Source organism: Pseudoxanthomonas putridarboris, from assembly GCF_038321125.1.
Taxonomy (GTDB): Bacteria; Pseudomonadota; Gammaproteobacteria; order Xanthomonadales; family Xanthomonadaceae; genus Pseudoxanthomonas_A; species Pseudoxanthomonas_A putridarboris.
The window spans coordinates 1-54,501 of the sequence record NZ_JBBWWT010000005.1 but is presented as its reverse complement, the minus strand read 5'-3'; the positions used below and the strand labels follow the sequence as shown (position 1 = coordinate 54,501).

At 66.9% G+C, this 54,501-nt stretch carries 58 protein-coding genes (1 of these 58 only partly in view); 13 read left to right on the top strand and 45 right to left on the bottom strand.

Features of this window, described 5'->3' with window-relative positions:
* Together AAD027_RS11920 and AAD027_RS11915 are read right to left on the bottom strand one after the other, a co-directional pair.
* Positions 1–758: the 5' portion of a sulfate ABC transporter substrate-binding protein gene (locus AAD027_RS11920; protein ID WP_341726240.1), read on the bottom strand. 259 nt of this gene lie to the left of the window's left edge; only the first 758 of its 1,017 coding nucleotides appear in the window; it begins with the start codon at positions 756–758; the stop codon falls past the left edge of the window.
* 19 nt (positions 759–777) lie between these two features.
* Positions 778–2,247 (bottom strand): OprO/OprP family phosphate-selective porin, encoded by a 1,470-nt coding sequence (locus tag AAD027_RS11915; protein WP_341726239.1) that lies wholly within the window; start codon positions 2,245–2,247, stop codon positions 778–780.
* A gap of 184 nt (positions 2,248–2,431) precedes the next feature.
* Here AAD027_RS11915 and kbl point away from each other — a divergent pair, with 184 nt between their 5' ends.
* A complete protein-coding gene (gene kbl / locus AAD027_RS11910; RefSeq protein ID WP_341726238.1) occupies positions 2,432–3,631 on the top strand; it encodes a glycine C-acetyltransferase in 1,200 nt (399 codons plus the stop codon).
* 336 nt (positions 3,632–3,967) lie between these two features.
* Here kbl and AAD027_RS11905 read toward each other — a convergent pair whose 3' ends face one another.
* From AAD027_RS11905 to AAD027_RS11895, 3 genes are all read right to left on the bottom strand, one after another.
* Positions 3,968–4,759, bottom strand: coding sequence for a pseudouridine synthase (locus AAD027_RS11905; RefSeq protein ID WP_425605459.1), 792 nt, complete (start codon positions 4,757–4,759; stop codon positions 3,968–3,970).
* A gap of 47 nt (positions 4,760–4,806) precedes the next feature.
* Positions 4,807–5,316 (bottom strand): hypothetical protein, encoded by a 510-nt coding sequence (locus AAD027_RS11900; RefSeq protein ID WP_341726236.1) that lies wholly within the window; start codon positions 5,314–5,316, stop codon positions 4,807–4,809.
* A 192-nt stretch (positions 5,317–5,508) separates the two neighbouring features.
* Positions 5,509–6,585: an OmpA family protein gene (locus AAD027_RS11895; RefSeq protein ID WP_341726235.1), complete on the bottom strand. Its 1,077-nt coding sequence runs from the start codon at positions 6,583–6,585 to the stop codon at positions 5,509–5,511.
* A gap of 441 nt (positions 6,586–7,026) precedes the next feature.
* Here AAD027_RS11895 and AAD027_RS11890 point away from each other — a divergent pair, with 441 nt between their 5' ends.
* Positions 7,027–7,869 carry a dioxygenase family protein gene (locus tag AAD027_RS11890; RefSeq protein WP_341726234.1) on the top strand — a complete coding sequence of 281 codons (843 nt, stop codon included), beginning with the start codon at positions 7,027–7,029 and terminating at the stop codon, positions 7,867–7,869.
* Here AAD027_RS11890 and AAD027_RS11885 read toward each other — a convergent pair.
* Positions 7,824–8,744 carry a LysR family transcriptional regulator gene (locus tag AAD027_RS11885; protein ID WP_341726233.1) on the bottom strand — a complete coding sequence of 307 codons (921 nt, stop codon included), beginning with the start codon at positions 8,742–8,744 and terminating at the stop codon, positions 7,824–7,826. The genes AAD027_RS11890 and AAD027_RS11885 overlap by 46 nt on opposite strands.
* 98 nt (positions 8,745–8,842) lie before the next feature.
* On the opposite strand from AAD027_RS11885, the gene AAD027_RS11880 reads away from it, so the two are divergent.
* The 5 genes from AAD027_RS11880 to AAD027_RS11860 all read left to right on the top strand — a co-directional run bounded on the left by AAD027_RS11880 (position 8,843) and on the right by AAD027_RS11860 (position 15,507).
* Positions 8,843–10,057 carry an MFS transporter gene (locus AAD027_RS11880; protein ID WP_341726232.1) on the top strand — a complete coding sequence of 405 codons (1,215 nt, stop codon included), beginning with the start codon at positions 8,843–8,845 and terminating at the stop codon, positions 10,055–10,057.
* A gap of 38 nt (positions 10,058–10,095) precedes the next feature.
* On the top strand, positions 10,096–11,127 hold the full coding sequence (locus tag AAD027_RS11875; RefSeq protein ID WP_341726231.1) for an aldo/keto reductase: 1,032 nt from the start codon (positions 10,096–10,098) through the stop codon (positions 11,125–11,127).
* Between the two features lie 25 nt (positions 11,128–11,152).
* A complete protein-coding gene (locus AAD027_RS11870; RefSeq protein WP_341726230.1) occupies positions 11,153–12,169 on the top strand; it encodes a zinc-binding alcohol dehydrogenase family protein in 1,017 nt (338 codons plus the stop codon).
* Positions 12,170–12,561: 392 nt separating this feature from the next.
* Positions 12,562–14,631, top strand: a complete 2,070-nt coding sequence (locus AAD027_RS11865) for an FAD-dependent oxidoreductase (RefSeq protein ID WP_341726229.1) — start codon at positions 12,562–12,564, stop codon at positions 14,629–14,631.
* Positions 14,632–15,051: 420 nt separating this feature from the next.
* Positions 15,052–15,507, top strand: coding sequence for a cell wall hydrolase (locus AAD027_RS11860; protein ID WP_341726228.1), 456 nt, complete (start codon positions 15,052–15,054; stop codon positions 15,505–15,507).
* A 284-nt stretch (positions 15,508–15,791) separates the two neighbouring features.
* Here AAD027_RS11860 and AAD027_RS11855 read toward each other — a convergent pair whose 3' ends face one another.
* The 3 genes from AAD027_RS11855 to prpB form a co-directional block, all read right to left on the bottom strand.
* Positions 15,792–16,292: a hypothetical protein gene (locus AAD027_RS11855; protein ID WP_341726227.1), complete on the bottom strand. Its 501-nt coding sequence runs from the start codon at positions 16,290–16,292 to the stop codon at positions 15,792–15,794.
* A 206-nt stretch (positions 16,293–16,498) separates the two neighbouring features.
* The gene (gene prpC / locus AAD027_RS11850; protein WP_341726226.1) at positions 16,499–17,650 is read right to left on the bottom strand and encodes a bifunctional 2-methylcitrate synthase/citrate synthase; all 1,152 of its coding nucleotides are present in this window, start codon (positions 17,648–17,650) and stop codon (positions 16,499–16,501) included.
* 190 nt (positions 17,651–17,840) lie between these two features.
* Positions 17,841–18,725: a methylisocitrate lyase gene (gene prpB, locus AAD027_RS11845; RefSeq protein WP_341726225.1), complete on the bottom strand. Its 885-nt coding sequence runs from the start codon at positions 18,723–18,725 to the stop codon at positions 17,841–17,843.
* A 151-nt stretch (positions 18,726–18,876) separates the two neighbouring features.
* Here prpB and AAD027_RS11840 point away from each other — a divergent pair, with 151 nt between their 5' ends.
* Both AAD027_RS11840 and AAD027_RS11835 read left to right on the top strand, forming a co-directional pair.
* Positions 18,877–20,103 carry a citrate synthase family protein gene (locus AAD027_RS11840; RefSeq protein ID WP_341726224.1) on the top strand — a complete coding sequence of 409 codons (1,227 nt, stop codon included), beginning with the start codon at positions 18,877–18,879 and terminating at the stop codon, positions 20,101–20,103.
* Between the two features lie 94 nt (positions 20,104–20,197).
* Positions 20,198–21,559 carry a M14 family zinc carboxypeptidase gene (locus AAD027_RS11835; RefSeq protein WP_341726475.1) on the top strand — a complete coding sequence of 454 codons (1,362 nt, stop codon included), beginning with the start codon at positions 20,198–20,200 and terminating at the stop codon, positions 21,557–21,559.
* A gap of 9 nt (positions 21,560–21,568) precedes the next feature.
* On the opposite strand, the gene prpE is transcribed toward AAD027_RS11835, so the two are convergent.
* The 6 genes from prpE to AAD027_RS11805 all read right to left on the bottom strand — a co-directional run bounded on the left by prpE (position 21,569) and on the right by AAD027_RS11805 (position 29,358).
* Positions 21,569–23,470, bottom strand: coding sequence for a propionate--CoA ligase (gene prpE / locus AAD027_RS11830; RefSeq protein WP_341726223.1), 1,902 nt, complete (start codon positions 23,468–23,470; stop codon positions 21,569–21,571).
* Positions 23,471–23,604: 134 nt separating this feature from the next.
* On the bottom strand, positions 23,605–25,320 hold the full coding sequence (locus tag AAD027_RS11825) for an ArnT family glycosyltransferase (RefSeq protein ID WP_341726222.1): 1,716 nt from the start codon (positions 25,318–25,320) through the stop codon (positions 23,605–23,607).
* A 47-nt stretch (positions 25,321–25,367) separates the two neighbouring features.
* Positions 25,368–26,393 carry a glycosyltransferase family 2 protein gene (locus AAD027_RS11820; protein ID WP_341726221.1) on the bottom strand — a complete coding sequence of 342 codons (1,026 nt, stop codon included), beginning with the start codon at positions 26,391–26,393 and terminating at the stop codon, positions 25,368–25,370.
* The gene (locus tag AAD027_RS11815; RefSeq protein ID WP_341726220.1) at positions 26,393–27,379 is read right to left on the bottom strand and encodes a malate dehydrogenase; all 987 of its coding nucleotides are present in this window, start codon (positions 27,377–27,379) and stop codon (positions 26,393–26,395) included. The genes AAD027_RS11820 and AAD027_RS11815 overlap by 1 nt, the downstream gene beginning before the upstream one ends.
* Before the next feature lie 129 nt (positions 27,380–27,508).
* The gene (locus AAD027_RS11810; protein WP_341726219.1) at positions 27,509–28,663 is read right to left on the bottom strand and encodes a pyridoxal phosphate-dependent aminotransferase; all 1,155 of its coding nucleotides are present in this window, start codon (positions 28,661–28,663) and stop codon (positions 27,509–27,511) included.
* 200 nt (positions 28,664–28,863) lie between these two features.
* Entirely contained in the window at positions 28,864–29,358 is a 495-nt protein-coding gene (locus AAD027_RS11805; protein ID WP_341726218.1) for a peptidylprolyl isomerase, read from the bottom strand.
* 371 nt (positions 29,359–29,729) lie between these two features.
* Between AAD027_RS11805 and typA the strand changes: the two genes are divergently transcribed.
* From typA to AAD027_RS11785, 4 genes are all read left to right on the top strand, one after another.
* A complete protein-coding gene (gene typA, locus AAD027_RS11800; RefSeq protein WP_341726217.1) occupies positions 29,730–31,559 on the top strand; it encodes a translational GTPase TypA in 1,830 nt (609 codons plus the stop codon).
* Between the two features lie 22 nt (positions 31,560–31,581).
* Positions 31,582–32,052: a DUF2127 domain-containing protein gene (locus tag AAD027_RS11795; protein ID WP_341726216.1), complete on the top strand. Its 471-nt coding sequence runs from the start codon at positions 31,582–31,584 to the stop codon at positions 32,050–32,052.
* A 67-nt stretch (positions 32,053–32,119) separates the two neighbouring features.
* Positions 32,120–33,712, top strand: coding sequence for an amidase (locus AAD027_RS11790; protein ID WP_425605458.1), 1,593 nt, complete (start codon positions 32,120–32,122; stop codon positions 33,710–33,712).
* 181 nt (positions 33,713–33,893) lie between these two features.
* Positions 33,894–37,358: a bifunctional diguanylate cyclase/phosphodiesterase gene (locus AAD027_RS11785; RefSeq protein WP_341726214.1), complete on the top strand. Its 3,465-nt coding sequence runs from the start codon at positions 33,894–33,896 to the stop codon at positions 37,356–37,358.
* A gap of 33 nt (positions 37,359–37,391) precedes the next feature.
* On the opposite strand, the gene AAD027_RS11780 is transcribed toward AAD027_RS11785, so the two are convergent.
* The 30 genes from AAD027_RS11780 to AAD027_RS11635 form a co-directional block, all read right to left on the bottom strand.
* Positions 37,392–38,786, bottom strand: a complete 1,395-nt coding sequence (locus AAD027_RS11780) for a class II 3-deoxy-7-phosphoheptulonate synthase (protein WP_341726213.1) — start codon at positions 38,784–38,786, stop codon at positions 37,392–37,394.
* A gap of 51 nt (positions 38,787–38,837) precedes the next feature.
* The gene (locus AAD027_RS11775) at positions 38,838–39,356 is read right to left on the bottom strand and encodes a disulfide bond formation protein B (RefSeq protein ID WP_341726212.1); all 519 of its coding nucleotides are present in this window, start codon (positions 39,354–39,356) and stop codon (positions 38,838–38,840) included.
* A gap of 224 nt (positions 39,357–39,580) precedes the next feature.
* Positions 39,581–39,955 carry a 50S ribosomal protein L17 gene (gene rplQ, locus AAD027_RS11770; protein WP_341726211.1) on the bottom strand — a complete coding sequence of 125 codons (375 nt, stop codon included), beginning with the start codon at positions 39,953–39,955 and terminating at the stop codon, positions 39,581–39,583.
* Between the two features lie 183 nt (positions 39,956–40,138).
* Positions 40,139–41,137, bottom strand: a complete 999-nt coding sequence (locus AAD027_RS11765; RefSeq protein ID WP_267793381.1) for a DNA-directed RNA polymerase subunit alpha — start codon at positions 41,135–41,137, stop codon at positions 40,139–40,141.
* 51 nt (positions 41,138–41,188) lie between these two features.
* Positions 41,189–41,815: a 30S ribosomal protein S4 gene (gene rpsD, locus AAD027_RS11760; protein WP_341726210.1), complete on the bottom strand. Its 627-nt coding sequence runs from the start codon at positions 41,813–41,815 to the stop codon at positions 41,189–41,191.
* 14 nt (positions 41,816–41,829) lie between these two features.
* Positions 41,830–42,222: a 30S ribosomal protein S11 gene (gene rpsK, locus AAD027_RS11755; protein WP_055941307.1), complete on the bottom strand. Its 393-nt coding sequence runs from the start codon at positions 42,220–42,222 to the stop codon at positions 41,830–41,832.
* Between the two features lie 12 nt (positions 42,223–42,234).
* On the bottom strand, positions 42,235–42,591 hold the full coding sequence (rpsM, locus tag AAD027_RS11750; RefSeq protein ID WP_341726209.1) for a 30S ribosomal protein S13: 357 nt from the start codon (positions 42,589–42,591) through the stop codon (positions 42,235–42,237).
* A 350-nt stretch (positions 42,592–42,941) separates the two neighbouring features.
* Entirely contained in the window at positions 42,942–44,300 is a 1,359-nt protein-coding gene (gene secY / locus AAD027_RS11745; RefSeq protein WP_341726208.1) for a preprotein translocase subunit SecY, read from the bottom strand.
* 7 nt (positions 44,301–44,307) lie between these two features.
* On the bottom strand, positions 44,308–44,751 hold the full coding sequence (gene rplO / locus AAD027_RS11740; protein ID WP_341726474.1) for a 50S ribosomal protein L15: 444 nt from the start codon (positions 44,749–44,751) through the stop codon (positions 44,308–44,310).
* Positions 44,751–44,942 (bottom strand): 50S ribosomal protein L30, encoded by a 192-nt coding sequence (gene rpmD, locus AAD027_RS11735; RefSeq protein WP_267793385.1) that lies wholly within the window; start codon positions 44,940–44,942, stop codon positions 44,751–44,753. Before rpmD ends, rplO begins: the two co-directional genes overlap by 1 nt.
* Positions 44,935–45,477: a 30S ribosomal protein S5 gene (rpsE, locus tag AAD027_RS11730; protein ID WP_267793386.1), complete on the bottom strand. Its 543-nt coding sequence runs from the start codon at positions 45,475–45,477 to the stop codon at positions 44,935–44,937. The genes rpmD and rpsE overlap by 8 nt, the downstream gene beginning before the upstream one ends.
* A gap of 155 nt (positions 45,478–45,632) precedes the next feature.
* On the bottom strand, positions 45,633–45,989 hold the full coding sequence (gene rplR, locus AAD027_RS11725) for a 50S ribosomal protein L18 (protein WP_341726207.1): 357 nt from the start codon (positions 45,987–45,989) through the stop codon (positions 45,633–45,635).
* Between the two features lie 29 nt (positions 45,990–46,018).
* Complete coding sequence (rplF, locus tag AAD027_RS11720) at positions 46,019–46,546, bottom strand: 50S ribosomal protein L6 (RefSeq protein WP_341726206.1); 528 nt, start codon at positions 46,544–46,546, stop codon at positions 46,019–46,021.
* 12 nt (positions 46,547–46,558) lie between these two features.
* Positions 46,559–46,957 carry a 30S ribosomal protein S8 gene (gene rpsH / locus AAD027_RS11715; RefSeq protein WP_267793389.1) on the bottom strand — a complete coding sequence of 133 codons (399 nt, stop codon included), beginning with the start codon at positions 46,955–46,957 and terminating at the stop codon, positions 46,559–46,561.
* 201 nt (positions 46,958–47,158) lie between these two features.
* Entirely contained in the window at positions 47,159–47,464 is a 306-nt protein-coding gene (rpsN, locus tag AAD027_RS11710) for a 30S ribosomal protein S14 (protein WP_267793390.1), read from the bottom strand.
* Between the two features lie 92 nt (positions 47,465–47,556).
* Positions 47,557–48,099, bottom strand: coding sequence for a 50S ribosomal protein L5 (rplE, locus tag AAD027_RS11705; RefSeq protein WP_341726205.1), 543 nt, complete (start codon positions 48,097–48,099; stop codon positions 47,557–47,559).
* Between the two features lie 11 nt (positions 48,100–48,110).
* Positions 48,111–48,428: a 50S ribosomal protein L24 gene (gene rplX / locus AAD027_RS11700; RefSeq protein ID WP_142124593.1), complete on the bottom strand. Its 318-nt coding sequence runs from the start codon at positions 48,426–48,428 to the stop codon at positions 48,111–48,113.
* 15 nt (positions 48,429–48,443) lie between these two features.
* Positions 48,444–48,812, bottom strand: coding sequence for a 50S ribosomal protein L14 (gene rplN / locus AAD027_RS11695; RefSeq protein WP_013535986.1), 369 nt, complete (start codon positions 48,810–48,812; stop codon positions 48,444–48,446).
* A gap of 15 nt (positions 48,813–48,827) precedes the next feature.
* On the bottom strand, positions 48,828–49,094 hold the full coding sequence (gene rpsQ / locus AAD027_RS11690) for a 30S ribosomal protein S17 (RefSeq protein ID WP_341726204.1): 267 nt from the start codon (positions 49,092–49,094) through the stop codon (positions 48,828–48,830).
* A 12-nt stretch (positions 49,095–49,106) separates the two neighbouring features.
* A complete protein-coding gene (gene rpmC, locus AAD027_RS11685; protein ID WP_142124595.1) occupies positions 49,107–49,292 on the bottom strand; it encodes a 50S ribosomal protein L29 in 186 nt (61 codons plus the stop codon).
* Entirely contained in the window at positions 49,292–49,705 is a 414-nt protein-coding gene (rplP, locus tag AAD027_RS11680) for a 50S ribosomal protein L16 (protein WP_055941282.1), read from the bottom strand. The genes rpmC and rplP overlap by 1 nt, the downstream gene beginning before the upstream one ends.
* Positions 49,706–49,711: 6 nt before the next feature.
* A complete protein-coding gene (gene rpsC, locus AAD027_RS11675) occupies positions 49,712–50,431 on the bottom strand; it encodes a 30S ribosomal protein S3 (RefSeq protein WP_341726203.1) in 720 nt (239 codons plus the stop codon).
* A gap of 4 nt (positions 50,432–50,435) precedes the next feature.
* Positions 50,436–50,783, bottom strand: a complete 348-nt coding sequence (gene rplV, locus AAD027_RS11670) for a 50S ribosomal protein L22 (RefSeq protein ID WP_341726202.1) — start codon at positions 50,781–50,783, stop codon at positions 50,436–50,438.
* Positions 50,784–50,795: 12 nt separating this feature from the next.
* The gene (gene rpsS, locus AAD027_RS11665) at positions 50,796–51,071 is read right to left on the bottom strand and encodes a 30S ribosomal protein S19 (protein ID WP_056878820.1); all 276 of its coding nucleotides are present in this window, start codon (positions 51,069–51,071) and stop codon (positions 50,796–50,798) included.
* Positions 51,072–51,077: 6 nt separating this feature from the next.
* Positions 51,078–51,905, bottom strand: a complete 828-nt coding sequence (gene rplB / locus AAD027_RS11660; protein WP_267793394.1) for a 50S ribosomal protein L2 — start codon at positions 51,903–51,905, stop codon at positions 51,078–51,080.
* An 11-nt stretch (positions 51,906–51,916) separates the two neighbouring features.
* Positions 51,917–52,216, bottom strand: coding sequence for a 50S ribosomal protein L23 (gene rplW, locus AAD027_RS11655; RefSeq protein WP_267793395.1), 300 nt, complete (start codon positions 52,214–52,216; stop codon positions 51,917–51,919).
* Entirely contained in the window at positions 52,213–52,818 is a 606-nt protein-coding gene (rplD, locus tag AAD027_RS11650) for a 50S ribosomal protein L4 (RefSeq protein ID WP_341726201.1), read from the bottom strand. Before rplD ends, rplW begins: the two co-directional genes overlap by 4 nt.
* 11 nt (positions 52,819–52,829) lie before the next feature.
* Positions 52,830–53,483, bottom strand: coding sequence for a 50S ribosomal protein L3 (rplC, locus tag AAD027_RS11645; RefSeq protein WP_341726200.1), 654 nt, complete (start codon positions 53,481–53,483; stop codon positions 52,830–52,832).
* Between the two features lie 10 nt (positions 53,484–53,493).
* The gene (rpsJ, locus tag AAD027_RS11640; RefSeq protein ID WP_027070119.1) at positions 53,494–53,805 is read right to left on the bottom strand and encodes a 30S ribosomal protein S10; all 312 of its coding nucleotides are present in this window, start codon (positions 53,803–53,805) and stop codon (positions 53,494–53,496) included.
* 576 nt (positions 53,806–54,381) lie between these two features.
* The coding region (locus tag AAD027_RS11635; protein WP_486660060.1) for an EF-Tu C-terminal domain-related protein at positions 54,382–54,501 on the bottom strand (120 nt) is incomplete at its 5' end.

The following is a 54,501-nucleotide window of genomic DNA, read 5'->3' as shown; positions in this document are numbered from 1 at the left end:
ACCAGCGCCACCGGCGGCTCGGCCAGGATCGACAACGACGGCACGATGATGTCGAACTTGTCCGGCCCCAGTTCCTCGATGGACAGGAAGGCCTCGTTCTCCCACGCCAGCAGCACATCGCCGATGCCGCGCTGCACGAAGGTGGTGGTGGAACCGCGCGCGCCCGTGTCCAGCACCGGCACGTTGCGGAACAGCGCGCGCACGAAGTTGCGCGTCTTGGCCTCGTCGCCCTTGAAGATCTTCAGCCCGTACGCCCACGCGGCCAGGTAGTTCCAGCGCGCGCCGCCGGAGGTCTTGGGATTGGGCGTGATGACCGAGACGCCCGGCTTCACCAGGTCCACCCAGTCCTTGATGCCCTTGGGATTGCCCTTGCGCACCAGGAACACGATGGTGGAGGTGTACGGCGCGCTGTTCTCCGGCAGGCGTTTCTGCCAGTCGGCGGGGAACAGCTTGGCGCGCTGCGAAATCGAATCGATGTCGTAGGCCAGCGCCAGCGTCACCACGTCGGCCTCCAGGCCGTCGATCACCGAGCGCGCCTGTTTGCCGGAACCGCCGTGGGAGGTCTCGATGGTGACTTTCTGGCCTTTGTTCTTCTGCCAATCGGCCGCGAAGGCGGCGTTGAACTCGCGGTAGAACTCGCGCGTGGGATCGTAGGACACGTTGAGCAGCTTGATGTCCTTGGCACCCGCGGCGGCCGCCAGGGTCAGGCCGAAGGCGAGCAGCAGGTTGCGGGCGTGTCGGCGGAAATGCGTCTTCATGGGGCTTTCTCCAAAGGAATCAGAATGCGACCTGCAGTCGCGAGAACACGGCTTTTTCGTCCTCGCGGTCGGCACCGGCCACCGCGCCACCTTCGAACTGCGTATCCAGGTAGTTGACCACCAGCTTCAGATTGCTGGTCAGGTACCAGTTCAGGCCCAGCGTCCACGCGGTGGCCTTGCGCGCCGACACGGCGGGATCGGCGAACAACGGGAACGCGGCATCGTCGATCTCCAGCACGCCATAGCGGCCGACCAGTTCGAACGCGCCCCAGCCGCCGCCGGTACCGAACGGGCGCGACGGCTTCGCCACGCCGCGGTAGCTGGCGTCTTCCCCGGTCAGCACGAAGCTGGCGGTCGCCTGCCAGGCGGTGTTCTCCAGGTCGGCGCGGGTGCCGGCCGCGGCGCCGCTGGTGACCAGCAGCGCCTGTTCCGAACTGATGTACTCGGCCAGCAGGCCGAAGCGGCCGCGGTAGAGGTAACCCTGCGGCGAGAAGCGACGATGCTCGCCGTCGGCCGCCACCGCGGAAAGATAGTTGAAGAACTGCTGTTGCCCCTGCGTGCGGTAGCGCGGCAAGAAGTTGTTGCCGGCGCCGCGCTTGTCGCCGATGCTGCCGGCGATGCCGAAGCCCAGGCCGGACCAACTGCTGCTGGTGTTCTTGAACGGCTCGAAGAACAGGCGGCCGGCATACTCGAATTCATCGTCCGGGTTGGTGGTTGCGCCATCGCGCCCGTCCGGCGCACCGTTGTAGACGCCGGCCACGTAACTGACGCGGCCCTGGGCGAATTCGCCCTGCGCCTGTACGCCCAGTTCGCGGTTCGGCGCCAGTTCGGTGGGGAAGCTGCGTTCGATCAACCCGATCGCGCTGCCGGACTGCAACCGCTCCAGCCCGATCGGCCCCTTCACCTTGCCGGCGCGCAGGGTGAAGGCCGGATCGAGCTTCACGTCCACGTAGGCATCGACGATGGTCGTGCTGTCGCCGGCGAATTCCGGCGTCAACCGGAACGACACCAGCTTGCCCAGCGAACCTTCGAGGGTGGGACGGATGCGCCGGAACAGGAAGGTATCGTTCTGCGGCGACGCATCGTCGTCGAAGAAGAAGCGCGCATCGCCCTGCACCAGCCCGCGCAGCCTGAATTCATAATCGCCGTTGGCCGACTTCAGCGACACGCCCTTGTCGTTGACCGCGACCACCGGCGCCTCCTTCGCCTTGGCGACCTGCTCTTCCTGCTGCAGTTCCAGGCGGCGCTCGAGGATGCGCAGGCGCTGGTCGACATCGCCCAGCGTCGCGGGCGCGCCTTCGCCCGCTTCGGACGCGACCGCGGCGGGCGCGTCGCCGACGCGACGCTCCAGGGCTTCCAGACGTTGCAGCAGTTGTTCCACGGTGGGCTGGCTCTGCGCGAAGGCGGGAACGGCCAGGGAACAGGCCAGGGCGCCGATCCATGCCGCGCCCCTGCCCTGTCGCCTGCCTGTCCCCGATTCTGTCCGCATCGCCTCGTCCCCGCGTAAGAAAGCCGTTATCGGCCGGAAACGGGATGCTGCGTGCGCATAATCGCGGCGGGAAATGACGAAACCGCCAGTGCTTATTCCACCACTTCATGTAGGTGGCGCACCGAAAAGGGGATTCCAGGCCCGCCGGTTAGAATGGCGCCTTGTTCATTCTCGTGATCGCGCCATGCCCAACCCGCTGACCGCCCACTACGCCGCCGAACTCGACGCCATCCGCGCCCAGGGCCTGTTCAAGTCCGAACGCATCATCACCAGCCCGCAGTCGGCGGAAATCCAGCTGGCCGACGGACGCGCCGTGCTGAACTTCTGCGCCAACAACTACCTGGGACTGGCGGACCATCCGGACATCATCCAGGCCGCCAAGGACGCGCTGGACACCCACGGCTTCGGCATGGCCAGCGTGCGCTTCATCTGCGGCACGCAGGACCTGCACAAGCGGCTGGAGAAGACCATCGCCGATTTCTTCGGTACCGAGGACACCATCCTCTACGCCGCCTGCTTCGACGCCAACGGCGGCCTGTTCGAGCCGCTGCTGGGCGAAAACGACGCGATCATCTCCGATGCGCTGAACCACGCCTCGATCATCGACGGCGTGCGCCTGTGCAAGGCCAAGCGCTTCCGCTACGCCAACTGCGACATGGCCGACCTGGAAGCGCAGCTGCAGGCCGCCGATGCCGCCGGCTGCAGGACCAAGCTGATCACCACCGACGGCGTGTTCTCGATGGACGGCTTCATCGCCCCGCTGGACGAGATCGCCGCACTGGCGAAGAAGTACGGCGCGCTGGTGCACATCGACGAATGCCACGCCACCGGCTTCCTCGGCGACAGCGGGCGAGGCTCGGCCGAGGTGAAGGGCGTGCTGGAGAAGATCGACATCTTCACCGGCACGCTGGGCAAGGCGATGGGCGGCGCGCTGGGCGGTTTCACCACCGCGCGCCGGGAAGTGATCGAACTGCTGCGCCAGCGCTCGCGTCCGTACCTGTTCTCCAACTCGCTGCCGCCGCACGTGGTGGCCGCCGGCATCAAGGCGTTCGGCATGCTGTCGTCGGCAGGCGACCTGCGCCGGCAGTTGCAGGACAACACCCGCTATTTCCGCGAAAAGATGACCGCGGCGGGTTTCGACATCAAGCCGGGAGTTCACCCGATCTGCCCGGTGATGCTGTACGACGCGCCGCTGGCGCAGAGGTTCGCCGAACGCCTGCTGGAAGAAGGCATCTACGCCATCGGCTTCTTCTTCCCGGTGGTGGCCAAGGGCCAGGCGCGCATCCGCACGCAGATGAGCGCCGCGCACACCCGCGAGCACCTGGACCGCGCCATCGACGCCTTCACCCGCATCGGTCGCGAACTGGGCGTCATCAAACACTGATCAGGACGGGCCTGCGCCGGTCGAGGCCCGCCCACTACGCGCACCTGCTGCAAGCTCCTTGCAGCAGGTGCGCTGCGCGACACTTCCCCCATCTTCCCCATTGATCGGCTGCAGGCGCGCGATGCCTACACCGAAACGCCCCGCAACGCACACCAGCCAAACCGCGAAAAGACAGCGGCGCGCGACGACTCCTCCCCAAGAATGGAGCGAGTGTAGGCATTCGCCGGTTTGATTGGCAGGCGTCGAAGAGTGCACTGCCGCACGTTCCACGACAGGGACCGAAGCCGGATGCGGAAACTGTGCACCCGCGCGCGCGGCAGGTGCCAACGGCGTCGCTCAGCGCACGGGAGACGAGAGAACGGCGACCTCATCCTCGCCGAGCGGGCGCCAATGGCCCTTCGCCAGATCGCCGAGCACGAGCGGCCCGACCGCGACACGCACCAGTCTCAGCACGCCGATGCCGAATGCCTCCAGCAGGCGGCGGATCTGCCGGTTGCGCCCTTCTTCCAGCACGATCTCGAGCCAGGCATTGCGCGCTCCGCTGCGCAACAACCGCGCACTGCGCGCGGACAGCGGTTCGCCCTCGACCACCACACCGGCTTCCAATGCACGCAGCAGGACGTCATCGGGCACGCGGTCCACCCGCACGTGATAAGTCTTGTCCGGCCCGCGCTCCGGGTCGGTGACCCGCGCCGCCCATTCCGGATCGTTGCAGAACAGCAACAGGCCTTCGCTGGCCTTGTCCAGCCGGCCCACCGGTGCGATCCATGGCAAGCCCGCGCCATCGAAGCAGCGGTAGACAGTGTCGCGGCCGCGTTCGTCGTTCGCCGTGGTGACCAGGCCGCGCGGCTTGTTGAGCATCAGATACAACCGCTTGCCGGCGGCCAGCGGCTGGCCATCCACCCCGACGACCGCACGCCCCTGAAGCACCGGGAATTCGGGATCGCGCACGACGCGCCCGTCCACCGACACGCGCCCATCCACGATCCAGCGCGCAGCCTCGGTGCGCGAACACAGCCCCTGCTTGGACAGGACACGCGCCAACCCATGCCGGGGAACCTCGCCGGCCCGCGGCGCACGTACGGCACGCATTGCCCGGGGCGCGCGCGGCGGACGTGGGGAAGGCATCGGCAGGCCCGTACGAAAACGGCCGGGGGAAAGCCGGCCGTCGGGAATCAGTCCTTTTCCACCGGCGCGGCGGGCGCGGGCTCCGCCGTCGGCGCGGCGGCAGGCGCGGCGCCCTTGGCCACGCGCACTCCGCGCGACTTCATCCACGCATCGAACTCTTCGGCGGTCATGCGCTTGCCGTTCTGGTTCATGTCGAACCGCCACGGCGTGTTGTCGAACTCGGTCTTGGGCTTGTACGCCGCCGAACTGCTCGCCGCAGTCTCCGGCACGGCCACGGGCGCGGGCAGTGCCCTGGCCACGTCGCGGCAGCCCTCGATGCGCAGGCGCAACAGCACGCGATCCACCGACTGGGCCTCGTCGAACGCATGCGAGGCCAGCACGCCGGAAGGCGCGCCCAGTTGCGTGGCGGTCGGGGTGAACTCCGGCGCGACCGGCGCGATCACTGTCGGACGCACTGGAAGCGGCGGCGGCACCAGGCTGCCGGCGCAATCGGGTGCGGCCTGGGCGACGGGAATCGCAGCGATGCAGAACAGGCTGGCAAGGACTTGGCGACGCATCGGAACGACTCCTGCATTAGAACGTGCCGCGAGTGTAGGCAGCGCGGCCGACCATATCAAGGAAATGGGCAGGCGCGCCGAGGCGCGAGCGGAAAGGCGGAAGCGTCGTCACGGAACATCGCGTGCGCCGAGGCGCAAAAAACGAAGCCCGGCACAGGGCCGGGCTTCGGGTGCTGCGGGAAGAGCGTCCGATCAGTTCTGGACGTTCAGTTCCGTACGACGGTTGCGAGCACGGCCTTCGGCCGTTTCGTTGGTGTCGATCGGACGGCTCTCGCCGTAACCGTTCGGACCCACCAGACGCGAAGCGTCCACGCCGTTGCTGGTCAGGTAGTCGTACACCGCCTTGGCGCGGCGCTCGGACAGGCCCTGGTTGTAGGCGTCGGTACCGACGGAATCGGTGTGGCCGGCGACTTCAACGCGCAGGTCGGGATAGCGCTTCAGGATCTCGGTGGCTTCGCTCAGGATCGCCACGGCATCCGGACGCAGGGTCGACTTGTCGAAGTCGAAGTTCACGCCCTTCAGGTCGATCGAGACCGGCACCGGGCAGCCGTCCGGACCGATGGTCTGGCCAGCCTGCGAATCGGGGCACCTGTCGTCGCAGTTGTTGACGCCGTCGCCATCGTCGTCCAGGTCGGCGCAGGTCGGACCTACCGGCGGCGGCGGCGGCGGGGCGACGACGGCCTTCGGACCCAGCGGGATCACGACGCCGACCGAAGCCAGCACATCGCCGAACCAGCTTTCGTCCGGAGCGGCGTGGCTCTGATCGTCGAAGTCGGCGCGGTAAGCCACTTCGGCGCGAACGCCGATGCGCTTGTCGAACGTGGTCTGCAGACCGACGCCGATCTTGGCGGCAAAGTTGCCGTCCTCACGCTCGCCCGGGGAGTTCGGGCTCGGGAACGCGTCGTACTCTTCCTCGGAGCGCTGGTAGCCCAGGCCCGCCAGGATGTAGGGGTTCCAGCCACGGCCTTCGGAGATGAAGTGGCGGCGCAGATCCAGGGAGATGCCGTACTGGCTCCAGTTCAGATCCTGGTTGTCATCGAAGTTCGGGTTCTGGTAGTTCAGTTCACCGTCGAGCGACCAGTTCGGGCTGATGAACTTGCCCAAGCCCAGGCCCACGAACGGGGCGTTGCGGGTGGTGCGGTCGTCGTCCTGCAGGTTGAAGCCGGCCGAACCGGTCAGGTACCAGCGGTCGTCGAACTCCTGGGCCATCGCGTGGTTCGCGAGGCTCAGACCGCCCAACAGCGCGGCGCAGAGAAGTTTCTTGTTCATTGATGCAGCTCCTTGTAAAAGTTCAGTTGTAGAGAAACCGAAGTACTTCGCTTGCGTGGATTCCAGCTTTTCTTATGGTTATCCGAGGGCGGCCACCTGCGACGCCATCCTGAACAAGATTATGCGGCACCAAGTGAAGACTGTGTTAACGGTACCATAACAAGTCGGACAAAGTTAACACTCTTACAACTATACGCCCAGAGCGATGTCCGGAAGCAGACAAGGCTTCGGGACCGCTCCAGATGGCCCGAAAGGGATTGACCCGCCGCCCCGTCCGGCACCCGGACCCTGCACCATTCGTCGGAGCGACCCGTAACGGCACCCCCAGGATGTCCGATGCCCCCGGCAATGGCCGGCTCACGCCGCTCCGTTGCAGCCAGGCAACACATCGATGCGATGGAGCGCCTTGGAACCCCTCGGCATTGGCCCGATGCTGGGGACATGGATACCCGCACACCTCCCGCCCTGTTCGTCTCGCATGGCTCGCCGATGCTGGCCATCGAGGATTCGGCCACGGGCCGCTTCCTGGACCGGTTGGGCGGCCTGCTGCCCCGCCCGCGCGCCGTCGTGGTCGCGTCGGCGCATTTCATCCATGAACGCCCCACCGTCACCGCGACGCCCGCGCCGGACACGATCCACGACTTCGGCGGCTTCCCGCCATCGCTGTACCAGATCCAGTACCCCGCGGCAGGCGCCCCCGGGCTGGCGGCGGACGTGGCGCAGCGCCTGGCCGCTGCAGGTTTCGATGCGCGCACCGATGGCCACCACGGGCTGGACCATGGCGTCTGGGTGCCGCTGCGCCGCATGTATCCGCAGGCCGACCTGCCGGTGGTGGCGCTGTCGGTGAATCCGGCGCAGACGGCCAAATGGCATTATCGGCTGGGTCGGGCGCTCGCACCGCTGCGCGAGGAGGGCGTGTTGGTGGTCGGCTCCGGCGGCTTTTCGCACAACCTGCGCGCCCTGGACTGGCAGCATGCCGATGCGCCCGCGTTTCCCTGGGTGGAAGCCTTCACGCATGCGTTGCGCGAGCGCCTGCTGACCGGCGACATGGAAGGTGCGCTGGACTGGCGCGCGCTGCCCGAAGCGCAACGCAACCACCCCACCCCGGAGCATCTCTATCCGCTGTACGTCGCACTGGGCGCCGGCGGCGAAGGCGCACGCGGACGCCTGCTGCACCGGGACGTGGAACTGGGCGGGTTGGCGCTGGACGCCTTCGCCTTCGATTCGGACAGCGTGAATCAGACCGACAACCCCCGCTCCCAGGGCGGGTCTTCGCCAAACTGATCCACCAGGAAATCGGTGAAGGCGCGCACCCGCGGCGGCACCAGCCGGCGCTGCGGCATCACCGCGCTGATCGCGGTGGTGGCCAGCGGGTACTCCGGCAGCACGACCCGCAACCGGCCGGCCCGCAGGTCGTCGGCGACATGCCACAACGAGTGGACGACGATGCCTTCCCCGGCCAGCGAGGCGTCGCGCAGCACTTCGCCGAAATTGCTCTCGAAACGCCCCTGCACCCTCACCGCGACTTCGCCGCCTTCCGGTGTACCCAGCCGCCACACGTCCTGGCGGCCGCTGCTGCCGAACAGCAGCAGGCAGTCGTGTTCGGCCAGCTCCTGCGGCGTGCGCGGCTCGCCGCGGCGACGCAGGTAGTCGGGCGAGGCGCACAACAGGCGCCGGTTGGCCGCGATGCGGCGCGCGACCAGGCCCGAATCCTCCAGTGCGCCGATGCGGATGGCGAGATCGAAGCCTTCGCTCACCAGGTCCACCACGTTGTCGCTGAGATGCACGCTGAGCCGCAGCTTGGGATGCCGGGCCAGGAACGCCGGCAGCAGCGGCGAGACGTACTGCCGGCCGAACGATGCCGACATCGTGACCCGCAGCGTGCCGGCGATCTCGCTGGCGGCCTCGCGCAAGCCGGCGCCCAGCGCTTCCAGTTCCTCCACCAGCACGCGCCCCTGCTGGGCCAGCGCGGCGCCTTCCGGGGTGGGGTGCAGACGGCGGGTGGTCCGGTGCAGCAACCGCACGCCCAGGTCCTTTTCCAGCCGCTTCAACCGCTGGCTGGCCACGGCCACCGACAGGTCCAGGCTGTGGGCGGCCGCCGTGATCGAGCCCAGGTCGAGCACGCGCAGGAAGAGCGTCAGATCGCCTACCCGGTCCATTATCAATAATCCATTGATAGTGATTCACCATATTCGCCGTTTCTCGAAGTCGATGGAAGGGCCAAGCTGGCCGCCTTTCCGCACGCCCCTCCCCTCACATGTCCGCCCCGCCCTCCTCCCGCGCCCGGATGCCCGTGGCGCTCTATGCCTTGACCGCCGGCGCCTTCGGCATCGGCACCACCGAGTTCGTCATCATGGGCCTGCTGATGCAGGTCGCCGCCGATCTGCACGTCTCCATCGCGGCCGCCGGCATGCTGATCTCGGGCTATGCGCTGGGCGTGTTCGTCGGCGCGCCGCTGCTGACGGCCGCGACCAGCCGGATGCCGCGCAAGGCGGTGCTGGTGGCGCTGATGGTGGTGTTCACGCTGGGCAACCTCGCCTGCGCGCTGGCGCCCAACTACACCCTGCTGATGATCGCGCGCGTGGTCACGTCGCTGGCGCACGGCACGTTCTTCGGCGTGGGCGCGGTGGTGGCGACGGGGCTGGTCAGCGAAGACCGCAAGGCCTCGGCCATCTCGATCATGTTCACCGGCCTGACCGTGGCCACGCTGCTGGGCGTGCCCGCAGGCGCCTGGCTGGGCCTGCAGTTCGGCTGGCGCGCGACCTTCTGGGCGGTGACCGCCATCGGCATCGTCGCCACCGTGGTGATCGCCACGCTGGTGCCCGCCGACCGCAGCGCGCATGCCCCGCTCGCGTTCCGCGACGAGATGAAGGCCATCGCGCGCCCGCAGGTGCTGCTGGGCCTGCTGATGACGGTGCTGGGATTCGGCGGCATGTTCACCGTCTACACCTACATCCAGCCGCTGCTGACGCAGGTGACCGGTTTCGCCGATGCCGCGGTGTCGCCGATCCTGCTGGTGTTCGGCGTCGGCATGATCGTCGGCAACCTGTTGGGCGGACGCTTCGCCGACAAGCGCCTGTCGGCGGCCCTGCTGGGCACGCTGGCGACGCTTGCGTTGGTGATGGGCGCGATGACGTTCGTGCTCCACAGTCGGTGGGCGATGGTGCTGTTCACCGGCCTGCTGGGCGCGGCGGCGTTCGCAACGGTGTCGCCGCTGCAACTGTGGGTACTGCAGAAGGCCGCGGGCGCGCAGAGCCTGGCGTCCAGCCTCAACATCGGCGCCTTCAACCTGGGCAATGCGCTGGGCGCGTGGCTGGGCGGCGTGGTGATCTCGCAGGGCCTGGGCCTGACCGCGCTGCCGTGGGTGGCCGCGCTGGTGCCGTTGTCGGCGTTCGCGGTGGCGCTGTGGAGCCTCGCGCTGGAGCGCCGGCAGGCACGCCCGGCCCTCGTCGAACGGACTGAATGCGCCTGACGGCTCCCCTCTCCCTACACACTCCAAGGAATGCTTTCATGGAAACCCGTTTTCTCGGCCGTTCCGGCCTGAAAGTCTCGGCGCTGGGCTTCGGCGCCGGCACGTTCGGCGGCAAGGGCCCGTTGTTCGGCGCCTGGGGCAACACCGATACGGCGCAGGCCCGTCGCATGATCGACATCAGCCTGGACGCCGGGCTCAACTTCTTCGACACCGCCGACGTCTACTCCGATGGTGCGTCCGAATCGATCCTCGGCGCGGCGCTGCAGGGTCGTCGCGACCAGGCCATCCTGTCCAGCAAGACCGGACTGCGCCTGGGCGATGGCCCGAACGACGCCGGCGCGTCGCGCTTCCGATTGTTGAAGTCCGTCGATGCGTCGCTGAAGCGGCTGGGCACCGACTACCTCGACCTGCTGCAACTGCACGCCTTCGATGCACTGACGCCGGTCGAGGAAACCCTGTCGACGCTCGATGGCCTGGTCCGCGCCGGCAAGGTGCGCTACCTGGGCGTGTCCAACTACGCCGGCTGGCAACTGATGAAGTCGCTGGGCGTCGCCGACCGGTATGGCTACACGCGCTATGTCGCCAACCAGACCTACTACTCGCTGGTCGGCCGCGACTACGAGTGGGAACTGATGCCGCTGGCCATCGATCAGGGCGTCGGCGCGGTGGTGTGGAGTCCGCTGGGTTGGGGCCGGTTGACCGGCAAGCTCAGGCGCGGGCAGCCGCTGCCGGCCACCAGCCGGCTACACGATACCGCCGACATCGGGCCGCCGGTCGAGCAGGAGCGCCTGTTCCGCATCATCGAAGCGATGGACGTCATCGCGGAGGAAACCGGCAAGTCGATTCCGCAGATCGCCATCAACTGGCTGCTGCAACGGCCCACCGTGTCCACCGTGCTGATCGGCGCGCGCAACGAGGAGCAGTTGAAACAGAACCTCGGCGCGATCGGCTGGAGCCTCAACGCCGAGCAGATGCGACGGCTGGACGCGGCCAGCGCGGTCGAAGCGCCATATCCCTACTATCCTTACTGGCGCGGCCAATTCTCGGAACGCAGCCCGCTTCCCGTCTGAACCCGCTGTCTGCCTGGAGTCCCCCATGAAAGCCGTCGGCCTTACCCGCTACCTTCCCATCGACGATCCGCAATCCCTGCAGGATGTCGAGCTGCCGAAACCCACACCCACCGGCCACGATCTGCTGGTGCGCGTGGAGGCGGTGTCGGTGAATCCCGTCGACACCAAGGTGCGTTCGCCGAAACCGCAGGTCGAGGCCCACCCCAGGGTGCTCGGCTACGACGCCGCCGGCGTGGTGGAAGCCGTCGGCGAGGCCGTCACCCGCTTCAAGCCCGGCGACCCGGTGTATTACGCGGGCGACGTGACGCGGCCGGGCACCAATGCGCAGTTCCACTTGGTGGATGAGCGCATCGTCGGCCGCAAGCCGGCGTCGCTGGACTTCGCCCAGGCCGCCGCGCTGCCGCTGACCGCCATCACCGCGTGGGAATTGCTGTTCGACCGCATGCCGTACGCCATCGACGGAAGTGGCGACGGCAAGTCGTTGCTGGTCATCGGTGGCGCCGGTGGCGTCGGTTCCATCGCCATCCAGTTGGGCAAGCTGGCCGGCTTCACCGTCATCGCCACGGCCTCGCGCGCCGAGACCATCGACTGGTGCCGTTCGCTGGGCGCCGACCACGTCGTCAGCCATCGCGAAGCGCTCACGCCGCAGTTGAAGGCATCGGGCTTCGATGCCGTCGATGCGGCGCTGAACCTGGCCGACACCGATCGTTACTGGACCGAACTGGGCGAACTGCTGGCGCCGCTGGGCCACCTGGGCCTGATCGTGGAGCCGCGCGGCGAACTGAAGATCGGCGACCCGTACAAGGCCAAGAGCATCGGCATCCACTGGGAGATGATGTTCGCCCGGCCGCGTTTCCGCACCGCCGACATGGCCGAGCAGGGCCGCATCCTGACGCGCGTGGCCGAACTGGTGGACGCCGGCAGGCTGCGCGGCACGCTGACCGATACCCTGTCGCCGATCAACGCCGCCAACCTGCGCGAAGCGCATCGCCGGCTGGAATCCGGCACCGGCATCGGCAAGTTGGTGCTGGCCGGGTGGTAGCACTCCTGGGGGAGCGACGCGAGTCGCGACGGAAGCCAGTCCCACCCTAACGGAGCTCGAGTTCGGGAGGCATGGGAAGAGCCCTGTTTTGAGTGGCTTCTTGCGTTACGTGGTTCCACTCTGCTGCGGGTTCCCGGTCGCGACTGACGTCGCTCCCACAAATAAGACAGGTCGGCGGCATCCATGACGTTCCGGGAACGTGGCCGCCGATGGGCAGTGGGTCGCCGGGCCGAAACGACCCTTGAAACGCCAGGGTTCCTGTTCCCTGCTAGGCTCCGCCTTGGTGCCTGCGCCATGCTGGTCGCGATCCGGCCCGGGCTTGCCCACCCGATTGCGCCTTGCCCGGTTTCACGGCATTGTGCCCCTTCCATACGCAAGCGTATCCAGCCAGCATGCCGTCGACAGCGCCCGCCTCCGGCCAGCCCCTGCCGTCTTCCGACGCCTCCCTTTCGCATTATCCGCATCTGTTCGCCCCACTGGACCTGGGCTTCACGACGGTCCGCAACCGCGTGCTGATGGGGTCCATGCATACGGGACTGGAGGATCGCGCCCGCGACTTCCCCCGGCTGGCGGCGTACTTCGCCGAACGCGCGGCCGGCGGCGTGGGGCTGATCGTCACCGGCGGCTTCTCGCCCAACCTGGTGGGCTGGCTGAAGCCGTTCGGCGGCAAGCTGTCCTGGCCGTGGGAAGCGCGGCCGCACAAGTTCGTCACCGCCGCCGTGCACGAGCATGGCGCCAAGATCTGTGCGCAGTTGCTGCATGCCGGCCGCTACGGCTACCACCCGCTGACGGTGGCGCCGTCGAAGCTGAAGGCGCCGATCAACCCGTTCACTCCGCGTGCGCTGTCGGCCCGCGGCGTCGAACGGCAGATCGCCGCCTACGCCAACGCCGCCAGGCTGGCGCGCGACGCCGGCTACGACGGCGTCGAGATCATGGGTTCGGAAGGCTATTTCATCAACGAATTCACCGCCCCACGCACCAACAAGCGCAACGACGCCTGGGGCGGCACGCCGGAGAAGCGCATGCGCTTCGCGGTGGAGATCGTCCGCCGCGTGCGCGAGGCGGTCGGCCCGGACTTCATCCTCATCTACCGGCTGTCGCTGCTGGACCTGGTGGACGAAGGCAACCAGTGGGAAGAGATCGTCATGCAGGCCAAGGCCGTGGAAGCCGCCGGCGCGACCATCATCAACTCCGGCATCGGCTGGCACGAAGCGCGCATCCCCACCATCGTCACCTCGGTGCCGCGCGCGGCCTTCGTCGACGTCACCGCCAAGCTCAAGCCACATGTGCGCGTGCCGTTGGTGGCCACCAACCGCATCAACATGCCGCACGTGGCCGAGGGCATCCTGGCCGCCGGCAAGGCCGACATGGTGTCGCTGGCGCGGCCGCTGCTGGCCGATCCGCAGTGGGCCGCCAAATCGCGCGCCGGCGCGCCGCAGGCCATCAACACCTGCATCGCCTGCAACCAGGCCTGCCTGGACCACGTGTTCGAGAACAAGACCGCCAGTTGCCTCGTCAACCCGCGCGCCTGCGCCGAAACCGAGCTGAACTACGCCAGGACCTTCGCGCCGAAATCCATCGCCGTGGTCGGCGCCGGCCCTGCCGGGTTGGCCTGCGCCACGGTGGCGGCCGAGCGCGGCCACCGGGTGACGCTGTTCGACGCGGCCGACGAGATCGGCGGGCAGTTCAACTACGCCAAGAAGATCCCCGGCAAGGAAGAGTTCCACGAGACCCTGCGCTACTTCCGCCACAGGCTGGAGGAAACCGGCGTGACCGTGAAGCTGTCCACGCCGGTGTCGCCCGCCGACCTGGCCGGCTTCGACGAGGTGGTGCTGGCCACCGGCATCACCCCGCGCAAGGTGGCCTTCCCCGGCACCGACCATGCCAAGGTGGTCGGCTACGTGGACGTGCTGGCCGGCCGGGTGGAAGTGGGCCCGCGCGCGGCGCTGATCGGCGCGGGCGGTATCGGCTTCGACGTGGCCGAGTACCTGGTGCACGAAGGCGACTCCCCCACCCTCGACAAGACCCGCTGGATGGCCGAATGGGGCGTGGACCCGGATTTCGAATCGCGAGGCAGCCTGGCCCGGCCGCAGCCGGAACCCCCGGCCCGCGAGGTGTGGCTGTTGCAGCGCAGCCCCGGCAGGCCCGGCGCCCGGCTGGGCAAGACCAGTGGCTGGGTGCACCGGGCCACCCTGAAGGCCAAGCAGGTGAAGATGCTGGGCGGGGTGGAATACCTGGGCGTGGACGATGCCGGGCTGCGCATCCGCGTGGAAGGCGCCGAACAGCTGTTGCCGGTGGATCACGTGGTGGTCTGCGCCGGCCAGGAGCCTCGCCGCGACCTGCAGGCCGGGCTGCTCGCACTGGGCAAGACTGCGCATCTGATCGGCGGTGCGGACGTGGCCGCCGAACTGGATGCCAAGCGCGCCATCGCCCAGGGCAGCCGGCTGGCCGCTTCTCTGTAGGGATGCCAGGAGCGGTCTGGGGCGCGATGCTCTTGAGCGCGTTCCCGGCTCATGAAGAAGACGGCACGCGCCCCAGGGCGCTCCTGGAGTCGCTGGCATTTCATTCTCAAATCGAATGCACGGCCGCTCAAATGCACGGCCCGCATTTCATTTCCAATCAAATACTTAGTAGAGCTGTCAACCCGGCCCGTTCAGGTTGGGTTCCACTTTTCGCCCTTACCTTGCGCGCACTTTCCGGCCCGCCGCCCAGTTCAGGCAGGCTGACTCCGGCGCTCGGACCCTTCTGGTCCGGCCTTGCCGGTCCCCCGGGCAGCCCGTGTGATGGCTGCCTCCCCATAACGCCCTGCCGCGTCCCATTCTGGTCTGTCCCTGCGTATCGGGAGAGGCGGGGGCGCGGGAAAGACGGAGCAAGGAGTTCCCATGAAACTGGCCTGGATCCTATGGCTGTCGCAGATGTTGCCGCAGCCGGCCGCCGATTCGTTGTGCCTCAGCACCACCGTGTACCTGGAAGCCCGCGACCAGACCCTGCGCGGCCAGCAGGCCGTCGCCGAGGTCGCCTTGCGCCGCCGCGACAGCGGCCTGTGGGGGGATTCGGTCTGCGAGGTGGTCACCGCCCGCAAACAGTTCGCTCCGACCATCGTGGGCCCGAACACCCGCCTGAAGAACCCGGACGCCTGGGCCAAGTCGGTCAGCGTGGCCCTGGACGCCGAACGCAACTGGGCCCTGCCGCCCGGCCAGCGCAAGGAGATCGTGCCCGGCGCCAGCCACTTCATGGCCCACCAGATCGCCAGCCCCAGTTGGCGCAACGCGTACCACGTGGCCACCATCGGCGACCACACCTTCCTGCGCGTGCAGAAGCTCAAGCCGCGCTCCTGACGAGCGCACGGCGGGCCCGACGGCCCGTTGCATCGAACTCCAGGCAAGAAACGACCGACGGGTCCGCGACCATCGCGGACCCGTTTCGTTTCGCCTTGCCCGCACCCGGCCTTCGCCGTCGTCCCGGCCTACGGCCTTGACGAGACCGCCGAACCCCGGCTGGAAAGACACCCCTGGCCGACGGATCTCCGTGGCATCACCGCGAGCAGCGCATGGAAGCCGATACTGGCGCGCAGGCGACGCTGAAGCGGGAGCCCTTGCCCTTGGACGATCGGGCGCGTGCGTCAGGCCAGGGCCGTGCGCACGCTGTCCAGCCAACGCGTGGCGAAAGCGTGGTCGCGCGCCTTCGCCAGCGCGGTGGCCATCTCGGGCAGCAGCGCGGAAAGCTCGTCGGCATCGTTGCAACGCTCGACCTTCAACTGCATGAAATACCCCTTCAGCCCCAGGTGCGCACGGATGCTGTCGGTCAGCACGGTGTAGAGCGCGTTGTAGCGTTCCGCGGTACCCACGCCCTCCCACACCGGCGGTGGGTCGGCCTTCCTGCCGGCGTCGCTCGCCGCCGCACCCGGATCGGCGAGGCGCTGTTCGATCAGTCCGGCCGCGGACAATTGCGCCAGCGCATCGGCGGGCGCGTGCAAGCCCTGCACCAGCGACTGCAGTTCCTGTTCGCCGCGCTGGCCGTCCACCATCAACAGGATCGAGCGCAGGCCCGCGGTCAGCTTGCGGGTGCGCTGCTGGATCTCCAGTCGGCCTTCCTCGGTCTTGAACCACGTCGTCGCGTGCATGGCATCCCCCGCGCCGCGCGACCGGGCCCCTCCCCGTCGTCATCGGCGCCTGCCTGTAACCCGCGTAGATGTACCTGCCGCCCGCGCGCGCGTCAGTAACGTCGATCACAGTAACGGAACACGGACCTGCGACGATCGTCGCAGGTCCGCGGAATGCCCTCGCGGCGTGCCGGGCATGGGCCGGACACGCCCCGCCCGCGACCGCCTCAGCGCTGGTCGATCGGCACGAAGGCCAGGTCTTCCGGGCCCGTGTAGTTGGCGCTGGGACGGATGATCTTGCCGTCGATGCGCTGCTCGATGACGTGCGCGCTCCAGCCGCTGGTGCGGGCGATCACGAACAGCGGCGTGAACATCGCGGTGGGCACGCCCATCATGTGGTAGCTGACCGCGCTGAACCAGTCCAGGTTGGGGAACATCTTCTTGATGTCCCACATCACCGCCTCCAGCCGCTCGGCGATGGCGTACATCTTGGTGTTCTGCTGTTCCTCGGACAGTTCCCTGGAGACCTGCTTGATCACCTGGTTGCGCGGATCGCCCACGGTATAGACCGGGTGGCCGAAACCGATCACCACTTCCTTGCGCTCCACCCGCGCCTTGATGTCGGCCTCGGCCTCGTCCGGCGTCTCGTAGCGCTTCTGCACTTCGAACGCCACTTCGTTGGCGCCGCCGTGCTTGGGGCCGCGCAGCGCGCCGATGGCGCCGGCGATGCACGAGTGCATGTCGCTGCCGGTACCGGCGATGACGCGCGCGGTGAACGTGGACGCGTTGAACTCGTGCTCGGCGTACAGGATCAGCGAGGTATGCATGGCGCGCACCCAAGAATCGCGCGGCTTCTCGCCGTGCAGCAGGTGCAGGAAGTGGCCGCCGATGGAGTCGTCGTCGGTCTCCACCTCGATGCGCTTGCCGTTGTGGCTGAAGTGGTACCAGTACAGCAGCATCGAGCCCAGCGACGCCATCAGCCTGTCGGCGATGTCGCGCGCGCCCGGGTGGTTGTGGTCGTCCTTCTCCGGCGACACGCAGCCCAGCGCGGACACGCCGGTGCGCATCACGTCCATCGGGTGCGCCGACGCTGGCAGTTGTTCCAGCGCGGCCTTCACCGCGGCCGGTACGCCGCGCAGCGATTTCAGCTTGGCCTTGTAGCCGGCCAGTTCGGCGCGGTTGGGCAGCTTGCCGTGCACCAGCAGGTAGGCGATCTCCTCGAACTCGCTGGTGGTGGCCAGGTCCAGGATGTCGTAGCCGCGGTAGTGCAGGTCGTTGCCGGTGCGGCCCACGGTGCACAGCGCGGTGTTGCCGGCCGCGGTGCCGGACAGGGCGACGGATTTCTTCGGCTTGAAGGCCGTGGTGGTGGTTTCACTCATCAGGTTTCCTCCCGTTTCATCGATGTTCCGGTCCCCTCTCAAGTTGGGAAGAGGAGTTGGGGTGAGGATTCTGCGAAGCCGCGAGCGTATGGACGCCGCCGACTCCGCCGTACCCTCATCCGTCGCTTGGCGCCACCCTCGCCTTCGCGGAGGGCAGGCTCTTCTCCCGACGGGAGAAGGAAAAAGACAACTACTTGCTCGCGGCGAACAGTGCGTCCAGCTTCTGCTCGAACGCGTGGTAACCGATGCGCTCGTACAACTCCTCGCGCGTCTGCATCAGGTCGATCACGTTCTGCTGGTGGCCATCGCGGCGGATCGCGGTGTAGACGGCCTCGGCGGCCTTGTTCATCGCGCGGAACGCGGACAGCGGATACAGCTGGATGGCCACGCCGACGGAGGCCAGCTCCTCACGGGTGAACAGCGGCGTCTTGCCGAACTCGGTGATGTTGGCCAGCACCGGCGCCTTCACCGCATCGACGAACCGCTTGTAGGTGGGCAGGTCGTAGGCCGCCTCGGCGAAGATGCCGTCGGCGCCGGCCTCCACGCAGGCGGTGGCGCGCTCGATGGCGGCGTCCACGCCTTCGACCTGGATGGCGTCGGTGCGTGCGATCAGGAAGAAATCCGTATCGGTCCTGGCATCCGCCGCCGCCTTCACCCGGTCCACCATTTCGCCGGCGGACACGATCTCCTTGCCCGGACGGTGGCCGCAGCGCTTGGCGCCCACCTGGTCCTCGATATGGCAGGCCGCCGCGCCGGCCTTGATCAGCGACTTCACCGTACGCTCGATGTTGAATGCGCTGGGGCCGAAGCCGGTGTCGATGTCCACCAGCAGCGGCAGGTCGCAGACGTCGGTGATGCGGCGCACGTCGATCAGCACGTCTTCCAGCGTGTTGATGCCCAGGTCCGGCAGGCCCAGCGACCCCGCGGCCACGCCGCCGCCCGACAGGTAGATGGCGCGGTAGCCGGCACGCCGGGCCAGCAGCGCGTGGTTGGCGTTGATGGCGCCGATCACCTGCAGCGGCGATTCGGCGGCGAGCGCGGCGCGGAAACGGGCGCCAGCGGATGCGGTACTCATGCGGCGGAACTCCTCTTCGTCAGCGTGTGGCCGGCCATGGCGCAAGGACCGTGGCGGCAAAGGTGCGCGAATGGTACGCCCCTCATCGGGCGCCAATCTGGCACTATCCTTCTGGTTGATCAATCTTGATCCAGTCAATCAATCATTCCGCATGGCCAACGACCTGCTCTCCGCCCGCGAGACCTGCCGGATCCTCGGCATCAGCCAGGCCACCCTGTACGCCTACGTCAGCCGGGGCCTGCTGGAATCGCGCCCCGGCACGGACCACCGCAGCCGCCTGTACCTGCGACAGGACGTGGAGCGGCTGGCGCAGCGCAAGCGCGTGGGACGCGGGGCGGCGCGCGGGGCGGCGCAGAGCCTGGACCGCGGCCTGCCGGTGCTGGAGACGCGGATCTCGCTGATCCGCCCGGATGGTCCCTACTACCGGGGGCGATCGGCCATCGCGATGGCGCGCGATGGCGCCACCCTGGAGGACGTCGCGCGCCAGTTGTGGGACTGCGGCGGACTCGATCCGTTCGCCACCGCATTCGAGCCGCAGTGGCCCGCCAACGTGGCCGCCACCGCCACCGATGCCGCCCTGCCGCCCCTGGAGCGCGCAATGGCGGCCATCCCGCTGCTCGCGCTGGACGTGCGCCATTCGTTCAACTCGGCGCCACGCGTGCGCCACGAGATCGCCGCCACGCTGCTGCGCCACAACGCCGCATTGCTGGTGGCGCAGCCGCCCTTCGCCGGCCCCGTGCACCGGCTGCTGGCGCAGTGCTGGAAACCGGATGATGAAGGATTCGCCGAACTGGTGCGCGCGGCGCTGGTGGTGTGCGCCGATCACGAACTCAACGTATCGGCGTTCGCGGCGCGCGTGGTCGCGTCCACCGGCGCGCACCTGCATGCGACCGTGTGCAGCGGGCTGGCCGCATTGTCCGGTCCACGCCATGGCGGCGCCACCGCGCGCGCGTATGCGCTGATCGCCGACGCGCGCGATGCGGACTCCGCGCGCGACTTCATCGCGATGCGCTGGCAGCGTGGCGACGACCTGCCCGGCTTCGGCCATGCGCTGTATCCGCACGGGGACCCGCGTGCGGCGGAGCTCCTGATCCGCGTACGATCGTTGCACGCCGGCACGCCGGGGCTCGCATCGCTGGAAACCATCATCACCGCCACTGAAGAGGTCAGCGGCCAGCGACCGAACATCGATTTCATGCTCGCCGCGATCTGCCACCTCAACGCGCTGCCCGCGACGCCGGCGCTGGTGATGTTCGCCGCCGGTCGCCTGGCCGGGTGGCTGGCGCATGTGCTGGAACAGCAGGCGCAGGGACGCTTGATCCGCCCCCGCGCCAGCTACGCCGGAGTCGCGCCGGAAACCTCCACGCGAGCGGATTGAGACGATGCCTGTCCATGCGGGATCGGCGCGCCATTTGACATTGCCGGCGCGGCTGCGGACCCTGCAGCGCACCCTTCCCACTGCCACGGCCGTGATGCGCCTCGCCCATTCCCTGCTTCTCGTCTTCATGATGCTGATCCCGACCGTGGGCATCGCCCGGGACGACGACACGCCGTCCTCGCCACCCTCCACGCCAGTGCCGCCCCCACCCGCGTGGCTTGCCGGACTGGACGCGCTTTACGACGACCGGTTGCGCGTGGCCGGACTGGACGAACGCAGGTTCACGGCGGAACACTGGTGGGACATCGCCACGCCGCTGCTGGCATCGAAGCGCGGCTTCCGCGTGGAGGAGATCGGGCTCAGCGTCGAGGAACGCCCGCTGCGCCACGTCGCGTGGGGCAAGGGGCGCACGCGCGTGCTGCTGTGGTCGCAGATGCATGGCGACGAAAGCACCGCCTCGATGGCGCTGGCGGACGTGTTCCGCTTCCTCGGCGAGCATCCGGACCATCCGGTGGTGAAGCGGCTGCGCGCGCGCACCTCGCTGCACATACTGCCCATCCTGAACCCCGACGGCGCGGCCCGTTTCCAGCGGCGCAACGTGCAGGGCATCGACCTGAACCAGGATGCGCGCGCGCTGGCCACGCCCGAGGCGCGCACGCTCAAGGCCCTCTACGACCGCGTGCGGCCCGAGTACGGCTTCAACCTGCACGACCAGCGCATGGGTTACCGCGTGGGCGATTCCGGGCGCGGCGTGGCCATCGCCCTGCTCTCGCCGCCGTACAACGCGGCCGGCGAGGTCAACCCGGTGCGTGCGCGCGCCATCGAAGTCGCCGGCGCCATCCGCATCGCGCTGGAACCCTACCTCGCCGGCCACATGGCGCGCTGGGACGAGACCTTCAATCCGCGCGCATTCGGCGACCTGACCACGCAATGGGGAACCAGCACGGTGCTCATCGAGGCGGGCGGCATCGAGGGCGATCCGCAGAAACAGCGCCTGCGCAAACTCTATTTCCTAGGGCTGGTGGCGGCGCTGGACAGCATCGCCACGGGCAGCCACGCCGGCGTGCCGGCCGATCTCTACCGCGACCTGCCCGAGAACGGCGACGTATGGCCCGACCTGCTCGTTCGCGGCGGCACGCTGTCCGTCCCGGGCCAACCGCCGACGCGCGCGGACCTGACGGTGAACTTCAAGGATCCACTGACCGAGCGTGGCGGCTCCATCGCCTACGTCGGCGACCTCGCCGACGCGCGCGCGCGGCACACCATCCATGCGCGCGGGCTGTACATCGTGCCGATGCCGGGACCCACGGGACCGGCGGGCGGGAGCGCTTCATCCAGGCCCATCGTTCCGGGTGCGCCGGCGTACTTCCACCTCAGCCGCGATCCGCACGGCCACGACATCGTGTGGACGTTGGCCGGCGACGTCGATGCGGCGCACCCGCGCCCCGCACCCTGACGATGCCACTCAGCTGCCGACTTCGGGACCGCGCCGCAGGGCTTTCTTCACCTCTTCCAGCGCATTCGGGTCGTCCAGCGTGGAAAGATCGCCCGGGTCGGCGCCCTGCGCCAATGCCTGCAACGAACGCCGCAGCAACTTGCCCGAGCGCGTCTTCGGCAGCGCATTGACGATGTAGACGCGCGCCGGCCGCGCCACCGCGCCCAGGTTCTGTTCGACCGTGCGGCGCATGCCGTCGGCCGCCTTGACCCGTTCGTGCGGCTCGTCGGTGGCCTGCCGCAGCGTGGCGAATACGACGGGCACCTGCCCTTTGAGTTCGTCCGCCACGCCGATCACCGCCGCCTCGGCCACGGCCGGGAAACCCGATACCGACTCTTCGATCTCGCGCGTGCCCAGGCGATGGCCGGCCACGTTGATGACGTCGTCGGTGCGGCCCAGGATGAACGTGTAACCGTCCTCGTCGCGGATCGCCCAGTCCAGCGAGCTGTAAAGCAGCTCCTTGAAATGGCTGAAGTAGCTGGCGAGGAAACGCTCGTCGTCGTTCCAGATCGTCGTCATGCATCCCGGCGGCAGCGGCGGCTGCATGACCAGCACGCCCTTCTGGCCGGGACCGACTTCTTCGCCGGTCGTTTCGTCGATGATCTTCATCCGATAGCCCAGGTTCGGGAAGCCCGGCGAGCCGAACTTCACCGGCTTCATGTCCAGCCCCGGCAACAACGTCAATGCCGGCCAGCCGGTCTCGGTCTGCCAGTAGTTGTCGATGACCGGCTTGCCCAGCGCGTCGGTGATCCAGTGCGCGGTAGGTTCGTCCAGCGGCTCGCCCGCCAGGAACAGGTAGCGCAACTCGGAAAGATCGTGGCGGCGGATGAAGTCCACGTCGTGCTTCTTCAGCACGCGGGCCGCGGTGGGCGAAGAGAACATCGTGCGCACGCCGTACTGCTCGCACAGCGCCCACCAGATGCCGGCATCGGGGTGGATCGGCAGGCCTTCGTACAGCACCGAGGTGGCGCCGACGATCAGCGGCCCGTAGACGTTGTACGAATGCCCGACCGCCCAGCCCACGTCGGACGTGGAGAACATCACCTGGCCCGGCCCGACATCGAACACCGTACGCATCGACAGCGCCATCGCCACCGCGTAGCCGCCCACGTCGCGCTGCACGCCCTTGGGCTTGCCGGTGGTACCCGACGTATAGAGCAGGTAGCTGGGCTCGTTCGATTCCAGCCATTCCACGGGCACCTCGGCGTCGCCGACTTCCGCGCGCAACGCCGCGTAGTCCTCGTCACGGCCAGGCACCTTCGGTTCGGCCGCATCGAGTCCGCGCGAAACGATCAGTACTTTCGGCGGCGGGGTGTTTGCTTTCGCACAGGCTTCGTCCACCAATGGCTTGTACGGGATGACCCTGCCGCCGCGCATGCCGGCATCGGCAGCGACCAGCAGTTTGGGCTGCGCGTCGTCGATGCGCAGCGCCAGGTTGTGCGCGGCGAAGCCGCCGAAGACCACGGAATGGATCGCGCCGATGCGCGCGCATGCCAGCATCGCGAACACGGCTTCGGCCATGTTGGGCATGTAGATCACCACGCGGTCGCCCTTGCCCACCCCCAGCCGTTGCAGGATCGCGGCGAACGCATTCACTTCGCGATACAGCTCGCGATAGGTGATCTCGCGGGTGACCTCGGTTTCGGTGGACACCGCGACAAGGGCAAGCTGGTCGCCCCGCGCTTCCAGATGCCGGTCCACCGCGTTGTAGCAAAGGTTGGTTTCCCCACCGACGAACCACCGGCGGAACGGCGGATTGGAATAGTCGAGGATCTGCTGCGGTGGCTTGTGCCAGTGGATGGCCTTCGCCTCCTCGCCCCAGAACGCCTCGGGTTGCTCGGTAGAACGGCGGTAGACGTCTTCATAAGCCATGGCATGCCTCCGTTCGACAAGCATATTACCGACCCCGAGGGGCCGCGCCCCGACTTTGGTCTATGACACGTAAACACCAGACCTCGCCCCATGGGCAGAGGGTTTGCAGACATGGTGCGTCGCACGCACCGCCCCTACTGCTCGGCAGTCCCCTCCCCAACCAGGTAGAGATCGACAATGGGCAGCAACGCGTACTCCTCTTCTTCCGGCGCATCTGCGGGGCGCTGCAGCGATTCTCTCGCGGACACAGTGCGCAGGGACAGGGCCACAGCCTGTTCGCGAGGCAACCACCACAACCCCTTTAATGCGCGGCGCGGGCGGACATCGTAGCGGCCGATCCGTTCGACCGTCAGATTCTCGCGCTCGATCCTGCGCTGAAGCCCTCGGATCCAGGGCGAGAGTGGCTGCGCTGTGAAATAATCGCCATGACCTACCACGATGATGGGAAGCTTGAGCCTGGCGGTGTTCGGATACCCGAAGTGCCCCGAAAGGTCTTCCCCGCTCCTGATCGAATCCAGCAAGCGCGCCTGTGAACCGCCTCCAGCCGAAGCGAGCAGCACCCGGCAGCGGTTCAGGTCGGTAGTCCAACCCGTGTCGCTGTCGACGACTGGAATTCCCGGGAACCTGCGTTGGGCATCCTGCAGCGCGACCTCGAAAGCCTCCTTTGCCGTCGCCGAATAGACGAGTCCGCGCTGGTGGCGCAGCAGGTAGGGGGCGCACACCAGCCCCGCCAGCGCCGCCAGCGCCACCGGCCTGGAAAGACCGCGCAGCCATCCCGGCAATTCCAGGCTGGCCAACAACCTCCCCGCAAGCAACGCCGCCGGAACGATGCAGGGCGCGTAGTAGCGCTGCTGCATGACCGGAAATCTGTACTCGCTGAGGGAAGCGCTGCCGAACGTGAAATAAAGCAGCGGCCAGAACCAGAACGCGACCACCCCCGCCCACGCCCAAGCGCTTTCCGTGGAGATGGCGCCGCGGTAGCGTTGCCATGCCAATTGCAAAGTGGCGAGCGCCGCAGCCAGGAACAGAAACGAGGTATGCCACCCCAGCAATCCTCCGAGTGTATGCAGCCTCGCCAAAGGCGTCCTTCCCTGCTCTTCCACGTACAAACTGAAATCGTGGGGATTAAGCAGACTGGCGATGCTGGAATACCACTGACCGGCGGTGACCCTGAACACCATTGATTCCAGCAGCAGCATCGCCAGCAGACCCACCATCAGCGCGATACCGGCTTCCAACGATTGCCGGAACCGGCCCATAAGTGCCCATACCGCCAGGAACGCCAATGGAACCACCAGCAGAACGATGCTGCTCTCCTTCAGCATGAAACCGAGCGCCAGACAGACACCGGTCACGGCAGCATGTAGCAGGACCTGCCTGTGCGTTCCGGACAGGCGCGCCTCGCTCCAGCGCCAGAAACTGCCCAGCGCCAGCGCCAGGAAGAGCGCGGCTGGCACGTCGGGTAACAGGGAGCCGGCGAACAAGAAGAAAACCGGCTGCGCAAGGGCAAGCGCCGCACAGGCAACTGAAGCCCATACGGCCATCTGGCGCCGGGCCAGCAGATAGGTCGCGCAGCCTATCGCCACCAACCAGATACCGTAGAGGGCGACGGAGAACCCAAGGCTCCCCGTTATCGCGAACCCGGCGGCAGCCGGCAACAACAGAAGCACCCTGCGCTCGGCTAGCGAAGCCGTGGATATCGGCTCACCTATCGCGATCTTGATCGCGCCGATCAGGTAACGGGTATCATCGCTGCAATATAGGCCGATGTAATAGAAGTACACCAGCGACAACGAGAGCACGGCCACTGCCGCCATGCCAGCCATATGCCGGCGCTGGGTCGGGTTCATCATCTTCTTTGCGTGGCCTTGTGATGGAACATCGAGATGGATGCACCTCAGTCCAGCCGGCGATGCATCGCCAACCGGGGAATCCTGGCATAGTCGAACGCGAGGAATCCCTGCAGCAAGACGAAACCGACGATCATCGCGATGCTCACGATGCCCACAGTACCTGCCGGTGACTCCACGCCACGTGCCCAATTGTGGTACCAGGTCGCTCCACCATACAGGACAGCGAAGGCCAACAGCGAAACACCGCCTGATAGCTGCAGCGAGGCAAGGTTGAAGTCCCGCAGGAAATACTCATAGAAGACACGCTTCAGAAGATTCCTCACGTGGAATGTCCCAAATCGGAAAATCTCGCGCAATGGATTGAGGCTGGACTTTTCCCCTTCGTATATTGCCCGCATCGGGACATCGACCACTACTGCCTCAATGAGATGGAGTCGGAACAACAGGTCGCTCTCAAAAAAATAACGCTTATCCAGCTTGTCCAGTTCGACATATCGAAGACAGGAGGCATGGATCGCGGTGTACCCGTTGGTCGGATCGAAGATATTCCAGTAGCCGCTCGACAACTTGCTCAAGAAGGAGAGCGCCGCATTGCCCAAAAGCCTCAAAGCAGGCATGCCTTGTACATCGCGCACGTGAAAAAAACGATTGCCCTTGGCGTAATCTGCCTCGCCGGACAGGATGGGTGCGACAAACCGGGGAAGGAGCTCCGGGTCCATCTGGCCGTCGGCATCGATCTTCACGCAGATCGTCGCGCCCAGTTCCAATGCACGGCGATAGCCTGCGATCACAGACCCTCCAACACCCAGGTTCTGTGGATTGAACAGCACCTCCACCCGAGAGTCGGCAATTTCCTCCCGCACTTTCTGCCCCGAGGATTGGGGACAAGCGTCGTCGACGACGATGATGTGGCCCGCCTGCGGTCCTATCCGCCTGATCACCTCAATAATCGAGGAGCGGGCGCGATAACAGGGAATGACAACGGCGATGCTCGTCCGCACAGGGCCCTGCGGACGAACCGATTCCAACTCAGAGGCAAGACTGTGCCGCTGCCTGTCCAAAGCCGCCATCAATCCAACAGATGCGCCACGCCGGCGCGCTCTTCTTCCAGTTCGGCCAGCGTCTTGTCCATGGCGGCGCGGCTGAACTCATCGACCGGCAGGCCTTCCACGCGGGTGTATTCGCCGTTGGCGGTGGTCACCGGCACGCCGTAGATGACGCCTTCCGGGATGCCGTAGCTGCCGTCGGACGGCACGCCCATGGTCACCCACTTGCCGTTGCTGCCCAGCACCCAGTCGCGCACGTGGTCGATGGCGGCGTTGGCCGCCGACGCCGCGGACGACAGGCCGCGCGCTTCGATGATCGCGGCGCCGCGCTTGCCTACCTGCGGGATGAAGGTGTTGGCGTTCCAGTCGGCGTCGTCGATCTTGTCCTTCAGCGAGGCGCCATTGACGGTGGCGAAGCGGTAGTCCGGGTACATGGTCGGGCTGTGGTTGCCCCACACCACCAGCTTCTCGATGTCGGCCACGGCCACGCCGGCCTTGGCGGCCAGTTGCGACAGCGCGCGGTTGTGGTCCAGGCGCAGCATGGCGGTGAAGTTCTTCGCCGGCAGGTCGGGCGCGGACTTCATGGCGATGTAGGCGTTGGTGTTGGCCGGGTTGCCGACCACCAGCACCTTGACGTTGCGCGAAGCGACCTTGTTCAGCGCGGCGCCCTGGGCGGTGAAGATCTTGGCGTTCTCCAGCAGCAGGTCCTTGCGCTCCATGCCCGGGCCGCGCGGGCGCGCGCCGACCAGCAGGGCGATATCGGCGTCCTTGAACGCCACTTCCGCGTCATCGGTGCCGACCACGCCGGCCAGCAGCGGGAACGCGCAGTCTTCCAGTTCCATGATCACGCCCTTCAACGCGGCCTGGGCCTTGTCGATCGGCAGTTCCAGCAGTTGCAGGATGACCGGCTGGTCCTTGCCCAGCATTTCGCCGGAGGCGATGCGGAACAGCAGGGCATAGCCGATCTGGCCAGCAGCGCCGGTGACGGCAACACGGACGGGGGTTTTCATGGCGGGGAACTCCTGTGGAAAGCGGGAACGGGGAACGGGGAACAGGGAATGAAGCATCGGAAGCAGTGCGGGGCAGCGTCGCGCGGAACCTTCATTCCCGGTTCCCCGTTCCCTGTTCCCGCCTTGCGATCAGGTCAACTCTGCGAAGAACTCCTGGATGCGTTGCAGGCCCGGCGCCAGCTGCGGCGTCGGGCAGGTGTAGCTGATGCGCAGCGCGCGCGGCTCACCGAAGGCCGAACCCGGTACGCAGGCCACGCCCTTTGCCTCCAACAGCGCGTTGCAGAAGTCGACGTCATTGTCGATCTTCACGCCATCGTGCGACTTGCCGAAGGCGCAACTGATGTCCGGGAACACGTAGAACGCACCCTGCGGACGCGGACAGACCACGCCCGGGATTTCGGCCATCGCCGCCAGCACCTGGTCGCGCTTGGCCTGGAACTCGGCGTTCTTGGCGGCGGGCACATCCTGCGGTCCGGTAAGCGCGGCGATGGCCGCGGCCGTGACGACTTCCGGTATGTTGGTGATGTGGTTGGAATTGAGCGTGGTGACCGCCCTGGCGATGGCTTCGGGGCCGGCCATGAAACCCACGCGCCAGCCGGGCATGCCGTAGGTCTTGGACAGCGAATCGACGAACACGGTGCGCTCGCGCAGCTCCGGTTTCGCCTGCATGCAATTGACGTACTCCAGCCCGTCGAACAGCATGCGGTTGTAGATGTCGTCGGTGACGATCCACGTCTCGGGATGCTTCACCAGCACCTCGGCCAGCGCGGCAATTTCATCGCGCGTGTAGACCATGCCAGTCGGGTTGGACGGGTTGTTGAACAGGAACACCTTCGGCCTGTGCGCCGACAGCGCCGCGTCCAGTTGCGCCGGCGTCAGCTTGTAGTCCTGCGTGGCCGGGCACGGCAGTTGGACGATCTTCGCGTCGACGATATCGGCGATGTCGACGTAGGTGGTCCAGTACGGCGCGGGAAAGGCGATGGCGTCGCCTTCGTCCAGCAAGGTCTCGGCCAGGTTGTAGAGGATGTGCTTGGCGCCGATGCCGGTGGAGACATTGGCGCGGGTGTAGCCGGTCAGGCCCAGCGCCTCGATGTGCCGCAGGAAGGCGTCCAGCAGCGCGTCGGCGCCGCGGTTGCTGCCGTACTGGCCGGAATCGCGGGTCAGCGCATCGCGTGCGGCCTGGTAGACATGCTCGCCGGGCAGGAAGTTGGGCACGCCGATCGAGAAACTGATGATGTCGCGGCCTTCGGCCTTCAGCTTCCTGGCCTTTTCGGCGACCGCCATGATCGCACTCGGCTTGGCGCGACCGATGCGCCGGGCAAGCGTGGGCATTGCACAACCTCGCGTGGAGCGGGAACGGGATGGTCCGGTGCCGCCGTTTTTTGCGGCGCAAAATGTTATCACGTACCGGCTGGCGGGCCGGATGCGCCAAAGGTCCAAGGCGACCCTCCCGAGAGGGTCGCCGGAGGGCCGCGATGCCTGGATCAAGCGCTCAGGAAGCGGTTCCACTCCGCCACGCGCTCGGCCTGGGCGGCCAGCACGGCGTCGGCGTCGCCCGCGATGGTGACCTTGGAGATCAGGTCGCCCTGGCGCACGGCATCCACCACGTCCAGGCCCTCGACGACCTTGCCGAACACGGTGTGCTTGCCGTCCAGCCACGGGGTGGGCACGTGGGTGATGAAGAACTGGCTGCCATTGGTGTTGGGACCGGCATTGGCCATCGACAGCACGCCACGCTCATGGCGCACGCCGTTGCTGGTTTCGTCCTCGAAGCGGTAGCCCGGGCCGCCGCGGCCGGAACCTTCCGGGCAGCCGCCCTGGATCATGAAATCGGCGATCACACGGTGGAAGTTCAAGCCGTCGTAGAACCCGCGCTTGGCCAGGTTGACGAAGTTGGCGACCGTCAGCGGAGCCTTGTCCGGGTACAGCTCAATGACGATGGGGCCGCGGGCGGTGTCGAAGGTGGCGGTCAGGGACATGTAAAGACTCCTTTGGAAAGGGGTTGCGGGGAATGGGGTCAGGGGGCCGGGGGCCGGGGCACCGGAACCGCCTTCAGTACGCTGCCCGCGACGGGTAGGCCGCCGGCACCGACAGGTGGAGGCGGAATGGCGCCAGGACAACGGCCTGGCCGGTCGCGCCGGGGCATGATGGACGTGCAGGCCCGGTCCCGGCGGCACGATGCCGGCGGAATCCAGGGCCATCGGCCGGATCGACGGGCTTCCAGGGTGATTTCCGGTTCATGCGGGGGTAGGCCTCGGCGGTACGGATGCGTGCGCCCGGGGGCGGCAGCCGGCTATAATACGCCCCTTCCTTTCCCCACCTTCAGCGCGCTCGCCCGCGCCCCTTCGGCATGTCCATCCAAAACCTTCGCAATATCGCCATCGTCGCCCACGTCGACCACGGCAAGACCACCCTCGTCGACTGCCTGCTCAAGCAGTCGGGCACCCTGTCCGAACGCACGGTGCTGGCCGAGCGCGTGATGGACAGCAACGACCAGGAAAAGGAACGCGGCATCACCATCCTGGCCAAGAACACCGCCATCACCTGGCAGGGCAACCGCATCAACATCGTCGACACCCCGGGCCACGCCGACTTCGGCGGCGAAGTGGAGCGCGTGCTGTCGATGGTCGACTCGGTGCTGATCCTGGTGGACGCGATGGACGGCCCGATGCCGCAGACCCGCTTCGTCACCCAGAAGGCCTTCGCGATGGGCTTCAAGCCGATCGTGGTGGTCAACAAGATCGACCGCCCCGGCGCGCGTCCGGACTGGGTGATCGACCAGGTGTTCGACCTGTTCGACAAGCTGGGCGCCACCAACGAGCAGCTCGACTTCCCGATCGTCTACGCCTCGGCGCTGCACGGCTACGCCAGTCTGGACGACGCCGCGCGTGACGGCGACATGACCCCACTGTACGAAGCGATCATGAAGCACGTCCCCGCCCCGTCGGTGGACCCGGAAGGCGCGTTCCAGATGCGCATCAGCCAGCTGGACTACAACAACTTCGTCGGCCTGATCGGCATCGGCCGCATCCAGCGCGGCAAGGTCAGGAAGAACCAGCCGGTCAGCGTGGTCGACCGCGAGGGCAAGAAGCGCCAGGGCAAGATCATGCAGGTGCTGGGCTTCATGGGCCTGGAGCGCGTGGAAGTGGAGGAAGCCGAGGCCGGCGACATCGTCGCCATCGCCGGCGTGCAGGACCTGTCCATCTCCGACACCGTCTGCGCGCTGGACACCCCGGAAGCGCTGCCGGCGCTGACCGTGGACGAGCCCACCATCAGCATGACCTTCCAGGTCAACAACTCGCCGTTCGCGGGCAGCAAGGAGCACAGCGGCGGCAAGTTCATCACCAGTCGCCAGATCCGCGAGCGACTGGAACGCGAGACCCTGCACAACGTGGCGCTGAAGGTCGAGGAGACCGGCGACGCCGACAAGTTCCTGGTCTCCGGCCGCGGCGAGCTGCACCTTTCGGTGCTGATCGAGACCATGCGCCGCGAAGGCTTCGAGCTGGCCGTGTCGCGCCCGGAAGTCATCATCAAGGAAATCGACGGCAAGCTGATGGAGCCGGTCGAACAACTGGTGGTCGACATCGAGGAACAGCACCAGGGCGGCGTGATGGAGAAGCTGGGCACCCGCAAGGGCCAGCTGAAGAACATGGAACCGGACGGCAAGGGCCGCGTGCGCCTGGACTACATGATCCCGGCGCGTGGCCTGATCGGCTTCCAGAACGAATTCCGTACCCTGACCCAGGGCTCGGGCCTTCTGTTCCACGTGTTCGACCACTACGGCCCGAAGGAGACCGGCGCGATCGCCAAGCGCCAGAACGGCGTGATGATCGCCAACGCCGCCGGCGTCACCCCCGCCTACTCGCTGGGGCCGCTGGAAGAGCGCGGCCGCCTGTTCGCCGCCGAAGGCGACAACGTGTACGAAGGCCAGCTGGTCGGCATCCACTCCAAGGACAATGACCTGACCGTCAACGTCATCAAGCCCAAGCCGCTGACCAACATGCGCGCCTCGGGCAAGGACGACGCCATCAAGCTGACCCCGGCCATCAAGTACACGCTGGAACAGGCGCTGGACTTCATCGAGGACGACGAGCTGGTGGAGGTCACCCCGAAGGAAATCCGCCTGCGCAAGAAGTTCCTGACCGAAAGCGACCGAAAGCGCGCCTCCCGCGCCGCCTGATCTGCGCCCGAGTCAACCGGTCTTGGACCAGGCCACCTACAACCCGGATCCGAAGGCGCATCCGGGCCTGCACCTGATCGCCCTGTTCGAGGGCGTGAAGGGGGTGCTGGCGCTGGCCATCGCCGCGGGCCTGGTCGCGGTCGGCCCGCAACGCCTGCGCGATGCCGTGCACGACCTGGTCGCCCGGTTCCTGCCGCGGGCCGAACCCGGCGCGATGACCCAGTTCCTGGACCGCATCAACCCCGAATCCGTGCACATCGCCGCCGCCGTCATCGTGCTGTACGCGCTGATGCGGCTGCTGGAAGCCTGGGGCCTGTGGCGCGCCCGCGCCTGGGCCTCGTGGCTGGGCTGCATCGGCTCGGCCGCCTACCTGCCGCTGGACCTGTACGCGCTGTACCACCATCCCGGCTGGCACACCTGGGCGCTGCTGATCGTCAACATCGCCATCGTGCTGGCGCTGTGGCGCGACATCGTCCGGCGACGCGGGATTTGACGGACCCCGGCATGGCTGCGTAGCCTGCCGCGCATCCTTGGGAAATACCCGAATGCGCCGACTTGCCCTGTTGCTTGGCATCACCTCCGCGCTGGCCGCCTGCCAGGGCCGTGCGCCGCCCGCCGACACCGCGCTTCCCGCACCTCCCACCGATTTCATCTACGCCGAACTGGACATCGCCGACCTGCAGGCGCGCATGCGGTCCGGCGAGCTGGACAGCCGCCGGCTGACCCAGGCCTACCTGGAACGCATCGCCGCCATCGACAAGGCCGGCCCGCGGCTGAACGCGGTCATCGAACTCAACCCCGACGCCCTGAAGGAAGCCACCCTGCGCGACGTGGAGCGCAAGAGCAACGCCGTGCGCGGCCCGCTGCACGGCATTCCCGTCCTGCTGAAGGACAACATCGACGCCACGCCGATGGCGACCTCCGCCGGTTCGCTGGCGCTGAAGGATTTCCGCCCCGGCCAGGACGCCACGCTGGTGCGCCGCCTGCGCGAAGCCGGCGCGGTGATCCTGGGCAAGACCAACCTCAGCGAATGGGCCAACTTCCGCTCCATGCACTCCACGTCCGGCTGGAGCGCGCGCGGCGGGCAGACCCTCAACCCGTATGCGCTGGACCGCAATCCCTGCGGCTCCAGTTCCGGCAGCGCGGTGGCGGTCTCGGCCAACCTGGTCGCGGTCAGCATCGGCACCGAAACCGACGGCAGCATCATCTGTCCCGCCGCGGTGAACGGCGTGGTCGGCCTGAAACCGACCGTGGGCCTGGTCAGCCGCAGCGGCATCCTGCCGATCTCGCACAGCCAGGACACCGCCGGCCCGATCACCCGCAGCGTGTCCGACGCCGCCGTGCTGCTGGGCGTGCTGGCCGGCCGCGACCCCAGCGACGCGGCCACCATCAATGCCGCCTGGAACACCGCGCCGGACTACCCTGCCCGGCTCAGGCCGGGCGCGCTGAAGGGCGCGCGCATCGGCGTGCTGCGCAGCAAGTTCGGCATCCACCCCGACGCCGGCGCCGCGATGGAGGGCGCCATCAAGGTGATGCGCGAAGCGGGCGCCACGATCGTCGATGCCGAGATCCCCACCGACGGCCAGTGGGACGCCGACGAGCTGGAACTGATGCTGTACGAGTTCAAGCACGGCCTGGAACGCTACCTGTCCGAGCGCAAGGCGCCGTTGACCACGCTGACCCAGTTGATCGGCTACAACCAGCAATACCAGGTCTCGGAGATGCCCTACTTCGGCCAGGAATTGTTCGAGCAGGCCAACGCCAAGGGCGGCCTGGGCGAATCGGCCTACATCACCGCCCGCGGCCGCGCCCGGCGGCTGGCCGGCCCCGAAGGCATCGACGTGGCATTGAGGGGCCAGCGGCTGGATGCGCTGATCGCGCCCGCCACCGGCCCGGCCTGGCTCACCGACCACAAGGCCGGCGACCATTTCCCCGGCGCGGGCTACGGCGCCGCCGCCGTGGCCGGGTATCCCAGCCTCACCGTGCCGATGGGCAACAGCGACGGCCTGCCGCTGGGCATCGTCTTCATCGGCACCGCATGGAGCGAGGCGCGCCTGATCGAGCTGGGCTACGACTACGAGCAGCTCACCCGCGCCCGCAAGCCGCCGGAATACTGGCCCAGCCTGCCCAGCCAGGATCGCCGCGCGCGCTGAGCGTATCGGCGCTCCCGCCCCGCCGCGAGCCGTGCCGCAACGAAAACGCTTGCGGGCCGTGGCGGTTCGTGGCGAGATAGCAGGCTCAGGGCAAACGGGGGCCACACGCGTGGAGTCTGGCGCGGATCGGGCATCGGAGTTGAGGGCGCTCAGCGGATCGCAATCCACTGCCCGGCAGCGGTTGCGTCGGCTCGATGCCCTGGCCTGGGGCGTGCTGGTGATCGCCAGCCTGTTGTCGCTGTGGTTCGGCCTGGCGGCCTGGCGGCAGGCGCGCGAATACGCGCAGGCGCAGTTCGATGCCCGCGCCGATGCGATGACCACCGCGGTGGCCACCCACATGAACGCCTACGAAGACACCGTGCGCGCCGCGGCGGCGGTGCTGGAAGGGCGCCAGGACATCGACCAGGACGGCTTCTACGCCTTCGTCGACAAGCTGCAGGTGCCCAGCCGCCAGGCCGGCGTGCATGGCCTGGGATTCGCCCGCCGCGTGCGGGCCGACGAATACGACGACTACCTGGCGGCGCAACGCGCGCGCTACGGCGATGCGTTCGCGATCCACCCGGCGGGCGAACGCGCGGAGTACGTCGTCATCGACCTGCTGTACCCGGACGCACCGGGCATGCGTCCGCTGCTGGGCAAGGATGTCCTGGCGGAAACGGTCCGCCGAAGCGCGATCGAGAAGGCCCGCGACAGCGGCGAACTGGCGTCGGCGCCGCTGGTGGCGCTGAGCGATGCGGCACGCGGCAGTACCGGCCTGCCCGGATTCCTGCTGTATGCCCCCGTCTATGCCGACCCACTGGTCGCAGTTCGCGGCGTCGAAGAACGCCGCGAGCTGCTGCGCGGCTTCGCCACCGCCGGCTTCGGCTGGGAACAGGTGATGGAAGAAGCCATCGGCAACGACGACGGGATCGGTTTCGACCTGCAACTGCATGCGCTGGAACACGGTGGCGAACCTGTCTTCCAGACCGCCCGCCTGCGCGACCGGCATGGGCCGAGGATGCGCCCGGCCTTCACCTACGACCGCACCCTGACCCTGCTGGGTGCGCAGTGGCGGCTGACCCTGCAGTCGCCGCCGTTGTGGCAGGCGGTGCCGGGACTGACCTCCATCGTGCTGATGACCCTGGGCGGGATCGGGCTGGGCGTGCTGCTGTTCCTGCTGCTGCGCAACCTGGCGCGTGCCGAACGGCGCAGCCGCGCGCTGCTGGATGCCGTGGCCGACCACCTGCCCGCGCTGATCGCCTATATCGACAGCGACCACCGCTACGGCTTCGCCAACCGCGCCTGTCGCGACTGGTTCGAGGCGCAGCCCGGCTGGAGCGAGCGCAGCGTGGAAGACGTCCATGCCGACGATCCGGCGTTCCTGGCCTCGCTGCAGCGGGCGATGCGCGACTGCACGCCGGACCATTGGTTCGCATGGGATACGGAACTCGGGCAGCCCCACCGCCCGGTGCACATCTACCTGGTGCCGGACGTGGAGCGCGACCAGCGGATCGTCGGCTGGTATCTGATGGCCAACGACACCAGCGAACAGCATCGCGCGCACCGCGAGCTGTCGCTGGCGCGCGACCACCTCAAGCGCGTCACCGACAGGCTGCCGGCGCTGATCGCCCAGTTCGACGCGCAGCAGCGCCTGGTCTTCTTCAACCGCGCCTGCGCCGAGCAGATCGTCTGGAACACGCCGCTGCGGCCGGGCCTGCACATGCGCGAGGTCTTCGGCGAGGAGGTCTACCAGAAGCGCAAGCATCACGTGGATACCGTGCTCGCCGGCCGCGAAGGCGATTTCGAAGGCAGCTTCACCACCGTGGACGGCGTGCGCCGCATGCACAGCTTCTACACGCCGGACATCGACGATGCCGGCGCCGTGTGCGGCTTCTTCGTGATGGCCATCGACATCACCGAGAAGGCACGGCTGGAACACGCGCTGTACAACGCCAACGAACGGGCCGAGGTCACGCTGACCTCGATCAGCGAAGCAGTGATCACGGTAGACGTGGAGGCCCGGGTGACCTACATGAACCCAGCGGCCGAAGCGCTGAGCGGATGGAGCCTGGAGCACGCGCTGGGCCAGCCGCTGGACCAGGTGGTGCCGCTGGCGCGCGCGCTGTCCCCGGAAGAGAGCGAAGAGACGCATTCCCTGGCGCTGGCCGGCGACATCGAACTGCTCCGGCGCGACGGCACCCGCATCCTGGTCGAGCGCTCGCTGTCGGCCATCCACGACCGCGACGACCTGATCGTGGGCTCGGTGATGGTGCTGCGCGACATCACCGAGGCGCGCGCGCTCAGTTCGCGCATGGCCTACCTGGCCCACCACGATGCGCTGACCAGCCTGCCCAACCGCCTGCAGCTCAACGAGACCCTGGGCCAGCTGATCACCCAGGCCACCAACCGCGGCAACGGCGTGGCCGTGCTGTTCATCGACCTGGACCTGTTCAAGCACGTCAACGATGCGCTGGGCCACCACATCGGCGACGAACTGCTGCAGCAGGCGGCGCGCCGCATCCAGCGCAACATCGGCAACCTGGGCACGGTCTACCGCACCGGCGGCGACGAGTTCGTGGTGCTGCTGCACAACGTGATCACCCGCGAGAGCGTGCTGCAGGTGGCCGACCGCCTGCTGGCCATCAGCGGCACGCCGTACACCGTGGCCTCGCACGAACTGCACCAGGCCTTCAGCATCGGCATCAGCCTGTTCCCCGAGGACGGCTACGACGCGGCCACGCTGATGATGCGCGCGGACGCGGCCATGTACCTGGCCAAGCGCAACGGCCGCAATGCCACGCGCTTCTACACGCGCGAACTGGCGTCCAGCGTGGACGCCCGCATCGAACTGGAGAACAGCCTGCGCCGCAGCCTGCGCAGCGGCGACCTGAGCCTGCACTACCAGCCGCAGATCGACCGGCGCACCGGCCGCATCGTCGGCGTGGAGGGACTGGCGCGCTGGCAGCGCGGCGACCGGATGATGATGCCCGGCGAGTTCCTGCCGATCGCCGAGGAAACCAACCTGATCGTCGACATCGACCAGTGGGCCATCCACGCGGCCTGCCGCCAGAACCGCATCTGGCAGCAGGCCGGACTGCCGCCGATCCGGGTGTCGGTCAACATCGCCGCCGCCAACTTCGATACCGACGACCTCGTCAACACGGTCGTGGCCGCGCTGGAGGACAGCGGGCTGCCGGCGGAGTTCCTGGAACTGGAAGTCACCGAGACCACGCTGATGCGCGACGTGCAACGCACCGACCGCACCCTGCGCGCGCTGAAGGCGCTGGGCGTGCGCATCGCCATCGACGACTTCGGCACCGGCTTCTCCAGCCTGAGCTACCTGGGCAACTACGGTTTCAACGTGCTCAAGATCGACCAGTCCTTCGTGCGCGACGTCGCCGATCCCAACCAGGGCGCGATCACCCGCGCCATCATCGGGCTGGCCAGCCAGCTGCAATGCCGCACCATCGCCGAAGGCGTCGAAACGCAGGAACAGGCCGCGTGGCTGGCCGCCAACGGCTGCGACGAGCTACAGGGCAACCTCTTCAGCAAGCCCGTGCCCGCGGCCGAGTTCGCGCGCATGTACGCGCGCTACAAGACCTGGCCGATCCCGCAATCCGCCCCGACCTCGATCTCGACCTCGACCATCCACGCGCACTGGTCCTGACCGCGAACCGGCGCGCGGACCCGTCGACGCCGGTCAGCGCAGCGCCGGCGCCGCCACCTGGTTCTGCTTGCGCACGATGCCCATCGCGATTTCCAGCGACTGCTCGTAGTTCAGGCGCGGATCCACGGTGGAGCGGTAGGCGCGCTCGAGGTCCGCGTCGGTCAGCTCGCGCGCGCCGCCGGTGCACTCGGTGACGTCTTCGCCGGTGAGCTCCAGGTGCACGCCGCCCAGGCGCGTGCCGGCCGCGGCGTGCAGGTCGAAGGACTGTTCGACTTCGCCGCGCACGTTGTCGAAGCGGCGCGTCTTGAAGCCGTTGGACGTGCTTTCGGTGTTGCCGTGCATGGGGTCGCATACCCACAGCACGCGGCGCCCGTCGCGGCGCACCGCATCCAGCAGCGGCGGCAGCTTTTCGGCGATCTGCGTGGCGCCCATGCGGTGGATGAAGGTCAGGCGACCAGCTTCGTCCTCGGGGTTGAGCACGTCGATCAACCGCAGCAGTTGGTCCGGCGTAACCGACGGGCCGACCTTGATGGCGATGGGATTGCGCACGCCACGCAGGTACTCCACATGGGCGCCATCCACGGCCGCGGTGCGCATGCCGATCCACGGGTAATGCGTGCTCAGGTTGAACCAGCCCCACTGGCGCGGCACTTCGCGCGTCAGCGCTTCCTCGTACGGCAGCAGCAGGGCTTCGTGCGAGGTGTAGAAGTCGATGCGGTTGAGGTTGTGCACCTCGGAGCCGGACAGCGTCTCCATGAAGCGCACCGCATCGCCGATCGAGGTGACCATCTGCTGGTACTCGTTCGCGAGCGGCGAGTAGCCCACCCAATTGAGGTTCCAGTATTCGGGATGGTGCAGGTCGGCGAAACCGCCGTCGATCAGCGCGCGCACGAAGTTCATCGTCATCGCCGAACGCGCATGCGCCTTGATCATCCGGCGCGGGTCGGGAATCCGCGCCTCGGCGGTGAACTCGGGCTGGTTGACCAGGTCGCCTCGGTAACTGGGCAGGGTCACTCCGTCGCGCGTTTCCGTGTCGGCCGAGCGCGGCTTGGCGTACTGCCCGGCGAAACGGCCCACGCGCACCACCGGCAGGCGCAGGCCGTGCACCAGCACCAGGCTCATCTGCAGCAGCACCTTCAGGCGGTTGGAGATCAACCCGGATTCGCAGTCGCTGAAGCTCTCGGCGCAGTCGCCGCCCTGCAGCAGGAAACGCTTGCCCTCCTGCGCCTCGGCCAACTGCTTCTTCAACGAGAAGATTTCCCACGAGGTCACCAGCGGCGGCAGCTGCTTCAGCTCGCCGACGGCGGCTTCCAGCGCGCCCGGGTCGGGATACGTCGGCATCTGCACGGCCGGCCGCGCGCGCCAGCTGTCCGGCGCCCACTGGGCGGGCAGCTGAACGGCACGAAGGTTGCGGTCGGTGGAATTCATGGTGGACTCCTTGCGGCCCACCATGTTGACAGAATGGTGCGCCGCGTCAAATCAGCGGAAAGTCGAGGTGCGCCGGGCGCGGAACGCCGCCCACAGCGCCCAGAGCGCCAGCGCCGCGAACCAGAGCAGGCTCCAGGCCGGCATCGAAAGCCCCAGGAACGACCAGTCCACGTTGGCGCATTCGCCCGATCCGGTGAACACCTTCCGCAACACGTCGGCCAGCGGGAAAGCATCCATCATGTAGGACAGGTCCGGGCCGCACGCCGGCACCTGGTCCGGCGGCAGGTTCTGCAGCCATACATGGCGACCGGCGATGCCGATGCCCACCAACCCCGCCAGCAAGGCCAGCACGCCGTAGACGCCCCGGCCGCCGCGCTTGCGCGGGCCATGCAGCGCGCCCAGCAGGAACACGACGCCCAGCAGCACGAAGGCGCCGCGCTGGAACGTGCACAGCGGGCATGGCACCAGGTTCCGGAAATGCTCCAGATACAGCGCGAACCCCAGCAAGCCGGCGCAGATCAGGAAACCGAGCAGGTACTGCGCGCGGAACGTCCAGCGAAAAGGGTTCATCGGCACCACGTCGCGAAAGCGGGGGAAGCCCGCATTATCCACGCGCCGCGGCCCATGCGTCATCCCTGGGCGGCGCATGGCGGGAACGTCGCGTTCCAGCGGAGCCGCGACTGCCCCGCGATCGGCCCGATGGCGCCCGCATCCGGCGCTGCATGCGGCGCGCCGGGAAACGAAAAACCCCGGCACGGGGCCGGGGTCTTCATGTCATCGCGATGTGGCCGGGATTACTCGGCCGCCGCTTCCGGACGGTCCACCAGTTCCACGTAGGCCATCGGCGCATTGTCGCCAGCGCGGAAGCCGCACTTGAGGATGCGCAGGTAGCCGCCCGGACGCGACTGGTAGCGCGGGCCGAGGGTGGTGAACAGCGTGCCGACGGCTTCCTTGTCGCGCAGGCGCGAGAAGGCCAGGCGGCGGTTGGCCACGCCGTCGATCTTGCCGAGGGTGATCAGCGGTTCCGCGACGCGGCGCAGTTCCTTGGCCTTCGGCAAGGTGGTCTTGATCAGGCCGTGCTTGATCAGCGAGGCGGCCATGTTGCGGAACATCGCTTCGCGATGGGCGCTGGTGCGGCTGAACTTGCGGCCGGATTTCTGGTGGCGCATGGGTTTGATTCCTGGTGAATGTTGGGACGTTGGACTTCGTTGTCGCCATCCAGGCGCTGGAACAGTGGACTGCGGGTGGCCCGAACCGGCCGTCCATGACCGGATGCGCCGCGGACCTTCAGGTCCGTCGACATGGTTGTTGCAGGCGGCTCCCGCGCGGACGCGGGAGCCGCCAGTACGTCATCACCCCAGCATGCCGTGCTGGGCGACGCCGGCCGGCGGCCAGTTCTCCAGCTTCATGCCCAGGGACAGGCCGCGCTGGGCGAGGACTTCCTTGATCTCGGTCAGCGACTTCTTGCCGAGGTTCGGGGTCTTCAGCAGCTCGACTTCGGTCTTCTGGATCAGGTCGCCGATGTAGTAGATGCTCTCGGCCTTCAGGCAGTTGGCCGAACGCACGGTCAGCTCCAGGTCGTCGATCGGGCGCAGCAGCACCGGATCCACGCCGCTGGCGGCCTGCTTCGGCGCGCCGCGGTCGCGGTGCGTGAAGTCGCCGAACACCGACAACTGGTCGCTGAGGATGTCGGCGGCGGTGCGCACGGCTTCCTCGGCGTCGATCGTGCCGTTGGTCTCGATGTCCAGGACCAGCTTGTCCAGGTCGGTGCGCTGCTCGACGCGCGCGGCTTCCACCGCGTACGCGACGCGACGGACCGGCGAGAACGAGGCGTCCAGCACCAGGCGGCCGATCGCACGGGTTTCCTCGTCCGGACGGCGACGGGCGGCGGCCGGCTGGTAGCCGAAACCGCGCTCGATCTTCAGGCGCATGTTCAGCGCCGTGTCCTTGGTCAGGTTGCAGATGACCAGTTCAGGATTGAGGATCTCGACGTTGTGGTCGGTCTTGATGTCGCCGGCGGTCACCACGCCCGGGCCCTGCTTGGCCAGGCTCAGCGTGGAGGAGTCGCCGGTGTGGATGCGGATGGCCACATCCTTCAGGTTCAACAGCACTTCCAGCACGTCTTCCTGCATGCCTTCGATGGTGCTGTATTCGTGCAGCACGCCGTCGATCTCGACTTCGGTGATCGCGAAGCCGGGGATGGACGACAGCAGCACGCGGCGCAGCGCATTGCCGAGCGTATGGCCGTAACCACGCTCCAGCGGTTCGATGACCACCTTCGCGCGGTTGCCGGTAAGACGCTCGATCTGCGGGCCGCGGGGGCGCAGCACTTGCTGAGTAATACCCGTCATGTTGCTTTGTCTCCTGCGATCCCCCGGCTTTCCCGGGGGTGCGTGAATGAATTACTTCGAGTACAACTCGACGATCAGCGCTTCGTTGATGTCGGCGGGCAGATCGGAACGGACCGGCACGGACTTGAACACGCCGCTGAACTTCTTGGCGTCGACTTCCACCCAGGACGGGCTGAGGTCGAGCTGTTCGGCGACGGTCAGCGATTCCTGCACGCGGAGCTGCTTCTGGGCGCGCTCGGACAGTTCGATCGCATCGCCGGCCTTGACCTGGTAGGAAGGCAGGTTGACCGGCTTGCCGTTGACCAGCACGCCGCGGTGCGAGACCAGCTGGCGGGCGGCCGGGCGGGTCACGGCGAAGCCCATGCGGTAGATGACGTTGTCCAGGCGGGTTTCCAGCAACTGCAGCAGGTTCTCGCCGGTGTTGCCCTTCTTCGTCGAGGCCTTCTTGTAGTAGTTGCGGAACTGGCGCTCCAGCAGGCCGTAGATGCGCTTGACCTTCTGCTTCTCGCGCAGCTGGGTGGCGTAGTCGGACAGCTTGCCCTTGCGGGCGGCGCCGTGCTGGCCGGGCTTCTGCTCCAGCTTGCACTTGGAGTCCAGCGCGCGGGCCGGGCTCTTGAGGGACAGGTCGGCGCCTTCGCGGCGCGCGAGCTTACAGGTGGGACCAATATAACGAGCCATTTCTCTTCAGCTCCTCAGACGCGACGCTTTTTGGGCGGACGGCAACCGTTGTGCGGGATCGGCGTGACGTCGATGATGTTGGTGATCTTGTAGCCAACATTGTTGAGCGAACGCACGGCCGATTCGCGGCCCGGGCCGGGGCCCTTGATGCGCACTTCCAACGACTTCACACCGTAGTCCAGCGCAGCCCGGCCGGCCTTCTCGGCGGCGACCTGTGCAGCGAACGGGGTGGATTTACGCGAACCACGGAAACCCGCGCCGCCCGACGTGGCCCACGACAATGCGTTGCCCTGACGGTCGGTGATGGTGACGATGGTGTTGTTGAAAGAAGCGTGGACGTGGGCGACGCCGTCGGTGATGACGCGCTTGATCTTCTTCTTGACTTTGGCAGCAGCTGGCTTGGCCATGATGGGCGCCCCTTACTTCTTGATGGCTTTGCGCGGACCCTTGCGGGTGCGGGCGTTGGTGCGGGTGCGCTGACCACGCAGCGGCAGGCCGCGGCGGTGACGCAGGCCGCGGTAGCAGCCCAGGTCCATCAGGCGCTTGATGGCGATGCCGACTTCACGGCGAAGGTCGCCTTCGACAACGTACTTGCCGACTTCGGCGCGCAGGCGCTCGACTTCGGGCTCCGACAGATCGCGGATCTTGGTGCTCGAGGCCACGCCTGCGGCGTCGCAGACCTTCTTCGAACGGGTACGGCCAATGCCGTAGATGCTTTGCAAACCGACCCAGACATGCTTCTGGGCAGGCAGGTTGACACCTGCAATACGCGCCATGACGCGGTCTCCAACTGTATGTATTGGCCCGTGAGCGGTCGTCCCGGAAGGGATTTCGCGCAGACAAGCGGAGTGAACTGGAAATTTTAGCAAGATTCCGGGTTACAGGGAAGCCCACGCCGGCCAAAGGCCAGCGATGGACCCGGCATGGGGAGTGTGCCCATGCTCCGGCGCCGGAACCTGCCTGAAGCCTGGCAGCGGGTCTCCCCTCTGCCCTGCCCCGCCCGCGCTACTCTGGCGCAGGGACTGGCCGGTTCGCACCCCCGCCCGGAATCGCTGCGGGGGCCGCCCATCTGATTTCGGGCCGGCCAAGAGAGGCCGGTCCGGTGCGGGAAGCCCCGCAGTATACCTCAGCCGCGGGCGAGACCGCCGCGCGAGCCGCCCTTCAGGTTGGCCTTCTTCAACAGGCTTTCGTACTGGTGCGACATCAGGTGCGCCTGGATCTGCGCGATGAAGTCCATCACCACCACCACCACGATCAGCAGCGAGGTGCCGCCGAAGTAGAACGAGGTGCCCAGCTGGGTGCGCATCACTTCCGGCAGCAGGCAGACCGCCACCAGGTACATCGAGCCGATCGCCGTCAGCCGGGTCAGCACGCCGTCGACATAGTCGGCGGTGGCCTTGCCGGGGCGGATGCCGGGAATCAGCGCGCCCGACTTCTTCAGGTTCTCGGCCGTTTCCTGCGAATTGAACACCAGCGCCGTGTAGAAGAACGCGAAGCCGATGATCATCGCGGCGAACACGATCATGTGCAGCGGCTCGCCCGGGGCCAGCGCGTTGGAAATGCGCTGCAGCCACGTGGTGGCGCCGCTGTTCTGGCCGGACCACATCGCCAGCGTGGCCGGGAAGGCCAGGATGCTGGAGGCGAAGATCGGCGGGATCACGCCGGCCATGTTGAGCTTCAGCGGCAGGAACGAAGTCTGGTTCATGTACGCGTTGCGGCCGCCCTGGCGGCGCGCGTAGTTCACCGTGATGCGGCGCTGGCCGCGTTCCACGAACACCACTAGGAAGGTGAAGCCCAGCACGACGATGGCGATCAGCAGCAGCGAGATGAAGCTCAGGGTGCCGTCGCGGAAGGCGCCGACGGTCTGGATGACCGCGCCCGGCAGGCCGGCCACGATGCCGGCGAAGATGATCAGCGAGACGCCGTTGCCGATGCCGCGCTCGGTGACCTGCTCGCCCAGCCACATCAGGAAGATGGTGCCGGCGGTCAGCGCCACGACGGCGGTCAGCACGAAGCCCATGCCCGGCGCGTACACCACCGGCATGCCACCCGGGGCGACCTGGTTCTGCAGCGCGGTGGCAATGCTGCCGCCCTGCACGACCGCCAGCAGCACCGCGCCGATGCGCGAGTACTGGGTGATCTTGCGGCGACCGGACTCGCCTTCCTTCTGCAACGCCTTCAGCGTCGGGAAGATGTGCACGCCCAGCTGCATCACGATGGACGCCGAGATGTAGGGCATGACGTTCAGCGCGAAGATGCTGAAACGGTGCAGGGCGCCGCCCGAGAACATGTTGAACATGTCCACGATGCCGCCACCCTGCGCCTGCATCATCGCCAGCATGGCATCGGGATTGACGCCCGGGACCGGAATGAAGCAACCGATCCGGTAGACGACCAACGCGCCCAGGACGAACAGCAGGCGCTGGCGAAGTTCGGTGAACTTGCCCGCGCCTGCCAGTGCACCGGCGGCATTACCCTGCGCCATGCGTCCGTTACTCCTGCACGCTGCCGCCGGCAGCCTCGATGGCGGCCTTGGCACCCGCGGTGGCGGCGACGCCCTTCAGCACGAACGCCTTGCTCAGTTCGCCCTTCTTGACGATCTTGGCGCGCTTGGCGGTGCTGGGCACCAGCTTGGCGGCGCGCAGCGCGGCGAAGTCGATCTCGCCGGCTTCCAGCTTGTCCAACTGGTACGACAGCACTTCGGCGCAGTCCAGCTTCAGCTTGGAGCGGAAGCCGACCTTCGGCAGGCGCTTGATCAGCGGCATCTGGCCGCCCTCGAACTTCGCCTTGATCTTGCCCTTGCCCGAGCGCGCGAACGAACCCTTGTGGCCACGACCGGCGGTCTTGCCCAGGCCGGAGCCGATGCCGCGGCCGACGCGGGTGCGTTCGGTGCGGGCGCCCTCGGCGGGCTTCAGTGTGTTGAGACGCATGTTGATTACTCCTCGACCTTGACGAGGTAGTGAACCTTGTTGATCAGGCCGCGTACCTGCGGGCTGTCCTTCAGTTCACGCACATCGTTGAGCTTGTTCAGGCCCAGCGCCTTCACCGACAGGCGGTGGATGGCCCGGGAACCACGCAGGCCGCGCACCAGGCGCACCTTGACGGTCTTGTTGGACTCGTTAGCCATTGAGGAGTTCCTCCACCTTCTTGCCGCGCTTGGCCGCGATGCGGGACGGCGACTGCATGTCGCTCAGGCCCTTCAGCGTGGCGCGCACCAGGTTGATCGGGTTGCGCGAACCGACGGCCTTGGCCAGCACGTTCTTCACGCCCACCGCTTCCAGCACGGCGCGCATGGCGCCGCCGGCGATGACGCCGGTACCTTCGGAAGCCGGCTGCATGAACACGCGGGCCGCGCCGTGGCCGGCCTTGACCGGGTGCCACAGGGTGCCGTTGTTCAGGTCGACGTTCAGCATGCCCTTGCGGGCGTATTCCATCGACTTCTGGATGGCGACCGGCACTTCGCGCGCCTTGCCGTAGCCGAAGCCGATCTTGCCGTTGCCGTCGCCCACCACCGTCAGCGCGGTGAAGGTGAACTGGCGGCCGCCCTTGACGGTCTTGCTGACGCGGTTGACCGCGACCAGCTTCTCGATCATGCCGTCGTCGACTTTCTCTTCGCGGTTGCGGTCGCGGTCGCGACCCCGCGGTTGACGTTCTTCTGCCATTGCTAGATTCCTTGATTGATTGGGTATGTACGGCTTGGCCGCTTATGGTTGTGGTATGGAACGGTGAGGCGACGGTCGCTGCAGAAGAGCGACCGCGCCCGGCGCAGCCCGCGCCGGCAGGTCAAGGCATGGAGTCGCCCCCATGCCTTTCAAGGTCAGAACTGCAGGCCGCCTTCGCGGGCGGCGTCGGCCAGCGCCTTGATGCGGCCGTGGTAGCGGTAGCCCGAGCGGTCGAAGGCGACCTTCTCGACACCCGCGGCCTTGGCGCGCTCGGCGATCAGCTTGCCCACGCGCGCGGCGGCGTCGCTGTTCTTGCCGTTCTTCAGGCCGTCCTTCACATCGGCCTGCAGCGTGTTGGCCGACGCGATGACTTTGGCGCCATCGGCGGTGAACAGCTGGGCGTAGATGTGCTGGCCGGTGCGCAGCACCGACAGGCGCGGCACGCCGAGTTCGCGGATGTGCGCGCGGGTGGACTTGGCGCGGCGCAGGCGGGCGGTGTTCTTGATGCTCATGATCTGGTTCCTCGAAGCCGAAGGCCCGGTCAGGCCTTCTTCGCTTCCTTGCGGATGATGGTTTCGTCGGAGTACTTCACGCCCTTGCCCTTGTAGGGCTCCGGCGGACGGAAACCGCGGATCTTGGCGGCGACTTCACCCACGCGCTGCTTGTCGGCGCCCTGCACCAGGATTTCGGTCTGGGTCGGGGTGGCGATGGTGATGCCTTCCGGGGTCTTGAACAGGATCGGATGGGAGAAACCCAACGACAGGTTGAGGTCCTTGCCCTGCATCGCGGCGCGGTAACCCACGCCCACCAGCTCCAGCTTGCGCTCGAACCCTTCCGACACGCCCTTGACCATGTTGGCCAGGATCGCGCGGATGGTGCCGGTGATGGCGTCGTCGGCCGGGGTCGCCGGCGACAGGCTGGCGACGCCGTTGTCGATGTTGATCTCGACGCCGGCCGGCTTGGCGATGGACAGAGTGCCCTTCGGGCCCTTGACGCTCAGGCTGTCAGGCTGGATGTTCAACTCGACGCCCTTGGGCAGGCTGATCGGCTGCTTGGCTACACGGGACATGCGATTACTCCCTTAGGCCACAAAGCACAGGACTTCACCGCCGACGCCCTGCTGGCGCGCCTGCGCATCGGTCATGATGCCCTTGGAGGTGGAGATGATGGCGACGCCCAGGCCACCGAGGACCTTGGGCAGTTCGGCCTTGCCACGGTACTGGCGCAGGCCCGAACGGGACACGCGGCTCAGCTTCTCGATGACCGGCTTGCCTTCGAAGTACTTCAGGACGATTTCGAGTTCGGCCTTGTTGTTCTCGGTCTTGGTCACGCGGACGTCGCCGATGTAGCCTTCCGACTTCAGGACGTTGGCGATCGAAGCCTTGATCTTGGAGGACGGCATCTTCACCGTCGGCTTGCCCACAGCGGCGGCATTGCGAATGCGCACCAGCATGTCGGCGATGGGATCAGTCATGCTCATTAGAGTCTGCCTTATGAGTAGCACCGATATCCGCTTTCGCGAAAATCTTGTGTTGTCCCTGGGAACCCCCAGGCGGGCGGCGGGTGGACCCGCCCTCCCCCGGCCTGGCCGCGGGAGCCGAACATTGTACAGCAACAAGCCCGGCACGTGCCGGACCTGTCTTTCACCGCATGCCGCCCGGCGGACCGGGGCGACGGGTCCTTACCAGCTGGCCTTGCGCAGGCCCGGCACGTCGCCGTTCATCGTGGCCTTGCGCAGCATGTTGCGGCCGAGGCCGAACTTGCGGTACACGCCACGCGAACGACCGGACAGCTCGCAACGGTTGCGCTGGCGGCTGGGCGAGGAGTCGCGCGGCAGCTTCTGCAGCTTGGTCACGGCTTCCAGCTTCTCCTCGTAGGAGGCGGTGGTGCTGGAAATGGTCTTCTTCAGCGCGTCGCGCTTGGCGGCGTACTGCTTGGCCAGCTTTTCCCGCTTGATGTCGCGGTTGACCATCGAGGTCTTTGCCATATCTTAAATCCTTGGGATTCGGGATTTGGGATCCGGGATTCGTGGAAGCGGGCTCTTGCGAATCCCGGATCCCGAATCACCAATCCCGGCTCTTAATTACGGAACGGGAACTTGAACGCCTCGAGCAGCGCCTTGGCTTCGGCGTCGTTCTTGGCGGTGGTGGTGATGGCGATATCCATGCCGCGGATCGCGTCGACGGCGTCGAAGTCGATTTCCGGGAAGATGATCTGTTCCTTCACGCCCATGTTGTAGTTGCCGCGGCCGTCGAACGAACGGCCGGACACGCCACGGAAGTCGCGGACGCGCGGCAGCGAGATGCTGATCAGGCGGTCCAGGAATTCGTACATCTTGGCGCGGCGCAGGGTGACCTTGCAGCCGATCGGCCAGCCGTCGCGGATCTTGAACGAAGCCACCGACACGCGGGACTTGGTCGTGATCGGCTTCTGGCCGGAGATCTTGGCCAGGTCGGCCACGGCGTTTTCCAGGATCTTCTTGTTGGTGGCCGCTTCACCCACACCCATGTTGATGGTGATCTTGGTGATCTTCGGCACTTCCATGGGATTCGTGTAGCCGAACTTCTTCATCAGAGCCGGCGCCACTTCTTCCTTGTAGATTTTTTCGAGACGGGTGGTCATGACCTCATTCCTCAGGCGTCGAGCGCCTCACCGCTGGAGCGGAACACACGCAGTTTGCGTCCATCCTCCAGCACCTTGAAACCGATACGCTCGCCCTTGCCCGTCGCCGGGTTGAACAGCGCGACATTGGAAATGTGGATCGAGGCTTCGCGCTCGACCACGCCACCAGCCACGCCGGCCTGGGGGTTCGGCTTGGTGTGGCGCTTGACGACGTTGACGTTGGAGACGACCACACGGTCACCGTCCACGCGCACCACGTCGCCCTTCTTGCCCTTGTCCTTGCCGGCGGTGACGACCACCTGGTCGCCCTTCTTGATACGGTTTGCCATTTCTATGTCCTCCGCTCAGAGCACTTCAGGCGCGAGCGAAACGATCTTCATGAACTTCTCGGAACGCAGCTCGCGGGTCACAGGCCCGAAGATGCGGGTACCGATCGGCTCCTGCTTGTTGTTGAGCAGCACGGCGGCGTTGCCGTCGAAGCGGATCAGCGAACCGTCGGGGCGGCGGACGCCCTTGCGGGTGCGCACGACCACGGCGTCGTAGACTTCGCCCTTCTTGACCTTGCCACGCGGGATGGCGTCCTTGACGGTCACCTTGATGATGTCGCCGATGCCGGCGTAACGGCGCTTGGAGCCGCCCAGCACCTTGATGCACATCAGTTCCTTGGCGCCGGAGTTGTCGGCCGCGTCAAGGTAGCTCTGCATCTGGATCATGATTCAGATCTCCTCTTATTCAGCCGCGCGGGTGACGATTTCCACCACGCGCCAGTTCTTGGTCTTGGACAGCGGCGCGATCTCGGTCACGCGCACCACGTCGCCTTCCTTGCAGCTGTTGTCCGCGTCGTGCGCGTGCAGCTTGGTGGAACGGCGGATGTACTTGCCGTACAGGGCATGCTTGACCTGACGCTCCACCAGGACGGTGACCGTCTTGTCCATCTTGTTGCTGACGACACGACCTTCGATGGTGCGTTGCGCTTTGTCTTTGTTATCGCTCATCTTGGGCGCTCCTTACTTCTGGCTGCCGAGCAGGGTCTTGACGCGAGCGATCTCGCGGCGGACCCGGCGGGTTTCGTGGGTCTTCGGCAGTTGGCCGGTGACCTTCTGCATGCGCAGGGAGAACTGCTCCTTGCGCAGGTCGGTCAGGTGGGCCTTCAGTTCGTCAGCCGACTTCTCGCGGAGTTGCTTGAGTTCCATTAGCGCACCGTCCGGGTCACGAAAGTGGTGGTGACGGACAGCTTGGCCGCGGCCAGGCGGAACGCCTCGCGCGCGATGTCCTCGCTGACGCCTTCGATTTCATAGATCATGCGGCCCGGCTGGATCTGGGCGACCCAGTACTCGACGTTACCCTTGCCGGAACCCATGCGGACTTCGATGGGCTTCTTGGTGATGGGCTTGTCGGGGAACACGCGGATCCACATCTTGCCGCCACGCTTCACGTAACGGCTGATGGAACGGCGCGCGGCCTCGATCTGGCGCGCGGTCAGCTGACCGTGCGCCGTGGCCTTCAGGCCGTACTCGCCGAAACTGACGAGGTTGCCGCTCCAGCTCAGGCCTTCGTTACGGCCCTTGTGCATCTTGCGGTATTTGGTTCGCTTGGGTTGCAACATGACTGATTACCTCGCGTCGCGGTCACGGGCCGGGCGCGACGGACGTTCGCTGCGCTCGGGGCGCGCGTCGTCCTGCTTCTCCTGACCCACCTGGCTGAAGTCGAAGACTTCGCCCTTGTAGACCCACACCTTGATGCCGATGATGCCGTAGGTGGTCTTCGCCTCGGCAAAACCGTAATCGATGTCGGCACGCAGCGTGTGCAGCGGCACGCGGCCTTCGCGGTACCACTCGGAACGGGCGATTTCGGCGCCGTTCAAGCGGCCGGCGACGTTGACCTTGATGCCCAGGGCACCCAGGCGCATCGCGTTGCCGACGGCGCGCTTCATGGCGCGGCGGAACATGATGCGGCGCTCCAGCTGCTGCGCGATCGACTCGGCCACCAGCTGGGCGTCCAGCTCGGGCTTGCGCACTTCGGTGACGTTGATGTGCGCCGGGACGCCCATCAGGTCGGACACTTCCTTGCGCAGCTTCTCGATGTCCTCGCCGCGCTTGCCGATCACCACGCCCGGACGGGCGGTGTGGATGGTCACGCGCGCCGTCTTGGCCGGACGCTCGATCAGGATCCTGGAGATGCCTGCCTGCGCCAGCTTCTTGCGCAGCATGTCGCGCACCTTGAGGTCGGCGGCCAGGTACTCGGCGTAATCGCGCTTGTTGGCGAACCACTTGGAATTCCAGTCCTTGGAGATGCCCAGGCGGATTCCGGTCGGATGAACTTTATGACCCATAGTCTTATTTGCCTTTGCCGGTGCCTTCGCCCACAACCACAGTGATGTGGCTGGTGCGCTTGAGGATACGGGTGCCGCGGCCCTTGGCCCGGGCCATGAAACGCTTCAGCATCGGGCCTTCGTCGACCATGATGGTCGTGACCTTCAGCTCGTCGACGTCGGCGCCCTGGTTGTTCTCGGCGTTGGCGATGGCGGACTCCACGACCTTCTTGATCAGGTGGGCGGCCTTCTTGTCCGAGAACTTCAACAGGTTGACGGCGCGTTCGGCCGGCAGGCCACGCACCTGGTCGGCGACCAGGCGGGCCTTCTGCGGGGAGATGCGCGCGGTGCGCAGGATGGCTTTCGCTTCCATGGTCATCTCTCCTTACTTCTTGCCGCCGGCTTTCTTGTCGCCACCGTGACCCTTGAAGGTACGGGTGACGGCAAACTCGCCGAGCTTGTGGCCGACCATGTTCTCGTTGACCAGCACCGGAACGTGGTTCTTGCCATTGTGGATGGCGATCGTGAAACCCACCATTTCCGGCAGGATCATCGAACGGCGCGACCAGGTCTTGATCGGCCTCTTGCTGCCGCCCGCGGCCTCCACCTTCTTGACGAGGTGGTGATCGACGAACGGGCCCTTCTTGAGTGAACGTGCCATGGTCGATTAGCCCCTACGATCGCGGACGATGAATTGCTGGGTGCGCTTGTTCTTGCGCGTCTTGTAGCCCTTGGTCGGCACACCCCACGGGGTGACCGGGTGCGGGTTGCCCTGGCCGGCCTTAGCCTCGCCGCCACCGTGCGGGTGGTCGACCGGGTTCATGGCCGCACCGCGGACGGTCGGCTTGATGCCGCGCCAGCGCTTGGCGCCGGCCTTGCCCAGCTTCTCCAGGCTGTGCTCGTCGTTGCCGACTTCGCCGACGGTGGCGCGGCACTCGACCTGCACCTTGCGCATTTCGCCGGAGCGAAGACGCAGCGTGGCGAAACCCTGCTCGCGGGCGACCAGTTGCACGGCGGCGCCGGCGGCACGGGCGATCTGCGCGCCCTTGCCGGGCTTCAGCTCGATGCCGTGGACGGTGGTGCCGACCGGGATGTTGCGCAGCGGCAGCGTGTTGCCGGCCTTGATCGGCGCGTCGCTGCCGGCGATGACCTGGTCACCGGCCTTCAGGCCCTTCGGGGCGATGATGTAGCGGCGCTCGCCATCGACGTAGCACAGCAGCGCGATGTGCGCGGTGCGGTTGGGATCGTATTCGATCCGCTCCACGCGCGCCGGGATGCCTTCCTTGTCGCGCTTGAAGTCGATGATGCGGTAGTGCTGCTTGTGGCCACCGCCGATGTGACGGGTGGTGATGCGACCGTGGTGGTTGCGGCCGCCGGACTTGCTCTGCTTTTCCAGCAGCGCAGCATGCGGAGCACCCTTGTGCAGGTCGGGCGTCACCACGCGGACCGCCGAGCGGCGACCGGGAGAGGTGGGTTTGAATTTCATCAATGGCATGTGGTTCTACCTCAGGCCTTGGCCGACACGTCGATCGCCTGGCCATCGGCCAGACGCACGTACGCCTTGCGCCAGTCGCCGCGTCGGCCGGCGCGGTTACGGAAGGCCTTGTTCTTGCCCTTCACGTTGACCACGTTGACCGTCTCGACCTTGACGTCGAACAGCTGCTCGACCGCGGCCTTCACATCGGCCTTGGTGGCATCGTTCGAGACTTCGAAGACGTATTGGTTGGAGAGTTCCTGCAGGCGTACGGTCTTTTCGGACACGCGCGGGGCACGCAGGACGGCGAAAATCTTCTCGTTGCTCATCATGCCAGCCACTCCTCGACCTTCTTGACGGCATCAGCGGTGATCACCACCGAGTCGGCGCCGACCAGCGCGGCCGGGTCCAGGCCCTGCACGTCGCGCACTTCCACGTAGGGAAGGTTGCGGGCCGACAGGTACAGGTGCTCGGAGGCCTCCTCGGTGACGATCAGCGGGCGCTTGCCCACTTCCAGGCCCTTGAGCTTGGCGATCAGGCCCGAGGTCTTGGCGGAATCGACATCGAACGCGTCGACGACCGTCAGACGACCCTGGCGATTGAGTTCCGACAGGATGGCCTTCATCGCGGCGCGGTACATCTTGCGGTTGACCTTCTGCGCGAAGCTGCGCGGCTTGGCCGCGAAGGTCACGCCGCCGCCGACGAAGATCGGCGCGGTCAGGGCGCCGTGGCGGGCGCCGCCGCCCTTCTGCTTCTTCGACTTCTTGGTGGTGCCGTTGACTTCGGCGCGGGTCTTCTGCGCCTTGGTGCCGGCACGACCGGCGTTACGGTAGGCAACGACCACCTGGTGGACCAGGTCTTCGCTGAATTCACGGCCGAACACGTCGTCGGAAACCGACAGCTTGTTGGCGCTACCTGTGATGGCTAGTTCCATTGTCGTTCTCCTCAACCCTTGCTGGCCGGACGCACGATCACGTCGCCACCCGGCGCACCCGGCACGGCGCCGCGGACGGCGATCAGGCCGCGCTCGGCGTCCACGCGGACGACTTCCAGGTTCTGCGTGCTCTGCTGCGCGGCACCCATGTGGCCGGACATCTTCTTGCCCGGGAACACGCGGCCCGGCGTCTGGCGCTGGCCCAGCGAACCCGGCGCGCGATGCGACAGCGAGTTGCCGTGGGTGGCGTCGCCCATGCGGAAGTTCCAGCGCTTGATGGTGCCCTGGAAGCCCTTGCCCTTGGTGACGCCCTGGACGTCGACGATCTGGCCGACTTCGAAGATGTCGGCCTTGATCTCGCCGCCGACGGTGAAGTCGCCCAGCTTGTCGGCTTCCACGCGCAGTTCCCACAGGCCACGACCGGCTTCGACCTTGGCCTTGGCCAGGTGGCCGGCGACCGGCTTGGTGACCAGCGAGGCGCGGCGGGCGCCCACGGCGACCTGCACGGCGCTGTAGCCGTCGGTTTCCGGGGTCTTGATCTGGGTGATGCGGTTCGGGGTGGCTTCGATCAGCGTCACCGGGATGGACTTGCCGTCCTCGGTGAACACCCGGGTCATGCCGGCCTTGCGGCCAACGAGACCCAACGAATATTTCTTCGCGGTCATGGTCGGTGCCTCAGGTCAGCTTGATCTGGACGTCGACGCCGGCAGCCAGTTCGAGCTTCATCAGCGCGTCCACGGTCTTGTCGTTGGGGTCGACGATATCGAGCACGCGCTTGTGCGTGCGGGTCTCGTACTGGTCACGCGCGTCCTTGTCGACGTGCGGCGAAACGAGGATGGTGTAACGCTCGATCTTGGTCGGCAGCGGGATCGGGCCGCGCACCTGCGCGCCGGTCCGCTTGGCCGTTTCAACGATCTCGCTGGCCGAGCGGTCGATCAAGCGATGATCGTACGCCTTGAGCCGGATTCGGATCTTTTGGTCCGCCATGACGGATATTCCTTCGTTAAAAGAGCGACGGGCGCGGCCTCTGGGATGCCTTGCCCCTGATTGGTCCAGACTGTTCCGGTCCCCGCGGGTCGCGTGGATTCCACGACCTGCCTGATGCCTGAACGGCTGGGGATTCTTCCTGAAAAACTAGGCAGGCCGGTAAACCGGCCCGCCCAGACATGAAAGTATAGGACGCGTGACAGGCCCCGTCAATAGCGGGGCGCCCTGCCCGGCTGAGCCGGCAGGTCTGGCACGCGACACTCCGTGTCTGGCGAACACGAGGCGCTTCCTGCGCCTCTTTTCGCGGTAGGACCGGCGGCCTCCCAGGGGGCGCCGGTAGCAATGCGTTCCCGGTGAAGGGCCATCAGGCCATTCGCGGGGCGCAAAGTATAGCGGGGTTTTTGCTGTTTTGCAGCAATCCGGAGGGGATTTTCTTCCGGATAGCTTGTGGGGAGTGGGCCCGGGGGGTTCCGGCCCGCCCGGCCCTGGGGACCGGGAAGTCGCTGGATCCCCGCCTTCGCGGGGATGACGTTCCGGCAAAGGCGTCCGCGCCCTGGGCGCGGACGCGCCGTCACGTCACTTGATGATCTTGGACACCACGCCGGCGCCGACCGTGCGGCCACCCTCGCGGATCGCGAAACGCAGGCCTTCGTCCATCGCCACCGGGTTGATCAGCGTCACCACCATCTTGATGTT

What these genes read in the sequence shown, in the direction of transcription:
- AAD027_RS11765 (WP_267793381.1), bottom strand. Translation starts at nt 41,137, where the DNA reads ATGACGGGTATTACTCAGCAAGTGCTGCGCCCCCGCGGCCCGCAGATC.
- rplC (WP_341726200.1), bottom strand. Translation starts at nt 53,483, where the DNA reads ATGACCGCGAAGAAATATTCGTTGGGTCTCGTTGGCCGCAAGGCCGGC.
- rplN (WP_013535986.1), bottom strand. Translation starts at nt 48,812, where the DNA reads ATGATCCAGATGCAGAGCTACCTTGACGCGGCCGACAACTCCGGCGCC.
- rplX (WP_142124593.1), bottom strand. Translation starts at nt 48,428, where the DNA reads ATGGCAAACCGTATCAAGAAGGGCGACCAGGTGGTCGTCACCGCCGGC.
- prpE (WP_341726223.1), bottom strand. Translation starts at nt 23,470, where the DNA reads ATGGCTTATGAAGACGTCTACCGCCGTTCTACCGAGCAACCCGAGGCG.
- rpsQ (WP_341726204.1), bottom strand. Translation starts at nt 49,094, where the DNA reads ATGAGCGATAACAAAGACAAAGCGCAACGCACCATCGAAGGTCGTGTC.
- AAD027_RS11860 (WP_341726228.1), top strand. Translation starts at nt 15,052, where the DNA reads ATGAAACTGGCCTGGATCCTATGGCTGTCGCAGATGTTGCCGCAGCCG.
- rpmC (WP_142124595.1), bottom strand. Translation starts at nt 49,292, where the DNA reads ATGGAACTCAAGCAACTCCGCGAGAAGTCGGCTGACGAACTGAAGGCC.
- rpsK (WP_055941307.1), bottom strand. Translation starts at nt 42,222, where the DNA reads ATGGCCAAGCCAGCTGCTGCCAAAGTCAAGAAGAAGATCAAGCGCGTC.
- AAD027_RS11855 (WP_341726227.1), bottom strand. Translation starts at nt 16,292, where the DNA reads ATGCACGCGACGACGTGGTTCAAGACCGAGGAAGGCCGACTGGAGATC.
- AAD027_RS11880 (WP_341726232.1), top strand. Translation starts at nt 8,843, where the DNA reads ATGTCCGCCCCGCCCTCCTCCCGCGCCCGGATGCCCGTGGCGCTCTAT.
- AAD027_RS11840 (WP_341726224.1), top strand. Translation starts at nt 18,877, where the DNA reads ATGGCCAACGACCTGCTCTCCGCCCGCGAGACCTGCCGGATCCTCGGC.
- prpC (WP_341726226.1), bottom strand. Translation starts at nt 17,650, where the DNA reads ATGAGTGAAACCACCACCACGGCCTTCAAGCCGAAGAAATCCGTCGCC.
- rpsC (WP_341726203.1), bottom strand. Translation starts at nt 50,431, where the DNA reads ATGGGTCATAAAGTTCATCCGACCGGAATCCGCCTGGGCATCTCCAAG.
- rpsM (WP_341726209.1), bottom strand. Translation starts at nt 42,591, where the DNA reads ATGGCGCGTATTGCAGGTGTCAACCTGCCTGCCCAGAAGCATGTCTGG.
- AAD027_RS11895 (WP_341726235.1), bottom strand. Translation starts at nt 6,585, where the DNA reads ATGAACAAGAAACTTCTCTGCGCCGCGCTGTTGGGCGGTCTGAGCCTC.
- rpsE (WP_267793386.1), bottom strand. Translation starts at nt 45,477, where the DNA reads ATGGCAGAAGAACGTCAACCGCGGGGTCGCGACCGCGACCGCAACCGC.
- AAD027_RS11820 (WP_341726221.1), bottom strand. Translation starts at nt 26,393, where the DNA reads ATGGCGGCTTTGGACAGGCAGCGGCACAGTCTTGCCTCTGAGTTGGAA.
- rplD (WP_341726201.1), bottom strand. Translation starts at nt 52,818, where the DNA reads ATGGAACTAGCCATCACAGGTAGCGCCAACAAGCTGTCGGTTTCCGAC.
- AAD027_RS11865 (WP_341726229.1), top strand. Translation starts at nt 12,562, where the DNA reads ATGCCGTCGACAGCGCCCGCCTCCGGCCAGCCCCTGCCGTCTTCCGAC.
- rplW (WP_267793395.1), bottom strand. Translation starts at nt 52,216, where the DNA reads ATGATGAGCAACGAGAAGATTTTCGCCGTCCTGCGTGCCCCGCGCGTG.
- rplR (WP_341726207.1), bottom strand. Translation starts at nt 45,989, where the DNA reads ATGAGCATCAAGAACACCGCCCGCCTGCGCCGCGCCAAGTCCACCCGC.
- AAD027_RS11905 (WP_425605459.1), bottom strand. Translation starts at nt 4,759, where the DNA reads ATGCCTTCCCCACGTCCGCCGCGCGCGCCCCGGGCAATGCGTGCCGTA.
- prpB (WP_341726225.1), bottom strand. Translation starts at nt 18,725, where the DNA reads ATGAGTACCGCATCCGCTGGCGCCCGTTTCCGCGCCGCGCTCGCCGCC.
- AAD027_RS11835 (WP_341726475.1), top strand. Translation starts at nt 20,198, where the DNA reads ATGCGCCTCGCCCATTCCCTGCTTCTCGTCTTCATGATGCTGATCCCG.
- rplB (WP_267793394.1), bottom strand. Translation starts at nt 51,905, where the DNA reads ATGCCATTGATGAAATTCAAACCCACCTCTCCCGGTCGCCGCTCGGCG.
- secY (WP_341726208.1), bottom strand. Translation starts at nt 44,300, where the DNA reads ATGGCGCAGGGTAATGCCGCCGGTGCACTGGCAGGCGCGGGCAAGTTC.
- AAD027_RS11885 (WP_341726233.1), bottom strand. Translation starts at nt 8,744, where the DNA reads ATGGACCGGGTAGGCGATCTGACGCTCTTCCTGCGCGTGCTCGACCTG.
- rpmD (WP_267793385.1), bottom strand. Translation starts at nt 44,942, where the DNA reads ATGGCTAACGAGTCCAACAAGACCGTCAAGGTGCGCCTGGTGCGCGGC.
- AAD027_RS11870 (WP_341726230.1), top strand. Translation starts at nt 11,153, where the DNA reads ATGAAAGCCGTCGGCCTTACCCGCTACCTTCCCATCGACGATCCGCAA.
- rpsJ (WP_027070119.1), bottom strand. Translation starts at nt 53,805, where the DNA reads ATGGCGGACCAAAAGATCCGAATCCGGCTCAAGGCGTACGATCATCGC.
- rpsD (WP_341726210.1), bottom strand. Translation starts at nt 41,815, where the DNA reads ATGGCTCGTTATATTGGTCCCACCTGTAAGCTCGCGCGCCGCGAAGGC.
- rplP (WP_055941282.1), bottom strand. Translation starts at nt 49,705, where the DNA reads ATGTTGCAACCCAAGCGAACCAAATACCGCAAGATGCACAAGGGCCGT.
- kbl (WP_341726238.1), top strand. Translation starts at nt 2,432, where the DNA reads ATGCCCAACCCGCTGACCGCCCACTACGCCGCCGAACTCGACGCCATC.
- AAD027_RS11890 (WP_341726234.1), top strand. Translation starts at nt 7,027, where the DNA reads ATGGATACCCGCACACCTCCCGCCCTGTTCGTCTCGCATGGCTCGCCG.
- AAD027_RS11810 (WP_341726219.1), bottom strand. Translation starts at nt 28,663, where the DNA reads ATGGCGGTCGCCGAAAAGGCCAGGAAGCTGAAGGCCGAAGGCCGCGAC.
- rpsS (WP_056878820.1), bottom strand. Translation starts at nt 51,071, where the DNA reads ATGGCACGTTCACTCAAGAAGGGCCCGTTCGTCGATCACCACCTCGTC.
- rplV (WP_341726202.1), bottom strand. Translation starts at nt 50,783, where the DNA reads ATGGAAGCGAAAGCCATCCTGCGCACCGCGCGCATCTCCCCGCAGAAG.
- AAD027_RS11805 (WP_341726218.1), bottom strand. Translation starts at nt 29,358, where the DNA reads ATGTCCCTGACCGCCACCTTCGACACCGCCCGCGGCCCCATCGTCATT.
- typA (WP_341726217.1), top strand. Translation starts at nt 29,730, where the DNA reads ATGTCCATCCAAAACCTTCGCAATATCGCCATCGTCGCCCACGTCGAC.
- AAD027_RS11815 (WP_341726220.1), bottom strand. Translation starts at nt 27,379, where the DNA reads ATGAAAACCCCCGTCCGTGTTGCCGTCACCGGCGCTGCTGGCCAGATC.
- rplQ (WP_341726211.1), bottom strand. Translation starts at nt 39,955, where the DNA reads ATGCGCCACCAGAAATCCGGCCGCAAGTTCAGCCGCACCAGCGCCCAT.
- AAD027_RS11780 (WP_341726213.1), bottom strand. Translation starts at nt 38,786, where the DNA reads ATGAATTCCACCGACCGCAACCTTCGTGCCGTTCAGCTGCCCGCCCAG.
- AAD027_RS11875 (WP_341726231.1), top strand. Translation starts at nt 10,096, where the DNA reads ATGGAAACCCGTTTTCTCGGCCGTTCCGGCCTGAAAGTCTCGGCGCTG.
- rplF (WP_341726206.1), bottom strand. Translation starts at nt 46,546, where the DNA reads ATGTCCCGTGTAGCCAAGCAGCCGATCAGCCTGCCCAAGGGCGTCGAG.
- rpsH (WP_267793389.1), bottom strand. Translation starts at nt 46,957, where the DNA reads ATGAGCATGACTGATCCCATCGCCGACATGCTGGTGCGCATTCGCAAT.
- rpsN (WP_267793390.1), bottom strand. Translation starts at nt 47,464, where the DNA reads ATGGCAAAGACCTCGATGGTCAACCGCGACATCAAGCGGGAAAAGCTG.
- AAD027_RS11900 (WP_341726236.1), bottom strand. Translation starts at nt 5,316, where the DNA reads ATGCGTCGCCAAGTCCTTGCCAGCCTGTTCTGCATCGCTGCGATTCCC.
- AAD027_RS11775 (WP_341726212.1), bottom strand. Translation starts at nt 39,356, where the DNA reads ATGAACCCTTTTCGCTGGACGTTCCGCGCGCAGTACCTGCTCGGTTTC.
- AAD027_RS11915 (WP_341726239.1), bottom strand. Translation starts at nt 2,247, where the DNA reads ATGCGGACAGAATCGGGGACAGGCAGGCGACAGGGCAGGGGCGCGGCA.
- AAD027_RS11825 (WP_341726222.1), bottom strand. Translation starts at nt 25,320, where the DNA reads ATGAACCCGACCCAGCGCCGGCATATGGCTGGCATGGCGGCAGTGGCC.
- rplE (WP_341726205.1), bottom strand. Translation starts at nt 48,099, where the DNA reads ATGACCACCCGTCTCGAAAAAATCTACAAGGAAGAAGTGGCGCCGGCT.